Here is a 55,907-nt window from a genome sequence, read left to right as displayed (position 1 = left end):
GGCGCACCGAAAGAGACAGCTCAAGGAGAAGCGCGTGTAGCGCTGACACCTGAGAGCGCAACACAGCTCCAAAAGCTGGGCCATGAATGCCTGGTGGAAGCCGGCGCGGGGGTTGCCGCGGGCTTTAATGACGACACGTATCGCGACGCGGGTGTCAGCGTTGTGGAAAGCGCGGAAGCGTTGTGGCGTGATGCGGACGTGGTGATTAAAGTCCGTGAACCTTCGGAAAAAGAGGCTCACTACCTGCGGGAAGGCCAGACGCTGATTGCATTCTTCTGGCCGGCACAAAACGACGCGCTGTTGGAAACCTGTAAAGCGCAGGGCGCGTCGGTTATTGCGATGGACATGGTGCCGCGTATTTCCAGAGCGCAAAAAATGGACGCGCTCTCCTCAATGGCTAACATTGCGGGCTACCGTGCGGTGATTGAGGCTGGCAATAACTTTGGCCGCTTCTTTACTGGTCAGGTCACGGCCGCGGGTAAAGTCCCCCCAGCCAAGGTGCTGGTGATTGGCGCAGGTGTAGCGGGCTTGGCGGCGATTGGTACCGCGACGAGCCTGGGCGCTGTGGTACGTGCGTTTGATGTGCGCCCCGAAGTGTCCGAGCAGATTGAATCCATGGGCGCTGAATTCCTGTTCCTCGATTTTGAAGACAGTCAGGACGGTTCGGAAAGCGGTGGCTATGCGTCACCTTCCAGCCCAGAGTTTCGCGAGAAGCAGCTAGCATGTTTCCGCGAACAAGCGCCGGATGTCGACATCGTCATCACCACGGCACTCATTCCAGGCAGGCCCGCGCCGAAGCTGTGGCTAGAAGATATGGTCGCGGCCATGAAGCCGGGCTCAGTGATTATCGACTTAGCCGCTGAAAAAGGCGGTAACTGCGATTTAACCAAGCCTGATGAACGTGTTGTCAGTGATAACGGCGTGGTGGTGGTTGGCTACACCGACTTCCCCTCACGCATGGCTACCCAAGCGTCGCTGCTGTACGCCACCAACATCCGCCACATGCTGACCGATCTCACCCCAGAGAAAGACGGTGTCATCCATCACAATATGGAAGACGACGTGATTCGCGGTGCCACGGTCACGCACCAGGGCGAAATTACCTTCCCACCGCCGCCCCCGAAAGTGAAAGCGATCGCCGCGGCGAAGCCGAAGAAAAAAGAGAAAGCACCAACGCCTGAAGAGAAAAAAGCCGCTGAACTGGCCACGTTTAAAGCTCAAACCAAACGGCAAGCTGGCTTGCTCGCGGTGGGTGGCGTGCTAATGCTGCTGTTAGGCCAAATAGCGCCCGCCTCATTTATGCAGCACTTCATCGTATTTGTGTTGGCGTGCTTCATTGGCTTCCAGGTAATTTGGAAGGTGAGTCATTCGCTGCATACGCCCCTAATGGCGGTTACCAATGCCATTTCGGGCATCATTATCTTAGGCGCCATTTTGCAAATCGGCTCAGGCAGTAGCGTCGTTATCGTGCTGGCTGCTATTTCGGTACTGATTGCGTCGATTAACATCGTGGGTGGCTTCCTGGTGACACGCCGGATGCTCGCCATGTTCCAAAAATCCTAAGCGGCGGAGAAACGATATGTTAGGACAAGGATTCGTATCTGCCGCGGCAATTGCGGCAAGTGTGTTATTTATTTTATCGCTAGGCGGGCTGAGTAATCAGGAAAAAGCCAAACGAGCCGTGTGGTACGGCATTATCGGTATGGCCGTGGCGGTGTTCTTTACCTCCCTCGGGCCTGGTATCGGTGGCTACTGGTGGCTGATTCCAGCGATGCTGATCGGTGCTGGGATTGGCGTCTATGTCGCCGGCAAGGTCGAAATGACCGAAATGCCTCAGTTGGTAGCGGCGCTTCATAGTTTTGTGGGCTTAGCAGCGGTATTGGTTGCCTGGAGCGCCGATTTAGAGCGCCGCCGGGTACTGGCAGCACAAGCCGCCGACGGCGCGATGCAAGAGTTTTCAGCGTTTGCCGCGTTGGTCGCTACAAAAGCCCCAGATGAGCTGACTTTTTTACAAATAGAAGTCGTGTTCGCCATTTTCATTGGTGCGGTGACCTTTACCGGCTCGGTGGTAGCATTCGGTAAGCTGGCAGGCAAAGTGGATGGCAAACCTCGCCAGCTGCCGGGTGGGCATATGCTCAACGCCGGTGCGGCGGTGCTTTCGCTGCTGCTCGCGATTATGTACCTCAATGGCGCAGGCTTCTGGACATTGATCGTGCTAGCGGCACTGTCGTTATTTATCGGCTATCACCTGATTATGGGCATCGGCGGTGCGGATATGCCGGTCGTGGTATCGATGCTCAATAGCTACTCCGGCTGGGCCGCCGCGGCGATTGGCTTCACGCTTTCCAACGACCTGTTGATTGTGACCGGCGCGCTGGTGGGTTCTTCAGGGGCCATCCTTTCTTACATTATGTGTAAGGCAATGAACCGCAACTTTATCAACGTGATTTTGGGTGGCTTCGGCGGCACCCAAGGGCCGGCGGCTGAGATTGAAGGCGAGCAAATCGCAATCGATGCCGGCGGTGTGGCCAGTGCCTTAAACGATGCGGATAGCGTGATTATTGTGCCGGGTTACGGCATGGCGGTGGCGCAAGCGCAAAGTGCAGTAAGTGATCTGGTGCGCAAACTGCGAGCCTCCGGTAAAAATGTTCGCTTTGGTATTCACCCAGTGGCGGGGCGTCTGCCCGGGCACATGAACGTGCTGCTGGCGGAAGCGAAAGTCCCCTACGATATCGTACTGGAAATGGACGAGATCAATGACGATTTCCCCAAGACTGACGTGGTGATCGTGATTGGTTCCAACGACATTGTGAACCCTTCTGCCGAGGAAGACCCCAATAGCCCTATCGCCGGCATGCCGGTATTGAAGGTTTGGGAAGCAAAGCAGGTGTTTGTCAGCAAACGCGGTCAGGGCACCGGCTACTCCGGCATTGAGAACCCGCTGTTCTTCAAAGAGAACACGCGGATGTTCTACGGCGATGCACGCGATAGTCTGAACGCACTGCTGCCGTTGATAGATTAACGCTTAGACAGCGATAGTCTTGTCGTAAAAGGAGCGGAGCGCACAAGCGCTCCGCTTTTTTTATAAGTGATAACTATCTAAAAGCTTAATTGGTGCTTTCTTCGCCACTTAGCTGTCGCCAGGAACGACGTCCTAGATGGTCGTCGCTAAACCCAATGGTGATTGAGCCGTCGCCGTTGGGCGAGGCATTTGGATCATCTGGATTGCCCACAAACAGCTGCTCAACATTGCCGTCGTTAACGCCGACCAAGCGTTCGCCTGTTCCTGCTTGTAAACCGGTAATTGCCTCGCCGTTAATGGTTGCATCGCTGTCCTCTTTGCCATCCCCGTTAAAGTCGAAGATGGTCGTGCCGCCGCTGCCACCGGTACTGGCTAGTAGCGACATAAAGAAACCGCTGCGTCCGCCGCCGCAGGGGTCAGATTCATCGGGCAATAGGGTCGAAAAGCGCACTCGCCTGGGCAAGCTGCTTGAAATAGAAGGCCCGGCAACTACACGTTCACCCGGGGGGAGTTCCAAGCGCCAGCCCCGCTGGCTGCTGGCAGGGGCAGTGTTTGTGCTAGCCCGTAAATTAACGCCATCGCGGGTTGCGCTTCCGGTGATGCGCTGCGTAACTAGGTCGGACGATGTGAACGAGAGGCGACGGTCAACGCGGTCCTGTAAACCAATGAGCTGCTGCGTTGACCGGTCACCGATATCGCTACTGCGGAAGTAGCTGCCGGTGCCGAATAGCACCATTAATGTATCAGGCGAGACGCTGCTTAGCGTCACGGCAGGTGCCGAGGTAATTGGCTGGTCAGCTTGGCCGATATATAGCTGGTTCACGCTACCTGTATTGGTGAGCGGAAAGCGCCACATATTACCTGCTAAATCACCCGCGTAGGCAAAGCGTGCGCCTGAAAAGCGTGGCCAAGCCGTGACAGTAGGTGTCGCCAAACCATTGGGGGCTTCTGCGCTGCCCGTATTGGTTTTTAAATGAGCGATGAGCTTGCCGTCGGTGAGACGCACCACAAATAGCGACGCCTGATAGCCGGTGCTGTTGTAGCCGTTACCAAAAATGGCGACCCAAGTGCCATCGGTAAGCTGAGTAATGGTGGGGTCGCTAACCCCGGTGCCTAATTGTGGGTGGCGAAATTCCCACAGTACGTCGGTTGTGCCTATGTTACTTGGGTCACTGACATCCAGGGCAAATACCGTACGGCCACCGGCCCCCATGGTGCCTACCGCCACGGCGTCTGGTCCGTCCTGGATATTAACGTCGCGCACCGCAGGCGTGCCATCCATAAAGTAGCGGTGGTTATAGCCTTCACGGGTTAGCGCACGCAGCGCGGGCGTATCCCCCTGGGTAAGTTCAGCGGGCAGGTAAGCAAACAGCTCACGGCCGTTGGTAGCGTTAAAGCCATGCAGCATCCCATCGTTGGCAGCCACCAGCAGTAGCGACGCGCGTGTTTCGTTACCCTGCAAAACCACCGGGCTGGCGTTGATAATATCGCCTAATAACGCGTTGGTACGAGGGCGAAGGCCCTGAACATTGACACCTTGTAACCAGCTGATTTCGGCGCTGTTAAAGCCACTATTTTCAGGCGTTAACAGGGCATCGACGCGTTGGCCATCGTCTAAGCGTTTAGACGTTAACAGACGTCGGTTACCTGCCTGCTGAGCAAGTGTGGTTTGGGCATTCCAGCGCTCACTGCGGCTGCCGTCCGGCTGAATGACAGATGCCGCTAGGCGGCCTGACCAGTCATCGCTTCTAAAACCAGCGGTAAACAGCAAATTACCCTCTTCTAGCCCAAATTCATCGCTATTCACCGCTGCGGAGGTGTTGGACTGAGAGGCCGCGATAATATTACCCAGTACCTGCTGCATCACTTGGTTAAGTGAGGCTTCGTCGTTGGCAAAGTAGGCGCGCTCAGTGCCGCCTGCGCGGGCCAGATCCCCCAGCGGGTCGTCAGGCACATTAGGCAAGTTAGCGATGTCCGGCGGCAGGTTAAAGCCGACAACGTAGGTTTTAACGGGATTGGAGAGTTCCTTATCAGTGTCGTCGTAAAGTCGCTTAATAGCTGCCTCGGCGTTGGCCAGCGCGCCACTCACGTTATTACCCAGTGAATTGCCGTTTCGATCAACCGAAGGAAGGCCATCGGTTAGCCAAATATTGGCATTAACCAAGCATTGCTGAGCATCCGGGTTGTTAATATTAGGGATGGCGATGTCTGAACGCTGGCCCTGATCGCGTCGAAATTCGCTATTTCCGCGAGTATTGTCTAAAAAGTAATCCCGAGCGGTATACATGGTGCCTTCGATAGGCGTTAGGCCCGTCGCGATTAACGGCCAGTTGGGGTCTGTCATGGGGTTGCCTGAGCCATTCCATTCATGTCGCTGAGTGCCCAGTTTTGTTTCGATTGCCTCCCAGTGCGCGTCGTTTACCGTCCCATCGGCGTTTAAGCCGCCAATCGGTACGTGCAAATAACCTAAGCCTGGCGAAGAGGTGGTTCGCCATTCCCACTGGTTCAGCTGTATTGATGCGGTATGCGATCCCCAGTTGGGAATACCACGTTGGCGTAAGCTGTCAACCAGCGGCAAGGTAAAATTAGACCTGACGGGGGCGCTATAGGAAATACCGTCGCCAATAAAGGGTGAGCCTGAAGGGCCGCTAGTCAGGCTGCGGTAACGTTCTGATAACTGATCAGAGGTTGCCGTTGGGGTGGAAATTCGTCGCCAATACTCGGTGATGTCGTTGGTGGGTAGACCACTACTGAAATTCTCCTCAAACATATAGCCGGGTACGCCAACGTTGAAAAAGGCATAAATATTTAGCCCTAGTAAGCGTGCCCGATAGCGTTTTGTTGGTGCATTCCATGCCCCTTCAAAGTCGGGGTTATACCAGGCCGGGTTAGCATCGGTAGAGTATCTCGGCTCAAGCGCACGCTCGGTCAGTCGCCATACAACGGTGCTACCGCTAAAGGCGTCGTCCCTGGTTCTAGACGCGGGGTTCTGCTGATAAGCCATCAGACCCATATTGATATCGCCCCGATAGCGTTCAATTAAATCACTTCCTACGCGCTTCATAATGCTGGATTTACTAAGTGGAGAGCGTGCTCCAGCAGGGCACTGTGAGGCATTAAATGTATCTGGTTGGCAGGCAGTAAGTGTCTCGCGGTCGCTGGTTGTAATGCCTACCGCCACCCGGCCATCCAAGCCCTCTTGGCCGCTTTCTGAGTTATCCAGTATCAGTAAAACGTTAGGCGGAACCCGACTAACCACGTTTAACGGTGCTGATGAGATCCCGGTTTGCTCTTCGGGTATCTCATAGTCTTCATCAATAGGGCCATCATCGCCGCCCCCAATCGGTGGTTCAGGCTCTGGGTCTGGTTCAGGCTCGGGGTCTGGCTCTGGTTCGGGGTCTTCTGGATCTGGTTCTCCCGGCGGGCCTGGGGACGGTTCTTCAGGCGGCGGGTCAGGGGGGAAGATGCCAGCACCCACGGCAGGCAGCGTGGTGTAGCCAACTGATAACACGAGTGCCAACGCGGCGGTCGACAAGCGCAAGTAGATTGTTTTTATAGACCTAGCCTTTATGAACCCTGTTTTCATTGCGCTTCCACTGGCTGCTGGCGAACATAGAGTGCTTCTAGCGTAACGCTGGTGTCTTCTCCCAAACCAAAGCCCTGCGCTTCAATGCGATAGAGCATTTCAACCAGTTCTACGCCTGCGTTGTTGGGGCGTGAGCCCAGCGCTGCCATTGGCTGCACGCGGTAGCGCGGGCTGCGCGATAGTTCATCAATATTCAGTTGATGAGTACGCCAGCCATTACTAACAGCCATACCGTTCTGGAGCTGGTTTTCAGCGCTACGCAGGGCAGCTTCTGCCGCTTGAAAAGCAACCGTGTAGTCTCGCTGGTTGGCTGCCATGCGGTCTTGAGTAATGGCCCCCTGCATAGAAGAGAGGCTGAGAATCGTGATAATGGCGAGAAAAATAAGGCTTAAAACAAGTGCCATACCACGCTGCTGGGAACCCCCTAACGCTTGCATGCTAGCGGTTCCTCAGCGAAATAGTGGTGGTGAAGGCTTGGTAGAGGCGGCCATCGTCAGCGGTGAAGGCGCTATCGCCGTGAAAATTACCGGTGGCAATAGTCGTTGGCGTGCGACGTAGATCGGTCTGATCACTTTGTATGATTAAGCTAACTCGCAGCGCACGCACGTTTTCCCACTGTTCTTCACTGAGCTGGTTGGGGGGAAGGTAGGCGTCATCAATTAAAAAGGCGGTACGCAGGGCAGCGACGTTACTGGCGACTATTTCGTTGCGTGGGGTCCTTTGGCTGAGGTTTAAACGCATCAACGACGGGGGCACATCGTTTTCTGGGTCTTGGCCAACATAGTAAATTGCGCTGCTCAGGGCGCTAAGCGAAACGGTTTGACCCACGCTGTAAGGGAGTGCGCTAGCTTCCCCTTCGCTGCCGCTCTCAACATTCATGTTGTCTAGCCATTCGGTGCCTGCCGTTATTTGCAGCATGTTGTCCTTGCTAGAGGCGTTATAAAACACCTCGCAGGTTTGTAGGCCCTGGAGAAGTACCAGCTGATTGCGATACAGGCTGTCTACGTTTCGGTTGAGGGTGAAAGTGAGAGCGGAAGCGGCGGTGGTCATATCGCTAATAGTTAGCGAATTATTAGCGAACCCCGTGCGAGTGATAAGCCCACCACGAAACACGACGCTGTGCTGACTTTCCACAGGGTTGAGTAACTGCGATGCAAAGCTGCGGGTACTCGTGTCGCTCCATGCCTGGATCGCGTTTTGAACGTTTTCAGAACCGTCAATATTGCGTAGATGATTGGTCGTTTGTGACGCTGCACAGCCGCCGCTGAAGTCTGCTTGGCGAAGTTCCTGAGCCAACGTATCCAGCGCGAACCGTCCAGCGTCTTGCATATTCGCCAGCGAGGTTTGAAATCGATAGCTTTGCTGAGACGAGATAAATAACTGTGTGGCGCCGGCCATTACCAGCAAGCCAATAACCATCGCGACCAGCAATTCTACCAAGGTAAACCCTGATTGAGCCGTAGCGCTGGGATAAGCCGTAGTGCGGGGATGAGTCGAAGGGCAGTGATGAGTCGTAGACGGTTGTTCGTCCATATTACAGCTCCGAAACAAGCTGAATTTGACGTACCTTTTCAGGGGCGGAGGCGTCTGCCCAGCGTACCGTTACATTGACACGCCGATTGTTGATTGCAATTCCCCCTTCACCACTGGGCAGCGCGCTAGCAAGGTCATTTACCCACTCGGATTGGTCGTTGGCGGGGAGCCCACTGCCAAGCACCGTACTGCCAACATTTAGTTCATAGGCAGCTACTTGATCAGGATTTGCGCGTACTCGATCCAGCATATCTTGAGCCATATTGGTTGCCTGAGTTTCAAAGTAGGCGGCACGGTTATGTACCAGTGACTGTGTTTGTAATCCAACCACTCCTAACAACCCGATGGATAGCACCAGCAGCGCTATCAATGACTCCAGCAGCGAAATTCCATGTTGCGGTTTAGGCATAGCAGGGCTCAACGTTGAATCAATCACAGGCTTGGCGACGGGTTAATACGCGAGAGATACCGCTTGGTTCCACTCGAATACAGCGGCCTCGCTCATCCAGCGTGATCGACACTTCCTGCGAGGCAAAACTTGCCGTTACAAGGCGGCCCTGGCTATTAAAGGTGAACGATTCAGGTGCACCGTTCACTGCAATATCGGGCTGGGATTGGGCCCATGTGCGCAGCGGTGTTGCATCATCGACGACCTCCCAGCCTGCGCTCCAACCGTTGCTAACAGGCTGTAGGCGAATGGAATGATTGCGCCTAACAGCTTCGCTGCGTGCGTAGCTCAAGGCGAGTTTGTAATCGTTTGCGGTGGTAATAACCCGATTTTCTTGAATGATGCGTGCAAAGTTAGGAATTGCGATAGTAGCCAAAGTGGCAAACAGTGCCAGTGCAACAAGCAGTTCTAACAAGGTAAAGCCCTGGGCGGAGTATTTTGCCGTCAGCATATAGTGCTTCTCTGTTGAATCTGCCGCTGTAGATACCTAAAGCTGCTGTAGCTACTTAAATAAGCTACTTTGATTTAACAAAATATCATAATGTAGCACGTGGCCAACTAAAAATAATCACTACAAATAAGCGCTATTTTGACGGGCGGTATTTACGAGGGAGGTCGCGAGCTGATAAGTGTGCACGGCGATGTTCTAAAAACGTTTTAGCTTAAAAATAGCTATAAACTATTAAGATGTTCGTAAAATGCAAATTGTAACTATCGTTCAGGTGCTTTAAAACGGTGGTAAGTTGATGGCGCACGCCTGACTGCATTTAGTGCAGCAAGATTAGTAAGGGTGCTGACCATCTGTTTCCTTGGCGGGCCCAAGGCAAAGAGCAAGAAGGGGAGAAAAATATGAGTGGCAAATGTCCTGTCATGCACGGTGGTAACACCTCTACTGGTACCTCCAACAAAGATTGGTGGCCAGAGGCGTTGAACCTAGACATCCTGCATCAGCATGATCATAAAACTAACCCGATGGACCCAGATTTCGACTATCGGGAAGAGGTCAAAAAACTTGATTTTGACGCCCTTAAGCAAGATGTTCATGCCTTGATGACCGACAGCCAAACATGGTGGCCAGCCGACTGGGGTCACTACGGTGGCTTTATGATTCGACTTGCCTGGCACGCTGCAGGAACGTACCGCATTGCTGATGGCCGTGGTGGTGCTGGCACAGGTAGCCAGCGATTTGCGCCATTGAACTCTTGGCCGGACAACACCAGTCTGGACAAAGCACGTCGTTTGTTGTGGCCGATCAAGAAAAAATACGGCAATAAAATCAGCTGGGCCGACCTGTTTATTTTATCTGGCACGGTCGCCTACGAATCTATGGGCCTGCCCGCCTACGGTTTCTCGTTTGGTCGCAAAGATATTTGGCACCCAGAGAAAGACATCTACTGGGGGGCAGAGAAAGAGTGGTTAGCGCCATCTGACGAGCGCTACGCCGATGTAAACAAGCCTGACACCATGGAAAATCCGCTTGCTGCGGTTCAAATGGGGCTTATTTACGTTAACCCGGAAGGGGTGAACGGCCAGCCCGACCCGCTGAAAACAGCAGAACATGTGCGCTTAACCTTTGCCCGTATGGCGATGGACGACGAAGAAACTGCCGCGTTAACTGCGGGTGGCCACACTGTAGGTAAATGTCATGGTAATGGTGATGCCGCTGCACTAAGCGCTGAGCCTGAAGCCTCTGATGTTGAAACCCAAGGGTTTGGTTGGAACAACCCGCACATGGATGGCCAAGCGAATAAAGCTGTGACCTCTGGTATTGAAGGTGCCTGGACCACCAACCCTACCCAGTTTGATATGGGCTACTTCGATCTGTTGTTTGGCTACGAGTGGGAGCTGAAGAAAAGCCCTGCCGGTGCCCATCAGTGGGAGCCTATCAATATTAAAGAAGAGGATAAGCCGGTCGACGCAACCGACCCCTCTGTTCGTCACAACCCCATCATGACTGATGCGGATATGGCGATGAAAATGGACCCGACGTATCGTGCCATTTGCGAAAAATTCATGGCTGATCCGGAGTACTTCAAGCACACCTTCGCTAAAGCGTGGTTTAAGCTAACGCACCGTGATATGGGCCCGAAAGCACGCTATATCGGCCCAGAATCCCCTGCTGAAGACCTGATCTGGCAAGACCCCGTTCCGGCTGGCAGCACCGATTACTGCGAAGAGGTGGTTAAGCAGAAAATTGCCAAGAGTGGCTTGAGCATTAGCGACATGGTAAGCACGGCGTGGGACAGCGCGCGGACTTACCGCGGTTCCGATATGCGTGGTGGTGCGAACGGCGCCCGCATTCGCTTGGCGCCTCAGAAAGATTGGCCAGGCAACGAACCAGAGCGCCTTGCCGATGTACTCAAGGTGTATGAGCAGATCTCTGCTGACACAGGTGCCAGCATTGCCGATGTGATTGTTTTGGCAGGCAGTGTTGGTATCGAAAAAGCCGCGAAAGCAGCGAGTTACGAGGTGCGCGTACCGTTCCTAAAAGGCCGTGGTGATGCGACAGATGAGATGACTGACGTGGATTCTTTCGAGCCTTTAGAGCCCCTTGCCGATGGTTTCCGTAACTGGCTGAAGAAAGACTACATCGTTAAACCCGAAGAAATGCTGCTGGATCGCGCCCAACTGATGGGCCTGACCGCCCCGGAAATGACCGTATTATTGGGTGGCATGCGCGTGCTAAGCACCAACTATGGCGGCACCAAGCATGGTGTGTTTACCAACCGCGAAGGCCAGTTGACGAATGATTTCTTTGTCAACCTGACCGATATGGGTAATAGCTGGAAGCCGGTGGGAAACAACGCCTATGAAATCCGTGATCGTGCTACGGACGCGGTGAAGTGGACCGCTTCGCGCGTCGACCTGGTGTTTGGCTCTAACTCACTGCTGCGCTCGTATGCAGAGGTATACGCCCAGGACGATAATGGCGAGAAGTTCGTTAAAGACTTCGTTGCTGCCTGGACAAAAGTGATGAATGCAGACCGTTTCGACGTCGCATAAACGTCAACGCAACGCTTGTTCTAAGCAATATCTTCCCTGTTCTACCCGCATCGAGAGATGCGGGTTTTTTTGCGTTATTAGTTTGCGTTGCCAATGTGCGTTAACGATTAAGCCGTTAGGTAGGTAAATTCAGCGCAGGGATATTTAATAATTGCTGGAGTTGGGGGCGTTGATCGTTCAGTAAGTCAGCTAATGTATAGCGGTCTAGTACCTCAAAAAAGGCATTTAATGCTTCATTCAGGACAGGACGCAGCTGGCAAGAAGGCGTAATGACACACTGGTTTTTATCACGGAAGCATTCGACTAAGCTGAATTCAGGCTCAGTATGACGAATGAGATCACCAAGCTGAATCATATCCGGAGCGCGTTTTAAAATCAGCCCCCCATTTTTTCCCCGAAATGCGGTGATATATCCTCCCATATTCAAATCCTGCACGACCTTTACTAAGTGATGGCGCGATATTCCATATGAAGAAGCAATTTCATCAATGGTAGAGCGCTTCTCACCTTTAGCCGCCAAATAAAGCAGTACGCGAATAGAGTAATCAGTAAAGCTAGTTAGGTGCATAAGCTGCCTACGGCGAGTCTGCGAATCAGAAAAGAGATAGCCAAACCATTGTACGGTGATTCATCGATAGGAAGAAATCCGTCACAGGGAGCGATGCTTTGAACGTGGTGTGTCGGATTGTCACGGGGCGTTGGCGAACATTTTTAAAGATGTATTATAAATACAACTTTAAGCAATCACTGATTCGCAACGTATGAGGCCATCATGCTAACTCGCCCGCAAGAAGCATTAATCGATGCCACCGCACCTGTTGTGGCAGCACACTTAACAACCATTACCCAGCGTTTTTACCCGCTTATGTTCGAGCGCTATCCCCAAGTAAAGCCCCTATTTAACCAAGCTCATCAGCAAAACGGAGGCCAGCCGCGCGCGTTGGCAGGGTCTATTCTGGCGTATGTCAGCTTACGCAAAGATCCACAAAAAGCCCGCGAAACTCTTGGAACAGTAGTGAATAAGCATGTCTCTTTAGGGATATCACCTGACCAATATCCCATCGTCGGTGAGTGTCTAATGATAGCTATTGGCGAGGTGCTGGGTGACGCGCTGACGGATGAAATTGCCGACGCCTGGGGCGCGCTCTATCAGGAATTAGCTGACCTGTTGATTGATTTAGAAGAGCAAAAATACAAAGCGTTTGAACAGCGCGTAGGCGGTTGGCGGGAAACGCGACGTTTTAGAGTCGTAACAAGCCATCAGGAGAGCGCCGTCATTCGCTCGTTTATTCTGGAGCCTGTTGACGGTGGGCCGGTCGCAGAACACACTCCTGGCCAGTATATCGGTGTAAAAGTCGTGATCAATGGCAACGTAGCCTACCGGCACTATAGTCTTTCGGCGATGCCTAACGGCACTGCCTATCGTTTGTCTATCAAGCGTGAACAAGAAGGCCTTGTGAGTCGCTATTTCCACGACCAGCTTGCTCAAGGTGGAGAACTAGAGTTATTACCACCTGCTGGTGAGCTGACGCTGGCTGCTGGTGATTCCCCGGTGTTGTTGATTAGCGGTGGCGTAGGACAAACTCCGTTGTTGCCGATAGCGAAACAGGCGCTTGCTCAAAACAGGCAGGTGGTCTATCTGCATGCTGCACAGGCGCTGGAATATTGGGCATTTGCGGATGAACTACGGGCGCTAGAAGCGGCTTATCCAGGTCAGTTTCAACTGATTACGGTGTTCGAGCAGGGTGGCGAAGGTGATCACACTGGACGTCTGCACCCGTCATTGTTGGCTGATTATTTACCCGCAAACGCGCACTGCTATTTTGTTGGGCCGCATGGAATGATGCAGATGGTAGAGCAAGCGCTTAAGCGGCTTGGTGTGGCAGGCTCGCATCGCCACTACGAGACGTTTGGGCCATCCATGCCGCTTAGCGCTGCGTAACCGTCTTTTCAATTAAGCCCATTGCGCATGTTGCTTCCGATAAGCAATTTGCGCTTGGCTGGCACTAACGGGGCTCAAGCGCACCTTGGTTCCCGGTAAGCATTGAGCAAGCAGGGCACAGGCCATGGGGGTGAGCGCCCCTAAGCGCGGATAGCCGCCGATGGTTTGTCGATCATTCATCAAAATAATCGGCTGGCCATCGGGGGGGATTTGCACCGCGCCAAGGGGAATCCCTTCGGAAATAATGCCGTCAAGCGCGCAACGCAGCGGCTGACCGGTGAGACGAATCCCCATGCGATCAGCACGGTTGTCAACCGTCCAAGGCTGGTTGAAAACGTTGTACAAGCTTCGCCCGGCGAAGTGTGAGGCTTGAGAACCAAGCACCATGCCGAGCTGGCAGTGATTTTCCGGCAGGGCAAGCTCTACGCCTTTGGGCAGCGTGCGCTGGGTGGGTGATCTGCCTTGCCAAGTGAGCTGGTCGTCAGTTTGCAGCGGTTTACCGTCGTCATGTAGCCCGCCAATTTGTTCGCGGGCAGTGCAGGCGCGGCTGCCGAGTATCTCTGGCGCATTTAATCCGCCGGGAAACGCTAGATAAGCCCGCAGGCCGCGGCGGGGCTGGCTGAAAATGAGCGTTTGCCCGGAGCGCAGTAGAAAGCTGGTGTTAGTGGCGAGTGGTTGGCCATCAATGGTAGCACCGAGGTCGGCTCCGGTGAGCGCTAGACGCACATCGGCATTGGCAACCAAAGTGAGGTTGCCCCCCATCACAATTTCTAGCGCCGCGCTGTCTGGCGCGTTACCAAGTAGCCAGTTCGCCCAGCGAAATGAAATCCAGTCGGCGGCACCGCCTTGGGTGACACCCAAATGTCCCACGCCGAAGCGTCCTGTATCTTGAATCAGCGCCAGCGGCCCGGCCTGCTTTACGGTCAGCATTGCTTGGCTCATGGCCGCTCCTCCATTGGCGTTGTGTCGCCGCCTGATGCTTCGAATTCTGCTTTGCTAATCGCTTTAAAGCGTACCTTATCGCCGGGTCGTAACAGCGGCTCACCCCGCTTGGCGTATTCAAATAGCGGCACGGCGGTACGACCTAAAATATTCCACCCCCCTGGGGAAAGGAGCGGGTAGATAGCGGTTTGTCGATCGGCAATGCCCACACTGCCAGCCGCAACTTTGCGACGTGGTGTCTTCAAGCGTGGCGTTGCTATGTCGTCGTCGACTAACCCCATAAAACCGTAGCCGGGGGCAAAGCCTAGCGCGAAAACGCAGTAATCATGGTCGCAGTGACGTTCAATCAGGGTGTCGACGCTGAGCCCGGCGCGTTGTGCAACCAGCGGAAGTTCAGGGCCAACGCTTTCGTCATACCACACGGGGATCTCATGCAGTTGGCCGTTTTGCGATTCAGCTGGCGTTAAGCGGCTTAGGGCATCGCGAACCAGCGTAGTGGCTTGGGCAAAGGTTAGTTGCTGGCAATCGTAGTGCACCAGCAGCGTGGTGTAAGAAGGAATCAGGTCAATGAGTGCTTCGCCCAACGCATCGCGTAGAGCTTGGTCAGCAGCGATGATCCACGCCATATTGGATTCATCGATAGTGTCAAATAGCCGTACCGTTAGGGCGTCCATCGCCGCCGTTTCTAAACGCAGTTTCACGCTGACTCCAACGCCGTAAAGGCCTCGCGGATAGCGCGCACAGCAGCGACCGATTCAGGATTGTCGCCATGCACGCACAAGGTGTCGCAGGGCAACTGCAACGCGCTGCCATCTCTGGCGGTAAGCGCTTCGCCTTTGGCGAGCGCCACGGCTTGCGCCACGATAGTGGCTTGGTCGTGATGAACTGCGCCCGCCAGACGGCGAGAAGCGAGGTAGCCAGTCGCTTCATAAGTGCGGTCAGCGAACGTTTCAAACCACAGGGTAATGCCCATTTTTTTCGCCAGCTGGCGATGGGGCTCCGGGTCGGCAGTTGCCATGACCATCAGCGGAAGGCTGGCATCATAGGCACGAACTGCGCGCATGGCGCCTTCCAGTAATTCAAGATTTGCCGCCATGTCATTGTACATCGCTCCGTGGGGCTTAATGTAACTAAGCGCCGTGCCTTCTGCTTGGCAAATACCTGCCAGTGCGCCGACTTGATACAGCATCATATCTTCTACTTCGGCGGGTGAGCAGGCTATGGAGCGTCGACCGAAGCCCATCAAGTCTGGGTAGCCTGGGTGGGCACCAATACGCACATCATGTTGAGCGGCTAGCTTGACTGTGCGACGCATCACATGGGGATCGGAGGCGTGGAAGCCGCAGGCGATATTGGCGCAATCGACATAAGGCATCACCTCGGCATCTAGGCCAATTGTCCAATTACCAAAGCTTTCGCCCATATCGCAGTTGAGCAGTGGGGTTGCCATGTTGTCTCCTAGCCTATTTTGAATTTATTGGAGTAACTTCTTTGTTAACAGCGTGTTGTCAGTTAACAGTGTTGGCAAAAAACGCTTTCTTTTAATGATAGAGTGCTAATGTTGAAAAGTTTCCGGTGAGGATACGGTTGTCAGCGTTTGTTATGAATGACTGTTGTAAATAATTGGCTTGGTTTATCGGTGTGGCACTTAAACCAATATATGAACCTATCTTATTAAGTTCCAATCGTTTTTAGCGATACTTAGTATCGGCGCTTCCTATCGTGCTGTTATTTCTTGGGAAAATAGTTGACGCTAGAAAGGAATGCGATTATCAAATAAATAAAGCGACTCGATAAAAGATTATAAAAAAACGCTCACGCCAGCCTTAACAAATAACCGTAGTGCTAATAATAATTGGCAATCAGTGAGTGATTTTGAGGAGTGAAACATGCAAATACCGACCACGAGTCAGCTTGTCACCGTCCAGTTTGTGACTGTTCAGCCTAAGACTGTTCTGCTTGCGGCATGGGTAGACCCACTATGCTGGCCCCAATATTGCACAACAAAGCAATGCGACCATTTTACCCAGTGACACGTTGCGTTAGTGAGACACAGCACACAACGTTACCTGCGCTATGTAGGAATCTTTGTCAATGTTACTGCAAATGTTGATTAGGCTAATGTTGGTTAGACACCTGTATGCTTGATTTCAAGGAGCTAGACGCCTTTGTATGGGCGGTAAAACTTGGCTCTTTTCGTAAGGCGGCGGTACGCCTGCATATCACCCAGCCCTCTGTTTCTGAGCGTATTTCGCGCCTGGAAAGCACGGTAGGTGAGTTGTTGCTTGAGCGTTCAGCGCGCCCGATTCAGCCGACCATGCGTGGCCGAGAATTCTTTCTGCATGCTGAGCGCATACTGCACCAGCGCGATGAGGCGCTAAAGCTGTTCGATAGCGCTGAGACGTTTTCTGCCCCCCTAAGGCTCGGCACCATCGAAACCATTGCCCATAGCTGGTTTCCTGTTTTTATACAGCAGCTTACCGAGCGTTATCCCAAACTCATTATTGAGCTCACCGTCGACTATTCACCGGCCCTCAATAATCGGTTGATAAGCAATGAGCTCGATATTTTGTTGGCCATGAATGGTTACTTAGCCCCAGAGCAAATTGAGTGCGATACGTTAAGCCCTTATGAGATGGGCATGTTTGTCTCGCCCCGCCATGCCGCGTTACTAAGTGAGCGTCCTGGCGCCTGGTGCCATGCGCTGCCGTTTATTTCCTTTGGCAGAGAGGCTCGCCCTTACGAAGAGCTAGTGCGTTATCTCTCTGATGTCGGCGTTCAGCAGCCTCGCATTCATAGCGTTAGCACATTAATGACCATTGCACGGATGACGATAGAAGGGCTGGGAATCGGCGCGCTCCCTGTTGCCACCGTACTAGATGAGTGGCAGCGAGGTGATCTATACCGTTTAGCGTTACCCGTCCCTTTGCCGCTAATGAACTATGATGTGATATGGCGCAGTGCAAATCACCCTCGTTTTTGTCGCAGCGTGGGTCAGATCGCCCAAGAATGTGCAGCTAATTATGCCAGAGAACGGCGCGCTGACATGGCAAACACCTGTTTTACCGGCCGCTGGGTTCAACCTAGCGAAACTCCTGCCACCCCCGAAGCAACACCTTAATTAACCTGAACTTCCATTAATATGAATAAAAGGATGTCCCCATGCATAAACGTATAACAACGCCATTACTGCTCGTGACCGCTTGCAGCCTTGCCGCTGCCGCGACCGCCCAGGCGGCTGAATGGACCATGGCAACGCCTTATGGTGATGCAAGTTTCCATACCCAGAACAACAAACAGTTTGCCGAGGATGTGGCAGAGGCCACCAATGGTGACCTAACCATTACGGTGCACAGCGGTGGTTCCCTGGTCTCTCATGGTGAAATTAAACCGTCGGTGCGCCGTGGCACAATTGATGTCGGCGAAGTGTTTCTCTCCATTCTTTCCAATGATGATCCTATTTTCGAAGTCGATACGCTGCCGGGGGTAGCCGGTAGTTATGAAAATGCTTATGCCTTATGGGAAGCCACAAAACCCATGATTACCGAGCTGTTTGCCTATGAAGGAATGGTTCCGTTGTATGCTGTAGCTTGGCCAGCGCAGGGCATTTATACCTCTGAGCCACTAACGGATCCAGACCAGTTTGATGGCCTAAGGGTGCGCGCGCCGAATATTAATACTCAGCGCTTCGTTGATAATTTAGGCGGAAGCCCGACGGAAACCGAAGAATCTGATATTCCTACCGCGTTCAGCACCGGTCGTGTAGATGCCATGATTACCTCCAGCTCTACCGGTAACTCCATGGCAGCCTGGGACTACGTGACCGACTACACCGATGCCAATTTGTGGCTCCCTAAAAATATTGTGTTCATGAGCCAGCGCAGCTTCGACCGTTTAGATGAGTCAACCCAAGACGCGCTGATGGAAGCCGCCGCCCGTGCTGAAGAGCGTGGCTGGGAAATGAGCCGTGAGGACAATGAAGCCAGCCTGGAAGCGCTGAAAGAGAATGGCATTTCGGTTTCTCAGCCTAATGAAGCGGTTTCTGCTGCTCTGCAAGCGGCGGGTGATAAGCTGTTTGCCGATTGGGAATCCCGTGCTGACGACGATGCAAAACAAGCCCTAGAGAGCTATCGCGAACAGCGCGATAACTAATGTTTGCTAACTAGTGTTTGCTAGCTAAGGCTTAATAAAGGGCGGCTTCGTTTGCCGCCCTATCCACCCACGCGCTCAATGAGACTGCGAACATGATGTTCAAATTCGACAAACTCTACCGCCTCGGTGCCTGGGGTGCAGCTGCGTGTATGGTGGCTATTTGTGCACTCATCGCACTGCAGGTCACGTTTCGGTTAGTAGATGCACTGCTTGTTATGGTTGGCCTTAGTCGACTTGGCGTGAGCATCACCGGTGTTTCTGAAATGGCGTCGTACCTGTTAGTAGGCGCAACGTTTCTCGGGCTTGCCTACACCTTTGTACACCATGCGCATATTCGAGTGACGCTACTTATTTCGCGTCTACCCTCTGCAATACGTGTCTGGTTTGAGGTGTTGGGGTTACTCATTGCCGTAGTGATCAGCTTTTTACTGGCCTATGGCTTGGTGGGGCTGGCAGGAGAAAGTCTTCAATATAACGATGTGTCGTCAGGCTTTTTATCCATTCCCCTGTGGATACCTCAATCGGTACTGGTGGTAGGGGTAGGGCTGTTGGCATTGGCACTGATGGAAGCATTGTGGATAGCGCTGCGTATTGCTATCAGCGACCCTGCGAGCTTTCGTGAATCGACCGCCCCTGACGACAACGAAGCGCAATAAGACGCTACCTGGGAGACACTCTCGTGCTATTACTCAGTTTGGTTACCATTTTTACCCTTGTGGTGCTGTTAGGCAGTGGCGTCTGGATTGCTTTTGCTCTGATTGGAACTGCCTGGGTTGCCCTTCAGTTTTTTAGTCCTTTCGACCCCGGACCTATTCTTGCCTCAGATTTTTGGGGAGCAAGTTATGGTTGGGATTTAACGGCATTGCCGATGTTTATCTGGATGGGTGAGATTCTGTTTCGTTCAGGTCTTGCCGACAATATGTTTCGTGGCTTGTCGCCCTGGTTAAATCGCCTGCCGGGACGTTTGCTCCATACCAATATCATTGGCAGTGGTATGTTTGCAGCGGTGTGCGGCTCTTCCGCGGCGACTTGTGCAACGGTAGGTAAAATGACCTTGCCGGAACTCGAACGCCGTGGCTACGACAGCAACATGGCGATTGGTACGTTGGCTAGTGCCTCAACGCTGGGCTTGCTGATTCCGCCTTCCATCGTACTGATTGTTTATGGCGTAGTGACTGAGCAGTCCATTACCCGGCTATTTATGGCAGGGATTGGGCCAGGGCTAATGATCTTAGCCATGTTTATGACGTACCTGGTGCTGTGGGCGCTGTTGAAAGGTAACCGAAAAGGATTAACCGGTGCTGATGAGTCGGGTATGAGCTTTGTTGAAAAGCTGCGCAATACCTGGTCATTGGTGCCAATTCTGCTACTGATTGGCGGTATTATTGTATCGATTTATGGGGGGCTAGCATCACCGACGGAAGCCGCTGCGGTAGGCGTTGTACTGTCGATGGTTATTGCGCAGTTTAATGGTCATTTCAATCGAGACATTTTCACCAGCTCGCTATTTGCCGCCGTGCGTACCGCTTGCATGATCGCCTTTATTATTGCGGGTGCGTCATTTCTGACCTCAGCAATGGGCTTTACTCAAGTGCCTATGGCGTTGGCTCGCGCGATCGGTGAAATGGGCCTATCCCCCACGATGCTGTTGGTCGCTCTAACGTTGCTACTGCTGATCATGGGCTGTTTTTTGGACGGTATTTCACTGATTCTGCTGGTAACCGCCATTATTATGCCGGTGGTTACTGCCGCTGGTTTTGATCTGATCTGGTTCGGCATCTATCTGGTGATTGTGGTTGAAATGTCGCAGATTACGCCGCCCGTGGGGTTTAACTTGTTCGTGATTCAAGGGCTTACTGGTAAGGATATTCTAACCATCACGAAGGCTACGCTGCCGTTCTTTTTGCTGATGTTACTCGCAATTGCCTTCATGCATCTTTTCCCTGAGATCGCCTTGTATCTGCCCGAGGCAATGAACCGATAATCGAAAACTAACGGTTAATCTTGACCATGTACGGAGATGCCCCGGCGGCCAGAGCGTTTGATGAAATACATGCTTTGGTCGGCGGCATCTATCAGCTCACGTTCATTGCTGAAATTACCATCGTTTAAACACGCTATTCCCATGGAAGCGGTTACGTACAGTGGCTTTTGATCAATTTTCAACATAGGCTGCTCGTTTAAATACAGAGCAATTCGTTCGGCTAATTGTTTAGCGGTTTGCGCCGTCTCATCGGGTAAGATAATTAAAAACTCTTCACCGCCATAGCGCCCAGCCAAGTCGCCTGAGCGAGTTAGTGATGCTAGCGTTTTACCAAAGCGTTTTAGAATCAAGTCGCCTGTCTGGTGACCATATTGGTCGTTGAGCGCTTTGAAGTGATCTAAGTCGATAAATACGACTGACATCGTGCGGCCTTGCTCATTGCAAAGCGAAAACTGTTCCTTGAGCTGCTGCTCTAACCAGGCGCGGTTAGCCAACTGAGTTAGTGGGTCAATGCGACTGCGTACTTCTAATGCCGTGTTATGTAGTTGCAGTGTATTTAACTGCTGCTGCTGAGCGTCTAAACGTGCGGTGAGTGTTAATGAATGTTGATAGAGGAGCTGTTGTGCATCTGCTAGCAACGTTTGGCTATCCATAGGCACAGACACCTTGAGATCCAGAATATCTGTTAACAGATCAATTTGTTCGGGCAGCCGATGGAAAAGCGCTTCAACCGCATTCATGGGCAGCGTTTCTGTGGCTGCTAACTGTTTTAGCAGAATTGCTAAGGCATTACTTGGCTCAGGGTTAAACCAGGCATCGGCGATTGGGCCGGATAAACGCAGGCAGAGTGTCGCCATGTCATCGGTTAAAAAGCCATCATGGCTTTGATAAATAGCGTGCACGATGGGCGACGGCAGCCCCCATTTAGCGGCTAACCACGCGCCAACCCGTGTATGGTCACTGCCAAAGCGATGGCGTTCGGCGGTGGTCAACCGTGCGTGAGGCATATGCCGTTCAGCATAGAGTGTTTTGGCTTCATCTGGGTAAGTAGTAAGAATCGCTAAAATGCCAATGTCTTGTAGCAGGGCAAGCGTGAACGCACTGCCTACCTTCGCGGGACAAAGCTGACGAGCCAATTTACTTGCTACCACGGCTGCAACAATGGCACGTCGCCACGTTTGCAGAGCAGCATCCTCTGCCGTCGGCCAAGGAAACAGGGTGAAGCTCAACACGGTGGCAAGTGTTGCGTCTAACCCCAGTCGCTGAGTTGCTTCCAAGCTGGTTTGTGTAGGTTGAGCTGAGCGAAGGTAGTGCACGCTATTAGCGGCCGCGATAAGGCGGGCCGTTAACCCGGGGTCCCGTTCGATAACGCGAGCATAGTCGCTCAGTGAAGCCTTGGGAGAGCGCGCTACTTCAAGCACTTGCAGTGCAACGGCAGGCAGCGAAGGCAGGTTGGTAGATCGTAATAACGCGCTACCAAGAAAGCTGGGAAGTTCATTAGTGAGCGAGGCATAAAGCGTTTCGTCTACGGCTGCGAGGCCCATCCTATTATCTCCCAACGTGCTGTCCAGCGAAGCGAGCAGCCACTAAGTTATGTGCTAGGCGATCAAGCATAGTATTTGAATGCGTTAGCAGTGTCATATTTAGGCATTGTAAATCAGCAAAATAGCTGTTTATGCTGTAGTTCGATGCAATTTATTGCAACAGTTTATCGCAACAGTTTATCGCAACAGTTTATCGCAACAGTTTATCGCAACAGTTTATCGCAACAACGCTCAGTGGGCAGCTGCTCTACAATGACAAAAGTGAGTGCGCCAATGCACACCAGAAAAGACGCGTCGGAGATCTTTCGCCAGTTGGCAGAAGGCTTAGAAAGCAGCGGTACACCTGATTTTTATACGACACTTGTCGAGCAACTTGCCCATATGCTTGAGATTGATCATGCGTTGATCGCCGTGGTCTCCGAGCCTCATATGGCCACAACGTTGGCTGTCTGGTCAAATAATGATCATCAGGAAAATATCGCTTATTCTCTCATCGGAACGCCTTGTGAAACCGTTTTAGGACGGGAGCCCTGCCTATATGCATGCGATGTTCAGGCGCGCTTCCCTAAGGACGAGTTGCTCGGCCAGCTGGGTGCAGAGAGTTACATGGGGCTCCCTCTGTTTTCATCAGATGGCTCGGCCATTGGCGTTTTAGCGGTGTTAAGCAATGAACCGATGCAGTTTGATGGCCTTGAAAATGAAGCCTTGCGCATTGTGGCCGCTCAAGCAGGCGCGGAGCTAGGCCGCTGCCAAGCCGAGCAAGCACTTCGTCAAAGTGAAGAAGTGGCTCGAGAGAGTGAACGGCGTTTAAACACGTTGCTTAACCACCTTCCTGGAATGGCCTATCGTTGCCTGAATGACCAACACTGGACAATGCAGCTGGTTAGCGAAGGTGTCGAGGCACTTACGGGTTATCATCAAGACGAGTTGCGAGATAATCGACTTATCAGTTTTGCCTCTCTCATACATGAAGCTGATCAAGATCGATTCTTCATGGTAGTGCAAAGGGCAATCAAAGAGCGTCAGCCATATAGCGTGGTGTACCGATTACGCCATCGAGATGGCAGCTACCGCTGGATGTGGGAACAAGGCCAGGCCGTCATCGATGATGATGGTCATGTGACGTATCTCGAGGGCTTTATCTCGGATGTGACCGATCAGCACGAGTCGCAACGCGTGCAGGAAGCAGTGGTTCAAGTAGCCTCGACGGTGACCTCACGCGTAGGAGATGATTACTTTCACCAACTGATCGTCACGTTAGCCACGTTGTTAGAAGCAGATGCCGGGTTTATTGCGTTGCTGGATCAGCCTGTTCCACAGCGTTTGGTAATAACTGACAATAACAACACGGTGCTGCCTGCCAACTCAGCCTATACCGTTAGTTTAGTCGCTAATGGCCAGTTAGTAGATAACCAAACGTTTATGTTGCAGGGAACGCCTGCTGAGCAAGTGGTCTTTGAGGGTGAGAGCGTCGCTAAACATGGCCATGCGTTTACGTTGCCGGGAACCGCGCTTAGCACCCAGGCATGGATCGGCCGCCGCCTGGATAATGCCAAGGGGGATGCTATTGGTGTGATGATGGTATTTTACCAAGCACCGTTGACCACGAATGCGTTCGCGACCTCCGTGCTAAAAATTCTCTCTACGGGGGCTGCCGCTGAGCTTGAACGTCGACGTGACCATCGTTACATGCATCGTCTCGCTTATACAGACAACACCACAGGATTGCCTAATCGCGCGCGCTTTATTGAGCTATTGGCCAGTATGGGAAAAGAGGCGGCTAGTCAGAAGGACTCGCTCTCACTGTTGCTGTTGGATATTCGACGCTTTAAAGAGGTGAACGATCTGCATGGCCATCAAGTGGGCGATCAGTTGCTCGCGACGGTGGCAGAGCGCTTGCAAAAAGCCAGCTTAGCCAAAAGCGCTGTCGCGCGACTTTCTGGGGATGAATTTACCATATTGCTGCCCAGCATAGAGGATGTTCGTCTACAAGAAGTGGTGTTTCAACTATGCGAGATAATCAAGCGCCCCATTCAGTTGGGACATCGTGTTTTTAACCTTGATGTCAGTATCGGGGTGGCCAGCTATCCAGGCGATGTATTAGATGCCGGCGAACTGTTTAATGCGGCTAGCATAGCGCTCCATCACGCAAAACGGCGCGATAATAGCGTATGTCCCTATACGCAGGCGATGCGTCAGACACTGGAGCGCAGGCAATGGATGACCGAGCGCCTTCATCAAGCCATTATCGAGCGGCGATTACAGCTTTACTATCAGCCCCAGTTTAGCCTTACTAGCAAAACATTGACGGGGGCTGAGGCGCTCTGCCGTTGGTATGACCCTGAGTGGGGTTGGGTAAGTCCGGGTGAGTTTATTCCTCTGGCAGAGGAACGCGGGTTGATCCGCATGCTGGGAGACTGGGTGCTAGAAGAAGCGGCAAGCCAGCTCAACGTTTGGCAGGACAGCAATATGCCGTTGCCGGGAAGGCTCTCAATCAATATTTCGGCTCAGCAATTTGCCGACCCTCAGCTAACCACACATGTGGCCAAACTAACTGCTTGCGTACCTTCAAGCGCCATTGCGCTAGAACTCACTGAAAGCGATTTTATGCGTGACCCTGACCAAGCCGTTACGATTACCCAGGCTATGCGCCAGGCTGGTTACGCGTTGTTTATTGATGACTTCGGTACGGGCTACTCATCGCTCTCTTATTTGCGGCGCTTCGCTGCGGATGCGTTGAAGATAGACATTTCGTTTGTGCGCGACATGCTTGATAACCACCATGATCGGGCGATTGTGCAAACCATTATCGCCATGGCCGACACGCTAGAGATGAAAACCCTGGCAGAGGGTGTTGAAAATCCGGCCCAGGCCGATTTACTAGCCAAAATGGGCTGCAGAGAAGCGCAGGGGTACTGGTTTGGCCGCCCGCTACCCGCCGATGAGTTCGCGGCAATGTGGTTAACGCCCTAAGCCTCTTTATCAGTAACCATGACCGTCAGTAATCATGATCATCAGTAACCATTCTCAGCAAGGTGGCGGTGCTTAGGCTTGCAAATAGAAGCCGGGACGATAGCCTGTGAGAACTAAATTGCTTGCCAAACCAAGTTGATTCCCACCAAGAACATAGCCAGGATCACAAGGCGGTAAAACAACGCTTCGTTGACTCGGCTTTGCAGCCACAGCCCGTTACGAACGCCAATCCAGGCGACCGGCACCAACAACAGCGACGCCCAGGCGCTGGTCACGTTGACTTCGCCAAGCCACATATACGGGCCGAGCTTAATGACATTCACCACCGCATAGATGACCGTGCAGGTGGCAATGAAGGTTTCTTTAGTAAGCTTGCGTGGCATTAAGTATATGTTGAGCGGCGGCGCGCCCGCATGGGCGATAAAGCTGGTAAACCCACAAACGCTGGCGGCAGGCAGTGCCCAGCGGGTAGATATCGGCTTGCTGGCGACTGGTTTCAGCAGCATATACACCGCAAACACCACGGAGATCACGCCTAGCACTAACCGCACGCCTTCATCACTTAGGCTACCAAATAGCAGCGTGCCAACCGTTACGCCAATTACTAACCCCGGCACGAAGCGCCACACTTCGGCGTTTGCCTGTTTCCCCCACCATGCTCTCAACGCAAACACATCCATAACCAACAACAATGGCAGTAGCAGGCCGGCTGCTTGGGTAGGACTAATTGCCAGCGCCATTAAGGGAACCGACAATGTGCCAAAACCGCCTGCGAAGCCACCCTTTGAAACGCCGGTTAAGTAAACAGAAAAGACAATCAACGCCCAAGCGATAAGGGAGTAATCGGGGAGCATGCGAGCCTCTATTAAAAGGGGAAACGGGTGACATAAAAAAGCCCCGCAAAAGCGGGGCGCAATATAATAACATCGGTTAAATGTTAGCGGGCGAATAGAATGGTGCTCTATCTGCCTCGATGATGAAGGTTGATCACAAAATAATCAGCGTCGCCAGTCCCAGAAACGACAGAAAGCCAACCACGTCAGTCACCGTGGTCAAAATCACCGCGCCAGATAATGCGGGATCTATTTGGAACCTTTTCAACACTAAAGGGATTAGCACGCCCGATACATTAGCTAGGCTCATGTTCACGAAGATGGCCAACGTAATCACTAGCGTAATTAACGGGTCGCTAAACCACAGGTAGGAAATGAAGCCGACAACCAGCGCCCACACCAACCCGTTACTCATTCCTACCCATAGCTCTTTATTATACAGCCACTGCTTGTTGTTACCGGCGAGCTGGCCGAGCGCTAAACCGCGTATCACCACGGTCAGGGTTTGGCTGCCAGCAATCCCGCCCATACTGGCGACTACCGGCATCAGGATGGCTAGAGCGACAATCTGATCCAGAACTTCTTCAAATTGTCCAATCACGAAGGCGGCTAAAAACGCGGTGAGCAAGTTAATGCCCAACCAAACGCCACGGCTTTTTGCGCTGCGCAGAATAGGGGTAAAGACTTCTTCTTCATCGCTAACGCCGGACATGTGCTTAAACGTCATGTCGGCATCATCTTGGGTGATTTCTAATACGTCAGCGGCGTTCAACTGACCCACTAACAGTCCGTCACTATCGCATACCGGGACAAAGGGCAGCTCTTTAGAGCGAAGCAGTGCGGCGGCCTCGCTCACCTTCATCTGGTCATTGAGCGTGTAGGGGGGATCCATGTGCTCATCAACGATGCTTTCCTGCGGTTGTTTGATGAGATCAATGAGCGTCAGAGTGCCCAGCAGGCGCTTGTCCTTGTCGGTAATCATAATCTGCTGAGACTCATCATCTAGCAGGTGATGAATGCGGATATAGCGCTGTACCGCCTCCAGCGATACGCCCTGCTTTACATTGACTGTTTCTGGGTCCATGTAGCGACCGACCACATCGTCTTCATAAGCATGAAGATTTTCAACCTGGGCGCGGATCTCCTGATCCAGGCTGGCATAGACGCTTGTTTTTATCTCTTCGTCGGCAACGTCGAGAACTTCAGCCACTTCCTGGGCATCCAGCCCTTTCACGATTTGCTCTAGATCGCTGGCGGAAAGACCTTCAATATAGTCGGCACGAATGTCTTCATCGACTTCAGCGAGCACTTCACCGAGCAGTTCTTCAGGAATGTACTCCCACAATCGGTCGCGGGTTTTGGTTGGAAAAGATTCAAGCGTGCGTGCTATCGACAAGATATCAAGTTCAGTAAACAGCTCGCTCAGTGCGACAGTATCTTCTTCATCTAACCGTTTCTGAAGATAAAGCAGCTGTTCTTCAGGGTTCGTGTATTTTTCCTCTTCGCGCATAGAGTCCATCCTTTGGGAAATAGTTTTTAACACAATAACTTGGAAGCTTTTGATGGCTCACTATGAATCTTATCGATAGGTTTGGTTGAAAGCCATGACGACGTTTGTTGCCAACATGGCGTTAAGGTTCTTTGAAACGGTGGTTGGCTACGTAATCAGTGCCGTGTTTCAAACGCCACGCGTACGCCATAAGCCATACGCTGTTGAGCGGAAACCGGAGGACTGTCGTTGCCAATCATTTCGTCAACAGCGTCTGCCCAGGTGAGAACGCCGTGGGTAAAACCAAGGGGTGCCAGTGCGCGGCTGACCCATTGCGTGCCACTAAACCGCCTGGTTTCACCTTGGGCGTCGACCAGTAAACTAACAGCGCCATTGTGATGCAATCGCACGATATACCAGCCCATATCGAGCCCAAGTAATTCTACCTCTGGAAGCGGTGCGGAGGTGTGTGAATGTTGTGAGAGTTCTTCAAGGGTAAGACGTTGAGGAAGTGTTGACAGCATAGCATCACCTTATTAGACAATGAACGTACACGTTAAAGTCTAAGGTTTGTGATGTTTTTGTACAGTTGTTTTCGAGCCGCTAGTTGAGCTTCTCTATGATGGACATCTGCTGCTATGAACCGTCTCGTGGAACATCTTTTTCCCGACGCTGCTTGAGATATTATTCCCTATATTAATGACAACTATTGGCATTAATTATCAAGTTTGCCTGTGACCCATAACACTCTTATATAAGGCTGCAGCAAGGCAGAAATGGCGGAGAAGGTATCGCTGATGTGTCTTCATCAGACGGTAGGGAGCCGGTCATTACCCTGTCATTTAAAATGATTAGCGTTCTCTGACATAAAGCCAGCGTGTTAATCGTAATGAGGGTGCCGTTATGAGCAAGGAAATTGAAGATCATCGCTTGTTTAATCAGAGCAATAACCAGCCGTTTATGGACGTGTTAGCACAGCATGTTTCGCGTCGTGCGGTAATGCGTGGCGGCTTACGCTTGGCCGCTGCTTCAATGCTTGGCTTTGGTGGAGCCGCCCAAGCATTAGCTTCAAATGGAGCGAAAAAAACATCCTTAACGCTGGCATTTGAGGCGGTGCAAGGGTCGTTGACCGATGCGGTGGTCGTGCCGGATGGCTATGTTGCCCAGGTATTGGTTCCGTGGGGCACGCCGTTGAACGCTGGCGGCAGTTGGCAGCCCGACCAGCACATGACGGCCGAGCGCCAAGCCGCCAGCGTAGGTATGCATCACGATGGTATGGATGCCTTCCCGTTAGATGCCGATAATGCTTCTAGGCGCTTTATACTCGCGCTTAACAATGAATATATCGATCAAACAGCGCTATGGGCTCCTCAAGGTGGCCCAACCAATGCCAAACGTGGAAGACGGCCAGCGGAAGAGTCACGCACTGAAATCAATGCTCACGGCGTCACCCTTGTTGACGTTGAAAAAGACGCCAACGGACATTGGTCGCATGTACCTGGGTCGCGCTATAACCGCCGCTTGACGAGTGCAACGGTGATAGAGCTTGCTGGACCAGTGGCTGGCAGTGACTATGTTAAGACACGCTTTTCACCAGCAGGGACGCAGACCCGTGGTACCAATAACAACTGTGGCCACGGGGTAACGCCCTGGGGTACCTTTATTACCTGCGAAGAGAACTGGCCTAATGTGTTTGTTAATCACGGTCAGCGCTTCCAGGACGACGCGCGTATCGGTATTCCTACCAATAAAAGCCGCTATGGTTGGGATACGTCGGCGGGTGATGTTTCTGAAGAAAATGGCGAGTTTGCCCGCTTTGATATCACTCCCCGGGGGGAGCGTGCTGAAGAAGATTACCGTAACGAAGCCCGCACCTTTGGCTACCAAGTTGAAATCGACCCCTACAGCGATGCTCGCGCGGTAAAACGCACGGCACTTGGTCGCTTCCGCCATGAAGGATGTTGGCTGGGTAAGCTGGAAGCAGGGCAGCCAGTGGTTTTCTACTCTGGCCATGATGCCCGTAACGAGTATGTCTATAAATATGTTTCTGACGCTGCCTGGGACCCCGCCGATGCCAATCGCCCAGGCGAAACCTATGACCGCCTGTCGATTGGCAGTAAATATATGGATAACGGCACGCTTTATGTCGCCCGTTTTCACGCTGATGGCAGCGGTGAGTGGTTGCCGCTAACGCCTAGCGCTGAAACGCATGATGGCCGCTTGCTGGCAACTGCTTTGGGGCTGGCAGAGGATGATTTAGCGGGTGTGATTATCAGCACCTGCGATGCGGCGGACTTGATGGGTGCCACGCCGATGGACCGCCCAGAGTGGGCAACCGTAGATCCAACTTCTGGTGAGGTGTATCTCACGCTGACCAATAATTCAAAGCGCAGCGAAACGTCAGCGGCGCCTACTTTCACGAACAAAGGCGATGACGTTGCTCAGCGAGGGGTTGGCTATGAAACAGCTCCGGCCAACGCTGCTAATCCGCGCGCCAACAATGGCGCAGGCCATGTTATTCGCTGGCGGGAAAGCCGCTTGCCCAATGCCTTTCGCTGGGAAGTGTTTGTGTTTGGGGCAGCTGCGAATGATGCGGACAATCATTCGGGCCTGACGGATATGAACCAGTTTGCTAGCCCTGATGGCCTGTGGTTTGACCAGCGCGATGATGGTCAGGGCATTCTTTGGATTCAAACCGATAATAGTTATGAAGGCATTGCTGATTACACTAACGACCAGCTATTAGCCGTGGTGCCTAACAGCCTAGATGAGCTTCAGGGGGCTGGGCCGGTGATTAACAACAGCAACCAACAGCAACTTAAACGTTTCGCCGTTGGACCAAGTGGTTGTGAAGTGACCGGTATTTTTGCAACGCCGGATAAAACCGCACTGTTTATCAATATTCAGCACCCCGGCAACTGGCCTGCGGATGGTAGTGCCTTGACCCAGGACGCCACCGCAGCGGCCAGCGGCCAAGTGCGGCCTCGGGCGTCTACCGTTGTCATTCAGAAACGTGACGGCGGACAAATAGGCGTTTAGCGAAAGGGGGTTAGAAAAAGGGGTTCAGAAAAAGAGGTTTAAAAAAAGGTTTAAAAAAATTGGTTTAAAAAAAGGGTTTAGTAAATAGACGACCTGGTAGACATACAAAATGCCGTCAGGCCGTCTTTTGTTTTAAGCGGGGTCGCGATTAATCGCGAACGGTGCCCACGCTTGACGAACAGGCATAATTTCCAAACGGTTGATGTTGATATGAGCGGGTAGGGTAGCGAGGTAGTAAAGCTGCTCGGCGATGTCTTCCGCTTGCAACGGTGTCGTACCACGATAAAGCGCATCTGAGGCGGCTTGGTCGCCTTTGGTTCTCACCAGGGTGAACTCGGTTTCCGCCATGCCGGGCGCTAAATCGGTGACCCGTACGCCGGTGCCTAACAGGTCGCAGCGAAGGTTATAGCTAAACTGCTGAACAAAGGCTTTGGAGGCGCCATACACATGCCCGCCTGGGTAGGGCCACTGCCCTGCCACCGAGCCTAAGTTGAGAATACTCGCGCCTTCGCCGGTTTTAAGCAGTAACGGCAGTACCGCATGAGTCACGTTGACCAAGCCTGTGATGTTGGTGTCGATCATCGTGTGCCAATCTTCCAGAGCCACCTTTTGCGCTGGTTCCGGTGCTAGCGCTAACCCGGCGTTATTGATCAGGCACGTCAATGGCAGAAAGTTTTCCGGTAGGTTGCTAATGGCGTTAGTAACGGCGTCGCTGTCGCGAACATCCAGCGCTAAAGTGAGTACGGGCACCTGCTGGGAAAGTTCATCCTCTAGTGCTTTTAAGCGCTCTAGGCGTCGTCCAGTTAAAATCAACGACCAACCCGCTTGGGCAAAGCGTTGAGCCGCTGCTTTACCAAACCCTGACGTTGCTCCGGTGATAAGTACGCTAGGCATTGTAGTGTCTCCATACAATTTAAAATAGTTAAAGGCGATAGGTTTGTGCTTTCATTACTTTAAGCAACGCTGAGTCAAAATGGTATCCAGCTCTGCCAGACCGTATTGGGCACGATCGTGCGACCCCTAGTAAGCCCATAATTAATCGCCGTAATCGAAGTGCCGTTACTCACTCGCTGGGTAGGTGGGTGAAACCTTGCTGAAGTACAGTGTGACACAGCAAGCGGCGGTGATCCCGTTGCCCTAGGGTGTTGGGGGGTAAGCGTTTCCAGATGCTCAAAATGGTCGCCATGACATGATGCACCGGCAACTGGTACGCGGCGGCGCGCCTGAGCGGGCCGCGGCGAATCACTTTATTGAGGTAGGTTAACGCACGTTGGTTAAGCATAAAACACGCCTGTGATGGGGTGTTTTATATCTTAACGAATGCCTGGCTTTCCAGCGCGGTTGTTTTAAGTGAGGCTAGGTAAGCGGTTGGGTTGCTTGCTGGGTACGAGCGCTTTTATCCTCGACTGCATCTGCCAGCATTTCGGCGGTAATCGCGGAGAGCGTCCAGCCTAGATGGCCGTGGCCAGTGTTGTAGAACACAGTGGGTAAACGGCCAGGTCCCACTTTGGGTAGCATGTTAGGTAGCATTGGACGAAGGCCCGCCCAGGGCACTACACGCTGCGTACTCACGCCAGGGAAGCACTCTTCTACCCAGCGAACCAGTGGTTGAATGCGGTCGTTGCGTATGTCGCGATTCGCGCCGTTAAATTCAGCGGTGCCGGCCACGCGGAAGCGTTCGTTCCCTAGTCGGCTGGTCACTAACTTGGTCTCATCATCTAGCAGGCTGACGGTTGGCGCGGCTTGCTGAGAGGCCTCGTCATCTAGCTGTACGGTGATGGAGTAGCCTTTTACGGGGTAGATGTTAACGCGATCACCTAGCTTAGCGGCAATGGCGCGGCTGCCAATCCCCGCACAAACGACGACGCTGTCAAAACGTTCCCTCACGCTTTCATTATCGACGGTGGCGCTTACCCAAGCCCCACGCTCGTCAGCACCAATATCATCAATGTGATGGCCGTAATTAAGCTGTACGCCACGTTTAGCGGCTGCGTTGGCGAGGCCGATGGTGTACTTATGAATATCGCCAGTGGCATCGCTTTCGGTAAAGAATCCCCCGTAGTAACTGCCTGCCAGTGTCGGTTCGATGGTGCGCATTTCATCTTGCGTGACCGACCTGCGTTCAAGGCCGCCATTCGCAAGTAGCTGCGATACGCGTGCTGCATGGTCAAAGCCTGCTTTGTTACGATAGATGTGCAAAATGCCCTGCTGTTTAAGGTCGAAATCAATTTGCTCATCTTTCGCCCACTGGAATAAGTGTTTGCGGGCAGCAATGGCTAACCGAGTCGTTTCCGTGGTGTTGTCGGCATAACGGGGAATGGCGGCGATAAACTCTGCAAACCAGCTAAGTTTGTGCCAGCTAGGACGCGGGTTGACCAGCAGCGGTGCGTCGCTTTTTAGCATCCAGCGGAGGCCTTTAATCACGGTCGGCCAGTGGTTCCACACCTCAGCATTCGAGGCCGATAGCTGTCCACCGTTGGCAAAAGAGGTTTCCATTGCCGCATAGCGGTGTTTCTCAAAAACAGTCATATCGAAACCGCGCTTTGCTAGCGCATAAGCACTTGTAATACCGGTAATACCGCCGCCAATAACAGCAATGCGTTGCATAAGTCTCTCCAGATTGTATGAGCGTCGGGCGATACACCCAGCAGTAAAATGGCGAGGTGTACCCCTTCCGTCATGGAACCTGAGAGATTCACGCATCAATTGAGGCGCTTGCTCCTTCGGTGGGCTGAGTGACGCAGTCATCAGCCGCTCTTCGGAACGTCTTAACAAATAGGCAATAGCGGTCCGTTGGCCTGAGAGTTTCCGGGGTCGTTGCTCCTTCGGCGCTGGTGGCTAGCACCAGTCTCTCCCGCTATTGATATCACGGCGTTATAACGCATTAGCCGAAAAAGTTAAATAGGGTAAACGTCTTAAGGGCAAGGTACGCTTCTTTACGGGCGTGCTTTGCAATGGCGTCGTTTTAACTGACAATGTCGACAACTTTTCAGCGATGGACGAGACGCATGCAGGCAAACGGATTTTTTGATGGTATTGGCGAAGCCATTGGCGATGCTATTCGCGTCGTGGTGGAGTTTTTGTTGGGCTTTTTTACCAATTTTTTTGGCGCGCTCGACGACTTTATTGATGGACTTACCCGCTCCCTGGGTATCAATGCATCATTCTTTAGTATTCTGATACTAATCGTTGGCTTGTGGTTGTTATGGCGGGGCTTTCGAGCACTGCTGCGAGGCTCCTTGCTAGGTGCCATCGTACGGATCGTGCTGGCGCTGTTTATCCTGTCGTGGCTAATGGTGTAGGCCTGCGGCCACCTAACCAGGCTTGCATGATGCCGCTGACCAGCACCAGTGCACATCCGGCAAGCTGCAGTGGCAAAAGCGTTTCACCGAATAGGCTCCAGCCAAAGACCACCACTGCCACTGGCTCACAGTAAGCCAAGGTTCCATATAGGGCGGTGGGCAGCCGATTAATCGCCATCACGGCACATAGCAACGCTAAGAAACCGGGGACTAAGCCAGCCGCTAGTAACCAAGGCCACTGCCAAGCAGCAGCGGACAGTCCTTCGGGCTGCCAAAGTGCAAACGGCAATATGACCAGCGCACCGACTAACAGTTGCCAAAACGCACAAATTCGGTCGTCTAGATGGCGTGGTAAGCGACGGTTTATGAGAATAAAGCCGCTATAGGTAAGCATCGCGGCCAAGGCGTAGCCCATCCCGATGATGTCTTGGCGATCATCCAGGTTCAAACGAAACTCTTGCATCATAGCGAACCCAAACAGCGCTAAGCCAATCAGCCCAACCTGTTGGGTGGACAGTCGTTCGGCATACAGGGTGTGGGCTGCTACGGCGGCAATGATTGGCGCTAAATAGACCATCAAAATGGCGTTGGCCATCTGGGTATAGTTCATGGCTTGAACGTAAAATAGGATAAATGACGCTAGAAATACACCGCTGATGACCACTTGTCTTCCTGGCAATTTTTTAAGCGCAGCGTGGCGTTTGGTCAGCACCAAGTACACCAGTAGAAATGCCGCCCCAAGGCCTAAACGATAAAACGTAATGCTTTCGGCATTCAGTTCGGTAATACGCGATATAACGCCGATGGTCGCCATGCCGACAGCTGCCACCACGGCAAGCACTAAGCTAGAGGGGGTAACATTTAATGGGGTGGTGCTGGCGTGAGACATTAGCTGCTTCGTCATCCTGAAAGTGTTTTTGAAAGTGATTCATCAGTGCATGACAGATTGTCATTTGCTTATTTAGCGCATTTTGTCATCATCTGCGCTCTTTGTGTGCAGAGAGAGTGTAATGAAAGCTTATCTTGGCAAGATGCGAGGAGAACGAACCCCACGCCCCCGCGTCGGTTGGCAAGATGCCTGCTGGTCGTGGTTAGGCGCTTTTACAGGCATGGCCGTTATATGCTGGTTAAGTACCGCTTGGCTTTCGCAGCAATTATTAATCGTGGGTTCTTTTGGGGCAACATCGGTGTTGATTTATGCAGCCCCTGAAAGCCCCTTTGCTCAGCCAAGCCATGTTCTATTTGGCAGTGTTTTGTCAGCATTAGTGGGGGTTGGCTGCTACCAATGGTTGGGCGCGACGCCTATTTCGATGGCGCTAGCAGTATCGCTTTCAATATTGCTAATGCAGTTGACTCACACCGTGCATCCGCCAGGGGCTGCCGCTGCGCTGATCGCGGTAGCCGGTGGGGCGAGTGTCCACAAGTTGGGATGGTGGTATCCGCTGATTCCCATTGGCGCTGGGTGCGTGTTAATGCTGATAGTGGCCATTTTGGTGAATAATCTAGCGCGCCACCGTCGTTACCCACGCTATTGGTAACGCTGTAATTGCTCCTCAATGGCAAACACATGGGCATCGTCTGTGCCTAATTCGCGCAACGCCTGGGCTAAGTTCAGCAAATACGCTTTATTTGAGCCGCTTGGGCCGTGGGAATGGGCAATTTGGTGCGCGATATCATTCAGCGGCGCATCGCCAAGAAAAGCTGGATTATCTTCGGCAGCTAAGTAAATTAGCCCTTCTGTGGTGGCTTTTTCTGTTTGTGCGTCGTCACGCGCCGTTAGAAAAGTGAGTGTCACTTTTTCACGTAGGTAGCCGTTTTTTTCACGTACGTCTAGCGGTGCCAATACCTCGGGGGTAATGCGGTAAGCCATGCCGTGGCACACGGCCCCAGGCGCACGAATTAATGTGGCAACACGCCCAGGCGCGTCAGGCGTGCCGCGGTGGTCGTGAGAGCCTTGCCAAAAGCGCCGCGCCCATCCGGTAATGTAGGCGGGCTGACGTTCTAGGTAGGCAAAGTCAGCCTTCCAAATCAGTGAGCCGTAACCGAAAAGCCAAATATCAGTATGGCCATCGAAGAAATTTCTTTGCTGGTTCAGGGCGGTGGTATCAAGCAACATAAGGCATCTATGTCTATGGTCTATGTCTATGGTCTATGTCAATTACTAAGGTCAGATAACAACGTGGCAACGCACTAATGGCGTTAACGATCGTGCATCATCCGGGTTATACGATTAATTTACCAGCCAACCACCCCTTTCCAATGGAAAAATTTCGGGTGCTAAGGCAATTACTTGGTGAACAGTCGTTAGCATGCCCCATTGAGTGGCTAACGCCAGAACCAGCGCCCGTTTATACCCTTGCCCGGGTGCACACCCGCGAGTATCTGAACGCCTTTTTACAGGGCCGCTTAGAGCGTATGGCGCAACGGCGTAGTGGTTTCACATGGTCGTCTGAATTAGTTGATCGGGTACGTTTGGAAACGGGAGGCACGTTACTAACGCTTGAAGCCGCGCTGATCAACGGAGTTGCCTGTAATTCAGCAGGAGGGACGCACCACGCCCACGCCGATGCTGCCAGCGGTTACTGTTTAATTAATGACTTAGCCGTTGCTGCAGCCCATGCCTTGGCCAGTGGCTGGGCTGAAAGGGTACTGATCGTTGACTGCGATGTTCATCAAGGCGATGGCACCGCCCGTTTATTTGCTGGTGTGTCCGGTGTGTTTACTTTTTCTATGCACGCCGCGCGTAATTTTCCAGCGCGTAAAGCCACAAGCGACCTAGACGTTGCATTGCCCAATGGTATGAGCGATGACGCCTACTTGGCCGAGCTTGCGTCGCGGCTGCCGGGGCTCTTGGCTGCGTATCAACCCGATGTTGTGCTTTATGACGCGGGTGTCGATGTCCATCAAGAGGATCGATTGGGCTACTTAGCGCTTAGCAGCGACGGATTGTATGCCCGTGACCATTATGTACTTAGCTGTTGCCGCGCCGCAGAAATTCCCGTGGCGGCCGTGATTGGCGGCGGCTACGACCGAGATATTGTTGCGCTGGCACAGCGCCACGCCCAGTTGCACCGCGCGGCAGCGGATGTGCTGACTTCAAGCCTCTAAGCTTATATTAACGTTTAGACCTTAGACCTTAGACCTTAGACCTTAGACCTCAGAACCTAGAACCTAGAATTTAAAAACGATAGTGAGACCCCCATGCGCGCTATTTTCCTCGTCGATAACGGCTCATTGCGGCCCCAGGCAACCCACAATCTGCGTCGCGTAGCGTCTGCGCTGAGTCTTCAATTAGGGGAAACCGTGCAGGCGGCTTCCTTGCTGCACTCTAATAAAATTCCTGCTGAGCAGGTTGACGGTATTCCCGCGATTACTCTTGGCCCCGCCGCTGAGCGAAGCGCCGAGCAGGGAGCGACCGAGATCATTGTGCTGCCATTCTTCTTTGGGCCAAGCAAGGCACTGACCGGCTACCTGCCAGAGCGTATGGCAGCACTGCAGGCGCGTTTTCCTCAGGTAAGCGTTCGCGTGGCACAGCCGCTGGTGGATGAGCGGGGCAATAACGACCTGCGTTTAGCCAAGCTGTTGGCCGACAATGTGCGCGACAAGCGCCAGGTGGGAGCGAAACCCCGCGTGGCACTGGTGGATCACGGCAGCCCGATTCCTGAGGTGACCGCCGTGCGCAACCGCTTGGCCGGGCAGTTAAGCGTGCTATTGGCGGATGAAGTTAGCTGCGTAGCAGCGGCCTCCATGGAGCGACGCGAAGGCGACGAATATCGCTTTAACGAGCCGCTTTTAGAGCATTTACTGGATACACCGGAGTTCCAATCAGGCCCGGTCATTCTAGCGATGCTGTTTCTCTCGCCTGGGCGCCATGCGGGGGAAGGTGGCGATATAGCCGACATTTGCGCCGCTGCCGAACAGCGCCACCCAGGTTTGAGCGTGACGACCACGGCGCTGGTTGGCGAACACCCTGATATTGTTGAGATACTGCACACGCGGCTGCGCCAAGCGATTGATGGTGAACGCTTTCTACTCGAACTTCCAGCTACGCTAGATAATGCGCGTTAGGGGGTAGGTGTAACGCTGCTCAAAGGCGCGTAGAATTGTTGGCCTTTCAATGCGCAATTACACTGTTAACCAGGGCTCACATCTTGATCGCAACCGCCAATATCACCATGCAGTTTGGGGCTAAGCCCTTGTTTGAAAATGTTTCCGTCAAATTTAATAACGGCAATCGCTACGGTTTGATTGGCGCCAATGGTTGCGGTAAGTCCACCTTTATGAAAATTTTGGGCGGTGAGCTTGAGCCCTCTTCCGGGCAGGTCATGCTGGATAGCAGTACGCGGCTGGGTAAACTTCGCCAGGATCAGTTTGCCTACGAGAACGAGCGGGTCATCGACACTGTTATTATGGGTAACGCTGAACTCTGGAAAGTGGCCGCCGAGCGCGAGCGCATCTATTCTCTGGCAGAAATGAGTGAAGCCGATGGCATGGCCGTGGCCGACTTGGAAGTGCGCTTTGCTGAGCTTGACGGTTATACCGCCGAGTCTCGCGCGGGAGAGCTGCTGCTGGGGCTAGGTATTCCTATTGAACAGCATACCGGCCCGATGAGTGAAGTTGCCCCCGGCTGGAAGCTGCGTGTGCTGCTGGCCCAGGCGCTATTTTCCGACCCGGATGTACTGCTGCTCGATGAGCCGACTAACCACCTGGATATCAATACTATCCGCTGGTTGGAAGACATCCTCAAAGCGCGTAGCAGTACCATGGTTATCATCTCTCACGACCGCCACTTCCTGAACAGCGTGTGTACGCATATGGCGGATCTGGATTACGGCGAAATTACCCTGTTCCCTGGTAACTATGATGATTACATGACCGCGGCCACTGCTGCCCGCGAGCGCCAGCATTCGGATAATGCCAAGAAAAAAGCCCAAATTGCCGAGCTTCAGCAGTTTGTTAGCCGCTTTTCGGCCAACGCCTCCAAAGCCAAACAGGCCACGTCACGAGCGCGTCAGATCGACAAAATCAAGTTGGAAGATATTAAGCCTTCTAGCCGGGTAAGCCCGTTTATCCGTTTTGATCAGAACAAAAAGATTCATCGCAATGCCGTGAACGTCGATGCCATTACCAAAAGCTACGGTGATGAAAACCCGCTTTTCGAGCGCTTCTCGATGACCGTAGAAGCGGGTGAGCGCATTGCCATTATCGGCCCCAACGGCATTGGTAAAACCACGCTGCTGAAAACTCTGGCGGGTGATTTACACGCCGATGCCGGTGAAGTGAAGTGGACCGATGCGGCCGAGATTGGCATGTTTGCTCAAGATCACACCGACGACTTCCCTGTTGATACCACACTGTTTGAGTGGATGGGGCAGTGGACTAACGGCGGCGAGCAGGTGGTACGTGGGGCACTGGGGCGGATGCTGTTTTCCAGCGACGACATCAATAAATCTGTCAGAGTGATTTCAGGTGGTGAGCAGGGGCGTATGCTGTTTGGCAAGCTAACGCTCACCAACCCCAACGTGCTGTTGATGGATGAGCCAACAAACCACCTGGACATGGAGTCTATTGAGGCGCTGAACTTGGCGCTGGAAAACTACCCCGGCACGCTGATGTTTGTCAGCCACGACCGCGAATTTGTCTCGTCGCTGGCGACACGTATCATCGACATGCAGCCCGAAGGAGTTGTCGATTTCAGCGGCAGCTACGACGACTACCTACGCAGCCAGGGCGTTGTCTGATAGTGCGCCACGTTAGTCAATAATCTGCGCGTAGGTCGACTCTGAAGCGGGCTGCCGGTTGGCATCGAGTAAATTACCATTAAAGGTTTCGTTTAGCTCCTTAGCGAGCGCTACGTAAACGACCATTTGCTGATTGCGACGTTTATGTAGTGGTGGCTTAACCAACAAGCTAATCCCGCGAATGGGTTCGTCGGTTTCCCCCCGCAGCAGGTCGGGCATTTCCCCAGGTGGAAAAGCGTTGGCGATGGTGACCGGGTTAGAAGGCTGCTTGCCATTGATTAAGAAAACCTTCTTGATTGCATCATAGCTGGCTTCTTTTCCCCGTAGCCACTCGGCTAGGCGTTCGTCTGTGGTGGCGTCGGGGTGAGAAAAAATGACAAACAGAGAGTGCTGCTTTACTTTCGCTGTGCGCTTGGTCGGCGCGGGGGCTTCTGGTTCAGGCGAAGGCGGCGGGGGGGCTGCTTTGGGGGGTGGCGGCATTGCGGCCTTAGCGTTGGCGCGTCGTTGTTTGGGAATAATCACATAGACGAAAATAGCCGCAGCCACGATCCCCAATACTAATGAAACAATGGCAAGCAAGAACGGAAGTGACGTGACATCCATCTCATTAAGTCCTCTCTGTCGGCGCTTAGGCCCTATTGTTTAGCCGTAAAATGGCGACATTCAGCGTTAACGCAAGCGCTACCCACAGCCAATAGGGCACCATTAGCCACGCTGCCAACGTGCTCACATTAGCGAATAACCCAATAGCAAATGTGATTAATCCCAGCAGGAGAACGATATCCGCCAGCGCTGCGGTGATCTGCTTTCGCCCAAAAAATAGCCATGACCACGCCGCATTGGCCAGTAACTGTAGGCCATAAACCACCAAGCTTGCGGTGCGTAACGGCGAGTCATCGGCCATGTAAATACGCCACGCCGCAAGAGCCATTAATAAATAAAGAAGGCCCCAAGCGATAGGGAAAGCGATATCAGGTGGTGTCCAGCTGGGTTTCTGTAATTGACGATACCAGCCATCAGGGCGGAAACGTGCCCCCGTGGTGGCAGTAATACCAACAAACAGCAGTGACACCAGCAGAGCGAACAGCGAACCGAGCATGACTCACCTGTACGTTAAAACGAGAGAATCAATAGCCTAGCAGCGTTTTGGCGCATCCAGACATGAAAAAGCACCACCTAAGTGATGCTTTTCATTCATAAGGGTTCCTGCTAAGCAAGAAATCTAGCCAATACGATCGTAACCGTTAGCCATAAACGGATAATCGGTATAGCCCTTTTCGTCACCGCCGTAGAACGTTTCTTGGTTCGGCTCGGTAAGCGTTGCCTTCACCCGGAAGCGTTCCGGTAAGTCGGGATTGGCGATATAGGGGCGGCCAAAGGCCACCGCATCAGCAGTGTTGTCGTTAATACGGGTTTCGGCGCGCTCGGCGTCGTAGTTGCCGCAATAAATCAGGCTGCCGTTAAAGCGCTCGCGCATTTGCTGACGAAAGCCCTCAGGGAAGGTGACATCGCCACCGATCCAGTTAGGTTCATTTAAGTGCAGATAGGCTAAGCCGCGTTTGGACAGCTGCTCCGCCAGGTAAAAGGCCATGGCTTCTGGTTCATCATCGGTCAGGCCGAACAATTCGATAAAGGGTGTCAGGCGAATGCCGACACGCTCTGCACCGAACACCTCAACCACCGCATCGACCACCTCCAGCGGAAAGCGGGCGCGGTTTTCCAACGAGCCGCCATACTGATCGGTGCGCTGGTTGGTACCGGTCGCCAGGAACTGGTTAAGCAAATAAGCGTTGGCCGCGTGGACTTCCACCATGTCGAAGCCTGCACGTTTAGCGCGAATGGCTGCTTGGCGGTAGTCATCGACAATGCCGGGGATCTCATCAGTTTCCAGTGCGCGGGGCGTACTCGTAGGGTGTTGGCCAGCCGTGCCGTCTTCAAACTCCACAAAGCACTGAGCGCCTTCCCCTTTTAACGCGCTGGGGGCAACAGGCTGTTGACCATCGGGTTGTACCATTTCATGGGATATGCGCCCGACGTGCCACAGCTGCAGCGCGATACGGCCACCTTTAGCATGCACCGCATTTACAACCCCTTTCCAGCCCGCTTCTTGCTCATCTGTCCAAATGCCTGGCGTATACACATAACCCTTGGCAGTGGGCGAGATATTGGTCGCTTCACTAATAATCAAGCCTGCGCCTGCCCGCTGGCCGTAATACGCTTCCTGCATCTTGCTCGGCACGCTGTTTGGGGTGCGCGAGCGAGTTAGAGGGGCCATGATCACGCGGTTCGGGATCGACAAACTACCTAATTGAAGAGGGGTAAAAAGCGTTTCATACGCCATGAGCAAACTCCTTTTAGAAACGGTCAATTAAAACGTGGCGACAAGAATAGACCAGTTTACTAGTAAATGCTAACTCAGAGTTTTAACCCAGAATTCTAACTCACTAAGTGCTAACCAATATGCTGTGATTATGGAACAAGGTTGTGAAAGGCAAAACATAACCCCGCAATAAAAAAAAGCGGGGTTTAAGAAAAAAGACTGCTTAGGGGCGCTGCCAAGGCCAGCGGCGCTTGGCGGGCGTGTCGGTTTGCTCAATAGCGCTGGCCAGTGCCAGCATAATGGCGCTTAGCTGGCGGTGGCAAACAGCGCTACTTAGCACGCCGGGGCACTGCTTGAGGAGTAAGTCGCATTGCTGAGAGGCAATGAATACGTGCTCGGAGGCGAGTGGCGGGAAGAGCGGTTTGGCTTGCTGGCTGCAGCGGGTCAGTTCCCGTGATAGCAGGGTGAGCAAGCTGGTATCCAGCCAGCAGGGCAGCGGGTCATCAAGTCGACCAGCAATCGAGTGCTGCACCGCTTCGAAAGAGGTTCGCAAAAAGATTAACGTTTGGCGAAGTTGGCGCTGCTCATTGGTCATGTGACTTCCCTTTACCTCAAAGGCTCTTCATTTACCAAGGTGTGGGTCAATAAAATAATGTTTCTCATTTGCATCTGTGGTGAGAATAGCGCTGGTTAATCGTACTGTCAATCTTGGGGTTTTTAGCCTGGTTATCTGTTCGTTACTAATCTGTTCGTTACTAATCTGTTCGTTACTTATCTGTTCGTTACTTATCTGTCGCTTGATAGAGCTGCCAATCGTTGTTGGTCAGTGGCTCGGCACCGTGTTGAGTAACCACCACTGTATCGCTTAGCCCTACGCCCCACTGGCCGGGCACGCGTAGGCAAAGTGGTAAATGAAAGACCATGTTTTCTTCAAAAGATTGATTCAGGCCTTGGGCAATATAGCCAGTGCCTTCAACCCAGCTAGGTGGGAATTGTGCGCCCACCGCGTAGCCAAACACCCCCGAAAAGAACAGCTGATCACGACTAGGGGCTAGCAGGGCATCCGCCGCCTTGGCGGCATCATCAAAGGTGTTGCCTGGTTTCATGTGGCTGCAAAGCGACTCGAACAGCGCGCGGCAGAGGTCGCGAGTGGCGGTTAGTTCGGCATTAGGCTTGCCTGTTACAGCCGTGCGCATCATTGGGGCGGTATAGCGCTGGTAAGCAGCGCCGAACTCTAAAAATATCGGCTCATTGGGCTGAATTACGCGGCGCTTGTGATTAACGTGAATGACGCCAATGCGGTGCCCGCTGGTCACGATAGGCTGCAAGCTCATAAACTCGCTGCCGTTCTCTAGCAGTGCCTTTGCGCCCACCGCTGCAATATCGTTATCGGTCATTCCTGGACGAATAGCCGCCATTGCTGCGTCTAAACCTGCGGCGGTAATGCGTGCACTTTCTCTTAGCATTTCAAGTTCGGCGCTGCTTTTAACAATGCGAATGGTATCGAGCAGGTCACCGGCTTCGCAGAAGCGCTCTTTGCCCAGCATGTTGGTCAGTGCATCCATCACGCCGACACGTAACCCGCTGCTCCAGCCATCGAAGCCAATTTGCTCGCAAGAGATGAGTAAATCCGCTAGTGGCGTGATGATTTCATCTAGATGTTCCCAGCGGTAACCAATAATCTCATCCACTTGAGCAGTGACCACTGCCGCTCCCGTTTCAATTGAGGCCACCTGCAACACCAGCTGTGTAGAGGTGCACACTAGGCAGGCGTGTACCGATACCTCGAAGGTGTGGTAGCCAGTCAAGTAGTTAACATCAGCAGGATCAGTGAGCAGCAGCGCACCCAGGCCGCGCTGCGCCATGGCATGGCGCACCTTGTCTAGGCGCGTTTGGTATTCGGCAGGCGCAAAGGGCAGCTCACTTTGGGCGAGCGTCTCGGCAAGGGCAGTGCGGTAGTGTTGATAATCCATAGCGGTCTCCGGTGGGGGCTATGGTGAGTATAGGCAGATCATTTACCAACACGAAAAGCGTCATTCAACGCCGGCAAAACGGCCAAACCTGGTAAAACTTGCGGCACTGGAATTCTGCTTCGCAAGCGTTGAGCTGTGCTTGATAACGATGAGTGCGGGTTGCCACTTGGCTGCCTGCACGCAGCACGTGGGGTTTGCGACGATAGGAGCCCCGTTGATAGCCACCTGCGCCTTCATGGTAGGCGTAGTAAAGATGTTCTGGGTTGCTCAGCGAGATCCCTGCCTGCTGCTGTGAGCGGCGGTTATACCAACCAATAAAATCGGTGGCGTGCTTCATGTGGGTACGCCTTGCCATCAAACTGCCTGCTTGGTCACGGTACTCTTCCCACACGGGGTCTTGAGCCTGGGCGTAGCCTAGGGCAGAAGAAGGACGAGGGCCGGGAATAAAGCCTAGGTAATATTTGCGATCAGGGCGTACATGGCTGCGAAACGAAGACTCCTGCTGAATAAATGACATCTGTGTGGCGATAGGAGTACCCCATTTTTCTTCAGATTCAAGGGCATAGTCGTACCAGCTCGGCTGTTCACGAAAAATTTCACAAATATTACTTTGATCCTCAGGCGGATTCGGGGCAAACGTGGCGCAGCCAGACATAAATAGTACGCAGCACAGCGCTACCCATAGGCGAAGTGTTGGGAAAGCGACTGAGGAATTCACCTTAGAATGCTTAACGATTAAGTTATTAACAGGGTGACGCATGGTAATGTCCTTGTGAATATGTGTAAAAGCTGACGCTTACTGCTCGCTTCGTTTGTCTCACTTAACGAAGTAGTACCTCTAAGCAGCGTCGAAGCCGCTGTACTTCACGCACTAGCGTCTCTCCTGAGAGCATGCCTACACCCATCACTAATCCCGTTCGCGGGTCGGTTTCAGCGCACACAGGGCTAAGCGGTCGAACAATCAAATGTTCTTTGAGCAACGCCTGAGCAAGCGCCACATCATTAACCCCTGATTCAAACTCAACGCACAAGCTGATCGCACTTGTTGGGGGTGACACATTCCGTACCTTGGGCAGTGAGCTAAGCTGGTCGTGCAGCACCTGCTGACGGCCTAAATAGTCTCGCTGAATGCGGCGACACCATGCATCTAAGTCGCCATCAAAAATAAACTGCGCTAATACGGCTTGATCAAGCATACGGCCTTCACGAAATAATTCGCTGCGCAGGCGATTCATTGGGCCTGCCAAATGGCGTGGTACCACTAAATAACCAAGCCGCAGGCCGGGAAACATCATCTTAGAGAATGAGCCTACCAGCAAATGGCGTTCTGAGTGTGGATCAAACAGTAGGTTGGTGTGGTCGTCGCGGTTAAATTCGTAATCGTCTTCAACGATGTAAGTGGGCGATAGCGCATCGCAGAATTGTTGTTTATGGAGAACATTGGTGGGTGTGCTGAGCGGGTAATGGTGAGAGCCAGTCAAATAAGCGAGTGCAACGTTACCCGTTACCTGCGGTAAAATATGCCCACTATCGGGAAACCAAGGCAGCATCTCAATAGAAAGCCCTGTCGCCGTGAAGACGTTGCGTGCCCCCCAATAGCAGGGCGATTCCATCGCCACGGTATCACCCACATCGGCGAGCGCCATGGCACATAGTTCAATCCCATTATGAGTGCCGTCGGTGATGATGATCTGCTCAATATCACAATGAATGTTGCGCCAGCGCGCCAGAAATTCACGAATGGCGCGCTTAAGCGGCCCATAGCCGCCGGTGGAGTAAGAAAGCAGTAAGGCGTTTTGCGGCACGGTAACGCTGGCATAAAGCTGACGCCACTTGCGCATAGGAAACTGAGCGATATCGGGTATTCCTGGCACAAAGGCACCGCTTTGCACCGTACTCGCCCCTGGCCAGCGCAGCACTTGCTGAGCACGTTTTGAGAGCTGGATGCTGGGCAGTGTGGGCGCAATAGAAGCCTCTGCCCTACAACTCCAAGTGCCCTTGCCATGAAACGTCGCCAGCAGGCCTTCATCAACAAGCGACGCAATGGCAAGCGACAGGGTGTGTCGGGCAACACCCAAGGTTAAGGCGAGCTGCCGGTGAGACGGCAGGCGAGTTTGGTGCGGCCACTCCTGAGTAATGGCTTGTCTCAATGCTTGCTCTAAGCGCACCTGCTTACTCAAACGCTCGGGTTGCTGTGCATAGCGTTTTACAAGCTGTTGTAACGCTGAATGGCCATCCATCTGTATCTCCGTACTGTCACGACGCGCTTCATTATCTTCAGTTAAACAGAAAAGTGGTCTGGTTGAACGTAAAAGTGGTGCATTCGCCTGTCAGCCCATTACTGATAGCGTGCTTGGCATGCTGTATATCAAAACAAGGTGAGATGATGAGCTTTATTAAACAGTGGTTACACGATGCAGTTCCTGCCCTGGTAGGTGCCGAGTGGCGCAAAGGCCAACAGACCTTTGCTGTCGATAACCCCGCCACCGGTGAGACGATTGCCCGGGTTGCCGATTTAGGCGCCGATGACGCCCGCGACGCGGTAGCCGCAGCGTATGCCGCCGGTCCTGCTTGGCGCGCAACGCCAGTGAAGCAGCGTTCCGCGCTACTGCGGCGCTGGTTTGAGCTGATTAATGAGCACGCCGACGACTTAGCCCGCTTGATGACTCTGGAACAGGGTAAGCCGCTGGCGGAAGCCAAAGGTGAAGTCGCTTACGGCGCCTCATTTATTGAATTTTTTGCTGAAGAAGCCAAGCGTATGGCTGGGGAAACCCTACCCAGCCACGGTGCCGATAAGCGCTTACTGGTTCTGCGCGAGCCGGTCGGCGTGGTTGCAGCTATTACCCCGTGGAACTTCCCATTGGCGATGATTACCCGTAAGTGTGGCCCGGCCTTAGCCGCAGGCTGCACCGTGGTGATCAAACCTGCCGAGGCCACACCGTTAACCGCGTTAGCCGCTGCTTACTTGGCCCTTGAAGCGGGCTTGCCAGCAGGCACCATTAACGTAATTACTGCCTCAAAACCAGCAGCGATAGGCGATGTGCTCACCACGGATTCACGTGTGCGCAAAGTCTCGTTCACTGGTTCGACCCCCGTCGGTAAGCATTTGCTCGCGCAGTGCGCTAGCACGGTGAAGAAAACCGCGATGGAACTGGGCGGCAACGCGCCGTTTATCGTCTTTGATGACGCTGATGTAGATGCTGCCGTGGCAGGTGCGCTTGCCTCCAAATTCCGTAATGCTGGGCAAACCTGCGTGTGCACCAATCGCTTCCTAGTGCAGGATGGAATTTACGACGCGTTCGTCAGTAAACTGGCCGAGCGAGTTAGCGCGCTGAAGGTAGGCGATGGTTTAACGGAAGGCAGCACTATCGGCCCGCTGATTAACCAAGCGGCGGTAGATAAAGTGCAGCGCCATGTAGATGACGCAGTAAATCTGGGCGCGCGATTGGTCTGCGGTGGTCAACCCCACGCCGCAGGCAAGCATTTCTTCACGCCCACCGTGCTAGCTGATGTCACCACGAAGATGGCGGTCGCCGATGAAGAAACCTTCGGCCCGGTAGCACCGGTGTTTCGCTTCCACCGCGATGAAGAGGCCATCCAGATGGCTAACGATACGCCGTTTGGCTTGGCAGCCTATTTTTACGCCAGCGATTATCGGCGCATTTGGCACACCATGGAGCAGTTGGAATACGGCATGGTCGGCGTTAACGAAGGGCTGATCTCCACCGAGCTGGCGCCGTTTGGTGGCGTGAAAGAGTCCGGTTTGGGGCGTGAAGGTTCCCATCACGGTCTCGATGAATTTACTGAACTGAAGTACGTCTGCGTTGGCGGTTTATAAGAGACATTATGATGAATAACCAAGAATTGAACGAACTAAAAAACCGCTACGTCGCTAACGGTGCTGCCACGCCGACGACTCAGTTTGCTGAACGCGCTGAAAATGCCGAGTTATGGGATGCCGACGGTAACCGCTGGATCGATTTCGCAGGTGGTATTGGCGTATTAAACTTAGGCCATCGCCACCCGAAAATTGTCGCTGCGGTGGAAGCACAGCTGAAAAAAGTCATGCACACCAGCGCGGCGGTCATCTCTTACGCCCCTTACGTGCAGTTGTGCCAAAAGCTGTGTGAACTGTCGCCCGTTCGCGGCCCCGAGCGCAAAGCGATGCTGGTGAACACCGGTGCCGAAGCGCTGGAAAATGCTGTCAAGATCGCCCGCGCGGCGACTGGCCGTACCGGCATTATCACGTTCGACGGTGCCTTCCACGGCCGCACCATGATGACCTTGGCCATGACGGGCAAGGTGCTGCCCTACAAGAACGACTTCGGCCCCATGCCGGGCGACGTGTTCCGCGCGCCGTTCCCCAACCCGCTGCACGGCATCAGCGAAGAAGCGTCGTTAGCCGCCATTCGCACGCTTTTCAAAACCGATATTGCCCCGCACCGCACCGCAGCTATCGTGATTGAACCGGTTCAAGGCGAAGGCGGTTTCTACATCGCCTCGCCAGATTACCTGAAAGCGCTGCGCGCGCTGTGCGACGAGCACGGTATTCTGCTGATCGCTGATGAAGTGCAGTCGGGCTTTGCCCGCACCGGCAAGCTGTTTGCCCTGGAACATAGCGGCATTGAGGCGGACATTCTGACCACCGCCAAGAGCCTAGCCAACGGCATGCCGCTCTCGGCGGTTGTCGGCAGTGCCAAGGTGATGGATGCCTCTGGCCCTAACTCGCTAGGCGGCACTTACAGCGGTAACCCGCTCTCCTGCGCAGCGGCGTTAGCGGTGATTGAAGTCATCGAAGAAGAGAACATTCTGGCCCGCAGCGAACAGATGGGTAAGATGCTGGCCGAGCGCTTCGCGGTATGGGAAGACCATTTCCCCGCCGTCGCCCACGGCCGCCAGCTAGGTGCCATGGCCGCGTTTGAACTGCTCAACAGTGAAGGCAAGCCGGATGTGCAGATGACCGGCGCGCTGTGTGCCAAAGCCCGCGAGAAAGGCCTGATCCTGCTTTCCTGCGGTTTCTACGGCAACAGTATCCGTATTCTGGTACCGCTAACGGTGTCTTCCGCAGTGTTAGAAGAAGGCCTAAGCATTATCGAGCAGTCGCTGGAAGCGCTTAGTTAAGTCTTACTTCTAGGCATCACCAAGCCCGCCATCGCCAAACAGTGAAAGCTGTTGGCGGTTGGCGGGTTTTGTTTTTTTGGTGCGCCGAGCGGGCGGCTTACGCTGGCTGGCGAGCTTATCCACAATGGCTTGGCTGGATTCTCTAGCCTCTGGGGTGCGTCTTAGTTCGTGCAGCATCTTTTTCCAGTGGCGCGCTTCGGCTTCGAAATCGTTGGGCAGCGGGTAGTGTTCGCCGGGCTGGAAGCCCAACCGTTTTTGCAGGCTTTCCGGCAGTGTCCAGGGCTTGGCGCGCCACTCAATGGGGAGGCATGAAAGCTCTGGTACCCAATGGGCAACGAACTCGCCGGTGGGGTCGTTATCTTCCGCTTGTTTAATGGGGTTGTAGACCCGCAGCGCGTTGGTGCCTGTGGCGCCTGCTTGCATCTGCACCTGGGGGTAGTGAATGCCTGGTTCATAATCGGTAAACAGTCGTGCTAGGTGCAGCGCTGGTTCACGCCAATGCAGCCCAAGGCCAAAGGTGGCGTGGGAAATCAGCATGGCGCGCATGCGAAAGTTGATCCAGCCGGTGGCGATCAGGCTGCGCATACAGGCATCCACCAGTGGCACGCCGGTTTGACCGCGCTTCCAGGCAATCAGGTTAGGGTGTTCGGGGTCGCGTTCTCGCAGGTCACGCAGTGCTGGGTGCAACGTTTGTCCCTCAATGCTCGGCTCACTTTCGAGCTTTTGAATAAAGTGGCAGTGCCAGTAAAGCCGCGAAGTGAAAGCGCGCAACGAGCGCGCCCAGGCAGTGTCTTCAGTGTGCTTTTCCCGCTGGCGGCGTAACGACTGGACTACCTCGCGCATGGAAAGCGTGCCCCAGGCCAAATGGGGGGAAAGCCGTGAGCCAAACTCCCAAGCAAGCAACGGCTTAGATAGCGAGCCGCGATAGCGACGCCCGCGTGTTTGCACAAAACTGCGCCACAGTGTGCGGCCTTCGCTGCGACCGCCTAACTGGCGCTGGGGGCACGGCGTGGTATCAAACCCCAGGGTTAGGCTTTGAAGCTGATCAACGTCAATTTGATGAAAGGCTTGCCAGCCCTCAGCCGGTTGAGCGTTTTGTGGAGCAGTGGCGGTGGGAGCGTTCATCAGTTTTTCCCAGCGGGTTTGGTGCCCCGTGCGGCTGCTTAGCCCCCGCACCACACCTTGCTGACGCGCTTCCTGCCATGTCACGCTATTGGTTTGGCACCACCCATGGACCCGTTTATCCCGTTCAAAGCTCCAGGCGTTGCCCGTCTCCTGGTGAGAATGAAGGGTAATGTGGCCGTAGTGAGCTTTCAGGCCGTTCAGCAAATCAACAATATCGCCCTGGCAAATACACAGCGGCAGGCCGAGTGTTTGCAGCGCGTGGGAAAGATCAATAAGTGAGTCTGCGGCAAATTGCCAATGGCGTAGGGCGCTATCGGGTGTTTGCCACTGCGCTGGTTCGATAGCGAATAGCGGCAATACGGGCCCTGCCGCGGCGGCATTAGAAAGCGGCGCGTGATCATGAATGCGTAGATCGCGTTTGAACCAAATGACCTGGATGGGTGCCTTAGCCATGCCGTATCCTGACGGTTGAGGGCTATTCGCCGTAAAGCCTATTCGTCACTAAACCACGACGTTACCATCAAGCGAACGTTACCGTAAGCAGCAGGCCGCTATGCTGTTGTGTTAGATAACTACTAGGAGAGAGTGCATGTATATTGCCATGAACCGTTTTCGGATTGCCCCAGGCCGCGAAGAAGATTTTTTAGAGGTATGGCGCAACCGTGATTCGCATTTGGATGAAGTGCCAGGCTTTAAGCAATTCCAAATGCTGCAGGGCGAAAGCCAGGAAGATCACACCGTGTTTATCTCCCATAGCGTATGGGAGTCAGAGGACGCCTTCCGTGCCTGGACCAAGTCAGACGCATTCCGTAAAGCCCACGCCAATGCCAAAGCGCCTGAAGGTATTTACCTTGGCCCGCCCAAATTTGAAGGCTATGAGGTGGTGCTTTCATAGTCCTGGCACGCTAGCACCACTCAATAGTCTGATTAGAAATAGGCCAAGCCAATAGACAGCAGTACGCTATAAAGCAGCGTTGAAAAAGCGGTATTTTTTAGCATGTTGGTCAGAACCTTGCCATCTTGGGTATGGCGTAATGTTCTGGCAGCGTCCGTCAGCGGCTTGGCCACCAGCAGGCAGCTCCATCCCAACAGTGGAACCGGTAGAACCACCAGGTAAATCAATGTGAGCACTAGCGCTAATCCCAGCAGCGCCCAGTGGTACATAATCGCGCCTTCGCGGCCTAGCCGCCCCGCTAGGGTGATTTTGCCGCAGCGTGCATCGCTTTCAATATCGCGCACATTATTCACATTGAGAACGGCGGTAGCCAGCAGCCCGCACGCGGCGGCTGGCAAAAATGGCAGCCAGTTTAGCTCGTGGGTATGCAGGTAGTAGGTGCCCAAGACACCGAGCAGCCCGAAAAACATAAAGACCGCAATATCCCCCAGCCCACGGTAGCCGTAAGGGGCGCCGCCTAGCCCAACGGTATAGGTCACCGCTGCCAGTAGGGCAGCAGCGCCTAACAATATGAAGATGAGAATCTGCATCCATTGATTCCCAAAGGCGGCAAGCAGCAATAGCAGCCCGAATAGCGCGGCAACGGTGGCGGTGACGAACATTCCGCTGCGCATTGCTTTTGGGGTCAACAAACCAGATGAGACAGCCCTTAACGGGCCGCTACGTTTCTCGTTATCAACGCCTGAGGCGGCATCGCCATAGTCGTTGGCTAAATTAGACAGTACCTGAAGGGCCATGGCAGTGAGTAGGGCAAGCAACAGCACCGTGGGGTTGAAAGCCTGGGCGTGCGCTGCAAGCCCGCTGCCCAGCAGGATAGATGCACACGACAGCGGCAGCGTTCTAGGGCGTGCGGCTAACACCCAGGCGTGATGCGGACTGTGTTTGGCGAGATGTTCCAATACGTTAATATCCCTGTGAACTACTTATGATGAAAAGAAGGGTAGTGGGGCAATAGCTAAGTACTGGTCAAGTAATAAGTGCTGGTCAAGTAATAAGTATTGGTCAGGTAAATAACAGCAGCCAGGGTAAGCCGATGACTAACCAAACCACTAAAAATAGCAGCCCGAAAATCGCGCCTAGTCGCCAAAAGAGTGCGCTGGGCAGATAGCCGCTGCCGTAATAAACCGGGCTTGGCCCAGTACCGTAAGGCGTGAGAATCCCCATAAAACCGAGTGTGGGGAGTAACAATAAGATAAACATCTGCATATCGAGCCCGGCAATGCCAGATGCTGCTGCTAAAATGACCGGTAGCAAAGCGGTAACGTGCGCCGTCACGCTGGCAAAGAAGTAGTGCAGCAGATAGAAGATAACTACCAACGCCACCATGGCTATTAGCGGGTCGAAGTGGCTTATTTGCCCGCCGACCACATTGCCAAACCAGGTAACGAAACCCACCTGACTTAGCCCGCCAGCCAGTGCCACCAGGGTGGCGAACCATACAAAAGTATTCCAGGCTGCTCGATTATCGAGAATATCGCTCCACGTCACAATGCCAGTTAATAACATGCCGCAGATCACCACTAAGCCCACTAGTGACCCAGAGATAATACTGCCAGCAAATATCCACAGCAGCAGGGCGGTGACCACCATAAGAACCAGCATTATTTCATGGCGGGATAGTGCCCCCAGATTGGCTAACTCCTGCCCTGCCCAGTCGGAGATTTCGTTACCTGCTTTCACTTCGGGCGCACATAGCCAGTAGCTAAGCAGCGGCACCAGCAGAAGCAGCAGGATCCCGGCTGGCGCGACGGCCATAAACCACTGCCCCCAGTTAATATAAATGCCGGTCGCGCTCTCGGTTAACGCGATAGCTAATAGATTGGGGGCTAGAGCGGTCAAAAATAGCGAGCTGGTCACACAGGTAGAGGCCAGCGCTGTCCACATTAGAAAGCTACCCATTCGCTTCATACTGGGGTCGTTGGGGTGCGAATCGTAAAGCGGCGGAAGATTACGAATGACGGGATAAATTGTGCCCGCGCTGCGAGCCGTATTAGAAGGTGTGAAGGGCGCTAGAATACCATCGGCAATCATCACTGCGTAGCCAAGGGTTAACGTGCGCTTCCCCATTGCCTTAACTAGCCACAGAGATATCCGCCTACCCAGGCCGGTTTTTTCATACCCCAAGGCGAACATAAAAGCGCCAAAAATTAGCCATACGGTGGCGTTGGTAAAACCCGATACCGCCCATAAAAATGCTTGGTTGGCAGCATTAAATCCGTCAGTAGCCAGCTGTTCTGGAGAGAACAGTACCCACCTTGAAAGCAGAGCTACCAGGGTAACGCCGATCAGCCCCACCACTGCGCCCGGTAATGGCTCAAGAATAAGGCCAACGACGCAGCCGAGGAAAATGGCGAGAAAATACCACGCATGCGGCGCAAGCCCTGGGGGGGTAGGAATCAGTGCGACAATAATAGCGACTGCTAGCGGTGCTAGCAGTTTCCATCGCGCTGAGGGTTGAGCATTAGTTGTCATGCGGCACCTCTCTTCAACGTTTGCTGTTCTAGTTTTATTGCTTGGCTGGCAGAAAACTGCCCTGCAGTGAGTGCCTTGAAGAGTAGGCGCTAAGTCAGTGAGGTAAAAGCAACGCTAACTCGATCTTCTTGTTTCTTGACATATATCAATAGTTCTTTGGACTAATGAACGGGGTCTGCCCCTTGTGTGCTAAGTTCAAATGAGGGAGACGGTGCCGAAGTGTGTCGCCTTTAATGTATTTGGCCTGGTTAACCGAAGGAACTGTCATGCAGCAGCGAGATTTCGATATCGTGATTGTGGGAGGAGGAGGAGCGGGCTTGCGCGCCGCCATCGGTGCGGTTGAACAGGCCAAAGCCCAAGGCACCCCCCAGCGTATTGCACTGCTGTCGAAAGTTTACCCGATGCGTTCGCATACCGTGGCTGCTGAAGGTGGCGCGGCTGCGGTTACCAGTGCTGAAGACTCCCATCAGGCCCACTTTGATGACACGGTATCCGGCGGTGACTGGCTGGTTGAGCAAGGGGTCGTCGACTATTTTGTCCACCACGCTTACCAGGAGCTGGTGCAGATGGAACGCTGGGGATGCCCCTGGAGCCGTAAGGATGACGGCCAAGTGCAGGTGCGCCGCTTTGGGGGCATGAAGACAGCCCGTACTTGGTTTGCTGCCGACAAAACCGGCTTCCATATGCTCCACACCCTGTTTCAGACCTCTTTGAAATATCCTGAAATTGAACGCTTTGATGAATTCTTCGTGCTCGATCTAGCGGTGCACGAAGGTGCGGTGATTGGAGTGATTGCCCTTCAAATTGCCACCGGTGAATTGACGCTGCTACGTGCTAAAGCCGTGGTATTAGCCACCGGCGGCGCAGGGCGCTTGTTTCGCTTCAATACTAACGCGGGCATTGTGACTGGCGATGGCATGGCCATGGCTTATCGTCACGGTGTGGCGCTGCGAGACATGGAGTTTGTGCAATACCACCCCACCGGCCTGCCTGGGTCCGGCATTTTAATCACCGAAGCTTGCCGCGGTGAAGGGGGGATTCTGCTCAATAAAGATGGCTATCGTTACTTGCAGGATTACGGCCTTGGTCCTGAAACGCCGCTGGGCAAGCCAGAAAACAAATACATGGAGCTGGGCCCACGAGACAAGCTCTCCCAAGCCTTCTGGCAAGAGCAGCAAGCGGGCCGCACCGGCAAGTTTGGCGACAGCGACGTGGTTTATCTCGACCTTCGCCACTTGGGCGAGAAAACCATCCTAGAGCGCTTGCCGTTTATCTGCGAGCTGGCAAAGGCTTACATCAACGTTGACCCAGTGAAAGAGCCGATCCCTATTCGCCCAGCGGTTCATTATACGATGGGCGGGATTGAAACTGATCCCCAATGCGAGACCTCTATTGCTGGCCTTTACGCCGCCGGGGAATGTGCCTCTGTCGGTTTACACGGTGCTAATCGCTTGGGTTCTAACTCGTTGACCGAGCTACTGGTATTTGGCCGTTTGGCCGGCGAGCGTGCCAGCCAGAAGGCAGCACAAACCGAGTGGGCAGATAGTCAATTTTTGCAAGCCCAGGCCGATCGCCAGCAAGCCATGTTAACGCGCCTGTGTGATGGCGAAGGCAATGGCGATTCGTGGGTAGAACTTAAACATGCCATGGTGCAAGCCATGGAAAGTGGCTGCGGTATCTACCGCACGGAAGAAGGCATGCGCCATTCGCTAGAGACAATTCGCCAGCTGCGTGGGCGCTACGCTAACATTCGTGTTAACGATACCAGCAAGATATTCAATACTGAGCTGCTTGAGTGCATCGAGCTTGGGTGTGGCTTGGACATTGCCGAAGCCTCTTGCTTAGGCGCGCTTGAACGCCTTGAATCCCGCGGTGCCCACCAGCGCCAAGACGAAGGCATGCAAAAGCGCGACGACGTTAACTACCTCAAGCACAGCCAAGTATTCTATCGAGGCGAAGCACCTGCCGAATTGCGCTGGCAGGACGTGGATGTGCGGTTTTCGGCTCCGGCGGAGCGGGCCTATGGCGATGCAGGTAAGGGAGCAAAGGCATGAGTACCGAGCAGGTTAACACTAACAACACCAGCACGAAGCACCTTAGCGTTAAGCGTTACTTGCCGGACAACTCGGCTGAGTCTTACTGGCAAGAGTACGAACTGCCGGTAGACGACAGCACCTCGCTGCTAGATGCCCTGAACCATATTAAAGAGCAGCTTGATAGCACGCTGAGCTACCGCTGGTCCTGCCGCATGGCAATTTGCGGCTCTTGTGGGGTAATGGTCAACGGCATTCCCAAGCTCGGCTGCAAAACCTTCCTGCGTGATTACGAAGGCGATATTCGCATTGAACCGCTGTCCCACTTCCCAGTGCAGCGGGATCTAGTGGTGGACATGGCGATTTTTCTTGAGC

General features: G+C 53.4%; 48 protein-coding genes and 2 riboswitches (1 of these 50 only partly in view). Of the genes, 20 read left to right on the top strand and 28 right to left on the bottom strand.

The window, feature by feature from the left end:
- Both ELY33_RS07245 and ELY33_RS07240 read left to right on the top strand, forming a co-directional pair.
- Positions 1-1,563: Re/Si-specific NAD(P)(+) transhydrogenase subunit alpha (locus tag ELY33_RS07245; RefSeq protein ID WP_126946085.1), on the top strand; the 1,563-nt coding region annotated here is incomplete at its 5' end.
- Positions 1,564-1,579: 16 nt separating this feature from the next.
- Positions 1,580-3,022: an NAD(P)(+) transhydrogenase (Re/Si-specific) subunit beta gene (locus ELY33_RS07240; protein ID WP_126946082.1), complete on the top strand. Its 1,443-nt coding sequence runs from the start codon at positions 1,580-1,582 to the stop codon at positions 3,020-3,022.
- A gap of 85 nt (positions 3,023-3,107) precedes the next feature.
- Here the strand turns inward: ELY33_RS07240 and ELY33_RS07235 are convergent, their stop codons facing one another.
- From ELY33_RS07235 to ELY33_RS07215, 5 genes are read right to left on the bottom strand one after another with little or no spacing between them, the layout of a single operon-like run.
- Positions 3,108-6,608: a pilus assembly protein gene (locus ELY33_RS07235; RefSeq protein ID WP_244208577.1), complete on the bottom strand. Its 3,501-nt coding sequence runs from the start codon at positions 6,606-6,608 to the stop codon at positions 3,108-3,110.
- Positions 6,605-7,045, bottom strand: coding sequence for a pilus assembly PilX family protein (locus tag ELY33_RS07230; protein ID WP_126946078.1), 441 nt, complete (start codon positions 7,043-7,045; stop codon positions 6,605-6,607). The genes ELY33_RS07235 and ELY33_RS07230 overlap by 4 nt, the downstream gene beginning before the upstream one ends.
- 1 nt (position 7,046) lies before the next feature.
- A complete protein-coding gene (locus ELY33_RS07225; RefSeq protein WP_126946075.1) occupies positions 7,047-8,141 on the bottom strand; it encodes a PilW family protein in 1,095 nt (364 codons plus the stop codon).
- 1 nt (position 8,142) lies between these two features.
- Positions 8,143-8,550 (bottom strand): type IV pilus modification protein PilV, encoded by a 408-nt coding sequence (gene pilV / locus ELY33_RS07220; RefSeq protein ID WP_126946072.1) that lies wholly within the window; start codon positions 8,548-8,550, stop codon positions 8,143-8,145.
- A 19-nt stretch (positions 8,551-8,569) separates the two neighbouring features.
- A complete protein-coding gene (locus tag ELY33_RS07215) occupies positions 8,570-9,040 on the bottom strand; it encodes a GspH/FimT family pseudopilin (RefSeq protein ID WP_126946069.1) in 471 nt (156 codons plus the stop codon).
- 398 nt (positions 9,041-9,438) lie between these two features.
- Between ELY33_RS07215 and katG the strand changes: the two genes are divergently transcribed.
- On the top strand, positions 9,439-11,592 hold the full coding sequence (katG, locus tag ELY33_RS07210; RefSeq protein WP_126946066.1) for a catalase/peroxidase HPI: 2,154 nt from the start codon (positions 9,439-9,441) through the stop codon (positions 11,590-11,592).
- Between the two features lie 115 nt (positions 11,593-11,707).
- On the opposite strand, the gene ELY33_RS07205 is transcribed toward katG, so the two are convergent.
- Positions 11,708-12,160 carry an RrF2 family transcriptional regulator gene (locus ELY33_RS07205; RefSeq protein ID WP_126946064.1) on the bottom strand — a complete coding sequence of 151 codons (453 nt, stop codon included), beginning with the start codon at positions 12,158-12,160 and terminating at the stop codon, positions 11,708-11,710.
- Between the two features lie 204 nt (positions 12,161-12,364).
- Between ELY33_RS07205 and ELY33_RS07200 the strand changes: the two genes are divergently transcribed.
- Positions 12,365-13,534, top strand: a complete 1,170-nt coding sequence (locus ELY33_RS07200; protein ID WP_126946061.1) for a globin domain-containing protein — start codon at positions 12,365-12,367, stop codon at positions 13,532-13,534.
- Positions 13,535-13,546: 12 nt separating this feature from the next.
- Here ELY33_RS07200 and ELY33_RS07195 read toward each other — a convergent pair whose 3' ends face one another.
- Genes ELY33_RS07195 through ELY33_RS07185 form a run of 3 tightly spaced genes read right to left on the bottom strand, consistent with a single transcriptional unit; the run spans position 13,547 to position 15,926 of the window.
- The gene (locus ELY33_RS07195) at positions 13,547-14,476 is read right to left on the bottom strand and encodes a 5-oxoprolinase subunit C family protein (protein ID WP_126946058.1); all 930 of its coding nucleotides are present in this window, start codon (positions 14,474-14,476) and stop codon (positions 13,547-13,549) included.
- Positions 14,473-15,177, bottom strand: coding sequence for a 5-oxoprolinase subunit PxpB (gene pxpB / locus ELY33_RS07190; protein ID WP_126946055.1), 705 nt, complete (start codon positions 15,175-15,177; stop codon positions 14,473-14,475). The genes ELY33_RS07195 and pxpB overlap by 4 nt, the downstream gene beginning before the upstream one ends.
- On the bottom strand, positions 15,174-15,926 hold the full coding sequence (locus ELY33_RS07185) for a 5-oxoprolinase subunit PxpA (protein ID WP_126946052.1): 753 nt from the start codon (positions 15,924-15,926) through the stop codon (positions 15,174-15,176). The genes pxpB and ELY33_RS07185 overlap by 4 nt, the downstream gene beginning before the upstream one ends.
- Before the next feature lie 690 nt (positions 15,927-16,616).
- Here ELY33_RS07185 and ELY33_RS07180 point away from each other — a divergent pair.
- From ELY33_RS07180 to ELY33_RS07165, 4 genes are all read left to right on the top strand, one after another.
- Complete coding sequence (locus ELY33_RS07180; protein ID WP_126946049.1) at positions 16,617-17,597, top strand: LysR family transcriptional regulator; 981 nt, start codon at positions 16,617-16,619, stop codon at positions 17,595-17,597.
- 41 nt (positions 17,598-17,638) lie between these two features.
- Positions 17,639-18,628, top strand: a complete 990-nt coding sequence (locus ELY33_RS07175; RefSeq protein WP_126946046.1) for a TRAP transporter substrate-binding protein — start codon at positions 17,639-17,641, stop codon at positions 18,626-18,628.
- 92 nt (positions 18,629-18,720) lie between these two features.
- Complete coding sequence (locus tag ELY33_RS07170) at positions 18,721-19,284, top strand: TRAP transporter small permease (protein WP_126946043.1); 564 nt, start codon at positions 18,721-18,723, stop codon at positions 19,282-19,284.
- Positions 19,285-19,307: 23 nt separating this feature from the next.
- On the top strand, positions 19,308-20,612 hold the full coding sequence (locus tag ELY33_RS07165) for a TRAP transporter large permease (protein WP_126946040.1): 1,305 nt from the start codon (positions 19,308-19,310) through the stop codon (positions 20,610-20,612).
- 14 nt (positions 20,613-20,626) lie between these two features.
- Here the strand turns inward: ELY33_RS07165 and ELY33_RS07160 are convergent, their stop codons facing one another.
- On the bottom strand, positions 20,627-22,156 hold the full coding sequence (locus ELY33_RS07160; RefSeq protein WP_126946037.1) for a GGDEF domain-containing protein: 1,530 nt from the start codon (positions 22,154-22,156) through the stop codon (positions 20,627-20,629).
- A 273-nt stretch (positions 22,157-22,429) separates the two neighbouring features.
- Here ELY33_RS07160 and ELY33_RS07155 point away from each other — a divergent pair, with 273 nt between their 5' ends.
- Complete coding sequence (locus tag ELY33_RS07155; RefSeq protein WP_126946034.1) at positions 22,430-25,129, top strand: bifunctional diguanylate cyclase/phosphodiesterase; 2,700 nt, start codon at positions 22,430-22,432, stop codon at positions 25,127-25,129.
- Positions 25,130-25,242: 113 nt separating this feature from the next.
- On the opposite strand, the gene ELY33_RS07150 is transcribed toward ELY33_RS07155, so the two are convergent.
- From ELY33_RS07150 to ELY33_RS07140, 3 genes are all read right to left on the bottom strand, one after another.
- Positions 25,243-25,983, bottom strand: coding sequence for a sulfite exporter TauE/SafE family protein (locus ELY33_RS07150; RefSeq protein ID WP_126946031.1), 741 nt, complete (start codon positions 25,981-25,983; stop codon positions 25,243-25,245).
- Positions 25,984-26,116: 133 nt separating this feature from the next.
- Entirely contained in the window at positions 26,117-27,472 is a 1,356-nt protein-coding gene (gene mgtE / locus ELY33_RS07145) for a magnesium transporter (protein ID WP_126946028.1), read from the bottom strand.
- Positions 27,473-27,627: 155 nt separating this feature from the next.
- Positions 27,628-27,975 (bottom strand): DUF6482 family protein, encoded by a 348-nt coding sequence (locus tag ELY33_RS07140; RefSeq protein WP_126946025.1) that lies wholly within the window; start codon positions 27,973-27,975, stop codon positions 27,628-27,630.
- Between the two features lie 379 nt (positions 27,976-28,354).
- Between ELY33_RS07140 and ELY33_RS07135 the strand changes: the two genes are divergently transcribed.
- Positions 28,355-30,490 carry a PhoX family protein gene (locus ELY33_RS07135; protein ID WP_126946022.1) on the top strand — a complete coding sequence of 712 codons (2,136 nt, stop codon included), beginning with the start codon at positions 28,355-28,357 and terminating at the stop codon, positions 30,488-30,490.
- A gap of 132 nt (positions 30,491-30,622) precedes the next feature.
- Here the strand turns inward: ELY33_RS07135 and ELY33_RS07130 are convergent, their stop codons facing one another.
- The 3 genes from ELY33_RS07130 to ELY33_RS07120 all read right to left on the bottom strand — a co-directional run bounded on the left by ELY33_RS07130 (position 30,623) and on the right by ELY33_RS07120 (position 33,097).
- Complete coding sequence (locus ELY33_RS07130) at positions 30,623-31,384, bottom strand: SDR family NAD(P)-dependent oxidoreductase (protein ID WP_126946019.1); 762 nt, start codon at positions 31,382-31,384, stop codon at positions 30,623-30,625.
- Between the two features lie 169 nt (positions 31,385-31,553).
- Complete coding sequence (locus ELY33_RS17970; protein WP_208644216.1) at positions 31,554-31,772, bottom strand: hypothetical protein; 219 nt, start codon at positions 31,770-31,772, stop codon at positions 31,554-31,556.
- Positions 31,773-31,846: 74 nt separating this feature from the next.
- On the bottom strand, positions 31,847-33,097 hold the full coding sequence (locus tag ELY33_RS07120) for a D-amino acid dehydrogenase (protein ID WP_126946016.1): 1,251 nt from the start codon (positions 33,095-33,097) through the stop codon (positions 31,847-31,849).
- Positions 33,098-33,154: 57 nt separating this feature from the next.
- Positions 33,155-33,262, bottom strand: a riboswitch (glycine riboswitch).
- A gap of 4 nt (positions 33,263-33,266) precedes the next feature.
- Positions 33,267-33,357: riboswitch (glycine riboswitch) on the bottom strand.
- Positions 33,358-33,498: 141 nt separating this feature from the next.
- Here ELY33_RS07120 and ELY33_RS07115 point away from each other — a divergent pair.
- Complete coding sequence (locus ELY33_RS07115) at positions 33,499-33,792, top strand: hypothetical protein (RefSeq protein ID WP_126946013.1); 294 nt, start codon at positions 33,499-33,501, stop codon at positions 33,790-33,792.
- On the opposite strand, the gene ELY33_RS07110 is transcribed toward ELY33_RS07115, so the two are convergent.
- Positions 33,767-34,681, bottom strand: coding sequence for a DMT family transporter (locus tag ELY33_RS07110; protein ID WP_126946010.1), 915 nt, complete (start codon positions 34,679-34,681; stop codon positions 33,767-33,769). The two genes, ELY33_RS07115 and ELY33_RS07110, sit on opposite strands and share 26 nt — an antisense overlap.
- A 121-nt stretch (positions 34,682-34,802) precedes the next feature.
- Between ELY33_RS07110 and ELY33_RS07105 the strand changes: the two genes are divergently transcribed.
- Positions 34,803-35,330: an HPP family protein gene (locus ELY33_RS07105; RefSeq protein ID WP_126946007.1), complete on the top strand. Its 528-nt coding sequence runs from the start codon at positions 34,803-34,805 to the stop codon at positions 35,328-35,330.
- Here ELY33_RS07105 and ELY33_RS07100 read toward each other — a convergent pair.
- Positions 35,321-35,908 carry a gamma-glutamylcyclotransferase gene (locus ELY33_RS07100; RefSeq protein ID WP_126946004.1) on the bottom strand — a complete coding sequence of 196 codons (588 nt, stop codon included), beginning with the start codon at positions 35,906-35,908 and terminating at the stop codon, positions 35,321-35,323. The genes ELY33_RS07105 and ELY33_RS07100 overlap by 10 nt on opposite strands.
- Before the next feature lie 77 nt (positions 35,909-35,985).
- Here ELY33_RS07100 and ELY33_RS07095 point away from each other — a divergent pair, with 77 nt between their 5' ends.
- From ELY33_RS07095 to ELY33_RS07085, 3 genes are all read left to right on the top strand, one after another.
- Positions 35,986-36,900 carry a histone deacetylase family protein gene (locus tag ELY33_RS07095; RefSeq protein WP_126946001.1) on the top strand — a complete coding sequence of 305 codons (915 nt, stop codon included), beginning with the start codon at positions 35,986-35,988 and terminating at the stop codon, positions 36,898-36,900.
- A 93-nt stretch (positions 36,901-36,993) separates the two neighbouring features.
- A complete protein-coding gene (locus tag ELY33_RS07090) occupies positions 36,994-37,860 on the top strand; it encodes a sirohydrochlorin chelatase (RefSeq protein WP_126945998.1) in 867 nt (288 codons plus the stop codon).
- 83 nt (positions 37,861-37,943) lie between these two features.
- Positions 37,944-39,533: an ABC-F family ATPase gene (locus tag ELY33_RS07085; RefSeq protein ID WP_126945995.1), complete on the top strand. Its 1,590-nt coding sequence runs from the start codon at positions 37,944-37,946 to the stop codon at positions 39,531-39,533.
- Between the two features lie 12 nt (positions 39,534-39,545).
- Here the strand turns inward: ELY33_RS07085 and ELY33_RS07080 are convergent, their stop codons facing one another.
- The 7 genes from ELY33_RS07080 to ELY33_RS07050 all read right to left on the bottom strand — a co-directional run bounded on the left by ELY33_RS07080 (position 39,546) and on the right by ELY33_RS07050 (position 46,066).
- Positions 39,546-40,136, bottom strand: a complete 591-nt coding sequence (locus ELY33_RS07080; RefSeq protein WP_126945992.1) for a cell division protein ZipA C-terminal FtsZ-binding domain-containing protein — start codon at positions 40,134-40,136, stop codon at positions 39,546-39,548.
- A gap of 25 nt (positions 40,137-40,161) precedes the next feature.
- Entirely contained in the window at positions 40,162-40,632 is a 471-nt protein-coding gene (locus ELY33_RS07075; RefSeq protein ID WP_126945989.1) for a TspO/MBR family protein, read from the bottom strand.
- Positions 40,633-40,755: 123 nt separating this feature from the next.
- The gene (locus tag ELY33_RS07070; RefSeq protein ID WP_126945987.1) at positions 40,756-41,874 is read right to left on the bottom strand and encodes an alkene reductase; all 1,119 of its coding nucleotides are present in this window, start codon (positions 41,872-41,874) and stop codon (positions 40,756-40,758) included.
- Between the two features lie 202 nt (positions 41,875-42,076).
- Positions 42,077-42,448, bottom strand: coding sequence for a hypothetical protein (locus tag ELY33_RS07065; protein ID WP_126945984.1), 372 nt, complete (start codon positions 42,446-42,448; stop codon positions 42,077-42,079).
- 187 nt (positions 42,449-42,635) lie between these two features.
- Positions 42,636-43,826 carry a M24 family metallopeptidase gene (locus ELY33_RS07060; RefSeq protein WP_126945981.1) on the bottom strand — a complete coding sequence of 397 codons (1,191 nt, stop codon included), beginning with the start codon at positions 43,824-43,826 and terminating at the stop codon, positions 42,636-42,638.
- A 64-nt stretch (positions 43,827-43,890) separates the two neighbouring features.
- Positions 43,891-44,586, bottom strand: a complete 696-nt coding sequence (locus tag ELY33_RS07055; protein ID WP_208644214.1) for a transglycosylase SLT domain-containing protein — start codon at positions 44,584-44,586, stop codon at positions 43,891-43,893.
- A gap of 61 nt (positions 44,587-44,647) precedes the next feature.
- Positions 44,648-46,066: an aminotransferase-like domain-containing protein gene (locus ELY33_RS07050; protein ID WP_126945978.1), complete on the bottom strand. Its 1,419-nt coding sequence runs from the start codon at positions 46,064-46,066 to the stop codon at positions 44,648-44,650.
- A gap of 146 nt (positions 46,067-46,212) precedes the next feature.
- Between ELY33_RS07050 and ELY33_RS07045 the strand changes: the two genes are divergently transcribed.
- Positions 46,213-47,664, top strand: coding sequence for an NAD-dependent succinate-semialdehyde dehydrogenase (locus ELY33_RS07045; RefSeq protein ID WP_126945975.1), 1,452 nt, complete (start codon positions 46,213-46,215; stop codon positions 47,662-47,664).
- Positions 47,665-47,675: 11 nt separating this feature from the next.
- Positions 47,676-48,947 (top strand): 4-aminobutyrate--2-oxoglutarate transaminase, encoded by a 1,272-nt coding sequence (gene gabT, locus ELY33_RS07040; protein WP_126946097.1) that lies wholly within the window; start codon positions 47,676-47,678, stop codon positions 48,945-48,947.
- A 9-nt stretch (positions 48,948-48,956) separates the two neighbouring features.
- On the opposite strand, the gene ELY33_RS07035 is transcribed toward gabT, so the two are convergent.
- On the bottom strand, positions 48,957-50,525 hold the full coding sequence (locus ELY33_RS07035; protein ID WP_126945972.1) for a cryptochrome/deoxyribodipyrimidine photo-lyase family protein: 1,569 nt from the start codon (positions 50,523-50,525) through the stop codon (positions 48,957-48,959).
- Between the two features lie 136 nt (positions 50,526-50,661).
- Here ELY33_RS07035 and hmuQ point away from each other — a divergent pair, with 136 nt between their 5' ends.
- Positions 50,662-50,967, top strand: a complete 306-nt coding sequence (gene hmuQ, locus ELY33_RS07030) for a heme-degrading protein HmuQ (RefSeq protein WP_126945969.1) — start codon at positions 50,662-50,664, stop codon at positions 50,965-50,967.
- Positions 50,968-50,999: 32 nt separating this feature from the next.
- Here the strand turns inward: hmuQ and menA are convergent, their stop codons facing one another.
- Both menA and ELY33_RS07020 read right to left on the bottom strand, forming a co-directional pair.
- A complete protein-coding gene (menA, locus tag ELY33_RS07025; RefSeq protein ID WP_126945966.1) occupies positions 51,000-51,926 on the bottom strand; it encodes a 1,4-dihydroxy-2-naphthoate octaprenyltransferase in 927 nt (308 codons plus the stop codon).
- Positions 51,927-52,029: 103 nt separating this feature from the next.
- Complete coding sequence (locus tag ELY33_RS07020; protein ID WP_126945963.1) at positions 52,030-53,499, bottom strand: anion permease; 1,470 nt, start codon at positions 53,497-53,499, stop codon at positions 52,030-52,032.
- 266 nt (positions 53,500-53,765) lie between these two features.
- Between ELY33_RS07020 and frdA the strand changes: the two genes are divergently transcribed.
- Together frdA and ELY33_RS07010 are read left to right on the top strand one after the other, a co-directional pair.
- Complete coding sequence (gene frdA, locus ELY33_RS07015; protein ID WP_126945960.1) at positions 53,766-55,553, top strand: fumarate reductase (quinol) flavoprotein subunit; 1,788 nt, start codon at positions 53,766-53,768, stop codon at positions 55,551-55,553.
- Positions 55,550-55,907: the 5' end (the start) of a succinate dehydrogenase/fumarate reductase iron-sulfur subunit gene (locus tag ELY33_RS07010; protein ID WP_126945958.1), read on the top strand. 410 nt of this gene lie beyond the right edge of the window; only the first 358 of its 768 coding nucleotides appear in the window; the start codon lies at positions 55,550-55,552; the stop codon falls past the right edge of the window. Before frdA ends, ELY33_RS07010 begins: the two co-directional genes overlap by 4 nt.

The organism is Vreelandella andesensis, from assembly GCF_003989795.1.
In the GTDB taxonomy this organism is placed as follows: domain Bacteria; phylum Pseudomonadota; class Gammaproteobacteria; order Pseudomonadales; family Halomonadaceae; genus Vreelandella; species Vreelandella andesensis.
The sequence above is the reverse complement of the archived record's forward strand: the minus strand, read 5'-3'. Positions and strand labels throughout refer to the sequence as shown.

Excerpts from the sequence above, each read along its gene's own strand:
- ELY33_RS07080 (WP_126945992.1), bottom strand. The coding sequence starts at position 40,136 with ATGGATGTCACGTCACTTCCGTTCTTGCTTGCCATTGTTTCATTAGTA.
- ELY33_RS07115 (WP_126946013.1), top strand. The coding sequence starts at position 33,499 with ATGCAGGCAAACGGATTTTTTGATGGTATTGGCGAAGCCATTGGCGAT.
- pilV (WP_126946072.1), bottom strand. The coding sequence starts at position 8,550 with ATGCCTAAACCGCAACATGGAATTTCGCTGCTGGAGTCATTGATAGCG.
- ELY33_RS07070 (WP_126945987.1), bottom strand. The coding sequence starts at position 41,874 with ATGGCGTATGAAACGCTTTTTACCCCTCTTCAATTAGGTAGTTTGTCG.
- ELY33_RS07105 (WP_126946007.1), top strand. The coding sequence starts at position 34,803 with ATGAAAGCTTATCTTGGCAAGATGCGAGGAGAACGAACCCCACGCCCC.
- hmuQ (WP_126945969.1), top strand. The coding sequence starts at position 50,662 with ATGTATATTGCCATGAACCGTTTTCGGATTGCCCCAGGCCGCGAAGAA.
- ELY33_RS07065 (WP_126945984.1), bottom strand. The coding sequence starts at position 42,448 with ATGACCAATGAGCAGCGCCAACTTCGCCAAACGTTAATCTTTTTGCGA.
- ELY33_RS07230 (WP_126946078.1), bottom strand. The coding sequence starts at position 7,045 with ATGCAAGCGTTAGGGGGTTCCCAGCAGCGTGGTATGGCACTTGTTTTA.
- ELY33_RS07170 (WP_126946043.1), top strand. The coding sequence starts at position 18,721 with ATGATGTTCAAATTCGACAAACTCTACCGCCTCGGTGCCTGGGGTGCA.
- ELY33_RS07140 (WP_126946025.1), bottom strand. The coding sequence starts at position 27,975 with ATGCTGTCAACACTTCCTCAACGTCTTACCCTTGAAGAACTCTCACAA.
- ELY33_RS07225 (WP_126946075.1), bottom strand. The coding sequence starts at position 8,141 with ATGGACGAACAACCGTCTACGACTCATCACTGCCCTTCGACTCATCCC.
- ELY33_RS07110 (WP_126946010.1), bottom strand. The coding sequence starts at position 34,681 with ATGTCTCACGCCAGCACCACCCCATTAAATGTTACCCCCTCTAGCTTA.
- ELY33_RS07240 (WP_126946082.1), top strand. The coding sequence starts at position 1,580 with ATGTTAGGACAAGGATTCGTATCTGCCGCGGCAATTGCGGCAAGTGTG.
- ELY33_RS07075 (WP_126945989.1), bottom strand. The coding sequence starts at position 40,632 with ATGCTCGGTTCGCTGTTCGCTCTGCTGGTGTCACTGCTGTTTGTTGGT.
- ELY33_RS07175 (WP_126946046.1), top strand. The coding sequence starts at position 17,639 with ATGCATAAACGTATAACAACGCCATTACTGCTCGTGACCGCTTGCAGC.
- frdA (WP_126945960.1), top strand. The coding sequence starts at position 53,766 with ATGCAGCAGCGAGATTTCGATATCGTGATTGTGGGAGGAGGAGGAGCG.
- ELY33_RS07090 (WP_126945998.1), top strand. The coding sequence starts at position 36,994 with ATGCGCGCTATTTTCCTCGTCGATAACGGCTCATTGCGGCCCCAGGCA.
- ELY33_RS07045 (WP_126945975.1), top strand. The coding sequence starts at position 46,213 with ATGAGCTTTATTAAACAGTGGTTACACGATGCAGTTCCTGCCCTGGTA.
- ELY33_RS07050 (WP_126945978.1), bottom strand. The coding sequence starts at position 46,066 with ATGGATGGCCATTCAGCGTTACAACAGCTTGTAAAACGCTATGCACAG.
- ELY33_RS07215 (WP_126946069.1), bottom strand. The coding sequence starts at position 9,040 with ATGCTGACGGCAAAATACTCCGCCCAGGGCTTTACCTTGTTAGAACTG.
- ELY33_RS07120 (WP_126946016.1), bottom strand. The coding sequence starts at position 33,097 with ATGCAACGCATTGCTGTTATTGGCGGCGGTATTACCGGTATTACAAGT.
- ELY33_RS07150 (WP_126946031.1), bottom strand. The coding sequence starts at position 25,983 with ATGCTCCCCGATTACTCCCTTATCGCTTGGGCGTTGATTGTCTTTTCT.
- ELY33_RS17970 (WP_208644216.1), bottom strand. The coding sequence starts at position 31,772 with ATGCTTAACCAACGTGCGTTAACCTACCTCAATAAAGTGATTCGCCGC.
- ELY33_RS07195 (WP_126946058.1), bottom strand. The coding sequence starts at position 14,476 with ATGAGCCAAGCAATGCTGACCGTAAAGCAGGCCGGGCCGCTGGCGCTG.
- ELY33_RS07205 (WP_126946064.1), bottom strand. The coding sequence starts at position 12,160 with ATGCACCTAACTAGCTTTACTGATTACTCTATTCGCGTACTGCTTTAT.
- ELY33_RS07130 (WP_126946019.1), bottom strand. The coding sequence starts at position 31,384 with ATGCCTAGCGTACTTATCACCGGAGCAACGTCAGGGTTTGGTAAAGCA.
- mgtE (WP_126946028.1), bottom strand. The coding sequence starts at position 27,472 with ATGCGCGAAGAGGAAAAATACACGAACCCTGAAGAACAGCTGCTTTAT.
- ELY33_RS07180 (WP_126946049.1), top strand. The coding sequence starts at position 16,617 with ATGCTTGATTTCAAGGAGCTAGACGCCTTTGTATGGGCGGTAAAACTT.
- ELY33_RS07235 (WP_244208577.1), bottom strand. The coding sequence starts at position 6,608 with ATGAAAACAGGGTTCATAAAGGCTAGGTCTATAAAAACAATCTACTTG.
- ELY33_RS07200 (WP_126946061.1), top strand. The coding sequence starts at position 12,365 with ATGCTAACTCGCCCGCAAGAAGCATTAATCGATGCCACCGCACCTGTT.
- ELY33_RS07055 (WP_208644214.1), bottom strand. The coding sequence starts at position 44,586 with ATGCGTCACCCTGTTAATAACTTAATCGTTAAGCATTCTAAGGTGAAT.
- ELY33_RS07095 (WP_126946001.1), top strand. The coding sequence starts at position 35,986 with ATGGCGTTAACGATCGTGCATCATCCGGGTTATACGATTAATTTACCA.
- gabT (WP_126946097.1), top strand. The coding sequence starts at position 47,676 with ATGAATAACCAAGAATTGAACGAACTAAAAAACCGCTACGTCGCTAAC.
- ELY33_RS07035 (WP_126945972.1), bottom strand. The coding sequence starts at position 50,525 with ATGGCTAAGGCACCCATCCAGGTCATTTGGTTCAAACGCGATCTACGC.
- ELY33_RS07060 (WP_126945981.1), bottom strand. The coding sequence starts at position 43,826 with ATGGATTATCAACACTACCGCACTGCCCTTGCCGAGACGCTCGCCCAA.
- ELY33_RS07135 (WP_126946022.1), top strand. The coding sequence starts at position 28,355 with ATGAGCAAGGAAATTGAAGATCATCGCTTGTTTAATCAGAGCAATAAC.
- ELY33_RS07020 (WP_126945963.1), bottom strand. The coding sequence starts at position 53,499 with ATGACAACTAATGCTCAACCCTCAGCGCGATGGAAACTGCTAGCACCG.
- katG (WP_126946066.1), top strand. The coding sequence starts at position 9,439 with ATGAGTGGCAAATGTCCTGTCATGCACGGTGGTAACACCTCTACTGGT.
- ELY33_RS07185 (WP_126946052.1), bottom strand. The coding sequence starts at position 15,926 with ATGGCAACCCCACTGCTCAACTGCGATATGGGCGAAAGCTTTGGTAAT.
- ELY33_RS07155 (WP_126946034.1), top strand. The coding sequence starts at position 22,430 with ATGCACACCAGAAAAGACGCGTCGGAGATCTTTCGCCAGTTGGCAGAA.
- ELY33_RS07160 (WP_126946037.1), bottom strand. The coding sequence starts at position 22,156 with ATGGGCCTCGCAGCCGTAGACGAAACGCTTTATGCCTCGCTCACTAAT.
- ELY33_RS07100 (WP_126946004.1), bottom strand. The coding sequence starts at position 35,908 with ATGTTGCTTGATACCACCGCCCTGAACCAGCAAAGAAATTTCTTCGAT.